The sequence below is a fragment of the Luteimonas sp. YGD11-2 genome, assembly GCF_004118975.1.
Classification (GTDB): domain Bacteria; phylum Pseudomonadota; class Gammaproteobacteria; order Xanthomonadales; family Xanthomonadaceae; genus Luteimonas; species Luteimonas muca.
On record NZ_CP035376.1, the window covers coordinates 2,268,936 to 2,321,918 of the forward strand.

The following is a 52,983-nucleotide window of genomic DNA, read 5'->3' on the forward strand; positions in this document are numbered from 1 at the left end:
ACCGGGCGGATTGCCGCGACCGAGCAGGTCCAGATCGGCGAGTACGACTACCGCCTGCCGCGGGTGGACGCCGACGTGGTCTACCTGTGGCCCGAGCGCGCCGACGTGCAGGTGATCCGCTACGAGCCGTATCCGTGGGGCTGGGGCCCGGGCTGGTGGTGGTAGCCGGAGTTCAGGGCGTACCGAAGCGCCCGAGCGGCGCGCCCGCCAGCAGATGCAGGTGCATCTGGTAGACGGTCTGCCCGCCGTGGTCGTTGCAGTTCATGACGATGCGGTAGCCGTCGGCGGCAAAGCCCTCCCGGCGCGCGTAATCGGCCGCCGCCAGCGCCAGCCGGCCGATGACCTCGGCCTGCGACGGAGTCGCCGCGTCCAGCGTCGGTATCGTCTCCTTCGGCACGAACAGCACGTGCACCGGCGCCTGCGGCGCGATGTCGCGGAAACCGATCAGGTGCTCGTCCTCGTGGACGATCTCGGCGGGAATCTCGCGGCGGATGATCTTGTGGAAGATGGTGGGCATGGCGCGACCGGGCGGTTGATGTACGCGTCAGCTTAGCCCCGCGGTGCCGGCGGGCGGGGGTTCCTCAGCCGGCGATGTCGCTGCGGCTGCCGAATGCGTGCGAGAGCGTGCCGCGGTCGACGTATTCGAGTTCGCCGCCCAGCGGCAGCCCGTGCGCGGGGCGGCTGGGCCGCACGCCGTGCTGGCGCGCCAGCTGCGCCAGGTAATGCGCGGTGGCCTCGCCTTCGACCGTCGGGTTGGTGGCGACGATCAGCTCGCGCACCTCGCCCTCCGCCAGCCGCGTGCCGAGCCCGTCGAGCCCGAGTTCACGCGGACCGATGCCGTCGAGGGGGCTCAGGCGGCCGTGCAGCACGAAATACAGGCCGCGGAAATCGGTGGCCTGCTCGATCGCCAGGCGGTCGGCCGGCGTCTCCACCACGCACAGCACGTGCCCGTCGCGCGAGGTGCTGGCGCAGACCGGACACACCGGGGTCTCGCTGAAATCGCGGCACCGCCCGCAGTTGCCGATCCGCGACATCGCCGCTTCCAGCGCCTCCGACAGCCGCCGGCCGCCGTCGCGCTGGCGCTCGAGCAGGTGGTAGGCCATGCGCTGCGCCGACTTCTGGCCCACGCCCGGCAGCACCCGCAGGGCGTCGATCAGTTGTTCGAGTAGCGCTGACATGGAAGCCTGGCGGGATGCATGCGGTCGCGGAGGGGCTGCGGAGCCGCGCTCAGAACGGCAGCTTCATGCCCGGAGGCACCGGCATGCCGGCGGTGGCGGCGGACATCCGCGCCTGCGACTCGGTGTTGACCTTGTTGACCGCGTCATTGATGGCCGCAGCGACCAGGTCCTCGGTCATTTCCGCATCGGTGATCACGCTCGGATCGATGCGCACCTTGCGGCACTCCATGCGCCCGGTGAGGGTGACGCTGACCATGCCGCCGCCGGCACTGCCGGTGACTTCCAGCCCCGCGAGCTCTTCCTGTGCGCGCTGCATGTTCTCCTGCATCTTCTGGGCCTGCTGCATCAGCTGGGCGATGTTTCCACGCATGTCGGTTCTCCTGTGGGGGCCGCGCCGGCTCGGGCGCGGTGAAAGATTCAGCGGTCGTCGACCGGGCGGATCGAATCGGGCACGAGCCGTGCGCCGTGCTGCGACATCATCCGACTGACGTCGGGATCGTCGAGGAACGCGCGTTCGGCGGCCTGCTGGCGGGCATCGCGCTCGCGCGCGTGGCGCTCGTGCAGGGTTTCGCCACCCGCGGCCACCTCGAAGCGGATGGTCGGCGTACCACCGAGCTGCGGCGCGAGGGCCGCGGCGAACTGCCCCACCAGCAGCGGGGTCTGCAGGTGGTCGTCGCTGGCGGGCAGCGACAGGCGCAGCACGCCATCGGCGTAACCGAGGAAGGCGGTATGTGCGGCAAGCTCGCGGACCGGTCCGCGCAGGCCGAGACCCACGACCAGGTCCGGCCAGGCGTCGGCATCGACCTGCAACGGCGCGCGCGCGGGCGCGACAACGCCAGCGGCGGCGACGGCCGCGGCAGCGCTGGCGACCGCACGGGGTGCCGCAGGCTGCGCGCGCACATCTTCCCGCGGGTCGGTGGCCCAGGGCGCGCGATCCTCGTCGGGGATGGCCGGCCCGGGCATCGGTGAAGCGGGCGCCGCAGCCACGGCAGCGCGCGGCGGGACCGGCGCTGCCGCGGGCGCAGCAGTCGGTGGCGCCGGGACGCGGATCCCGGAGCTTGCCGCCGGAGCCGCGCGCCGTGGGGCCTCGTCGGCCTCCAGCGCGGCGCGTGCGGCAGCCGCGGCGTCGCGGCCACCCCGGGTCGGCACAGCACCGCCCTGTTCGCGCGCAGGCGCGGCGCTGCCGGAATCACCGGCGTCGGTCGTGGCACCATCGAGCGGGCGGAATGCCAGCATCCGCAACAGGCTCATCTCGAAACCGGTACGCGGGCTTGGTGCGTGCTGCAGTTCGCGGCGGCCGTCGAGCGCCATCTGGTACCAGAGCTGCACGAGTTCCGGGCGTATCGCCGCGGCCAGCGCGTCGAGGTCGATGCCCTCGCCGTCGACCCCCGCGCCCGGGACCAGCTGCCTCACCTGGATGCGGTGCAACGCCTCGGCCAGCGCATCGAGCACGCTGCCCCAGTCGGGGGAGAACTCGGCCAGCGTGCCGACCTCGGCCAGCAGCCGTTCGCCATCGGCGCACGCCAGCGCGTCCAGCAGCGCGCCGACGCGGGTGCGGTCGACCGTGCCCAGCATCGCGGCCACGCCGGCATCCTCGAGCCGCCCACCGGTGTAGGCGATGGCCTGGTCGAGCAGCGACAGCCCGTCACGCAGGCTGCCATCGGCCGCGCGCGCGATCTGGCGCACCGCGCCCTCGTCGAAGGTGATCTCCTCGGCGGCGAGGATGCGGCCGATCTGGCCTTCGATCTGCGCCAGGTCCAGCCGCTTGAGGTTGAACTGCAGGCAGCGCGAGAGCACGGTCACCGGCAGCTTCTGTGGATCGGTGGTCGCGAGCAGGAACTTCACATGCCCCGGCGGTTCCTCGAGCGTCTTCAGCAGCGCGTTGAAGGCCGACTTCGACAGCATGTGGACCTCGTCGATGAGGTACACCTTCACCCGTCCGCGCGAGGGCATGTACTGCGCGTTGTCGATCAGCTCGCGCACGTCGTCGACACCGGTGTTGCTGGCGGCGTCGATCTCGAGCAGGTCGATGAAGCGGCCGGCGTCGATGGAACGGCAGGTTTCGCATTCGCCGCAGGGGTCGGACGAGGTGCCCGACTCGCAGTTCAGGCTCTTGGCGAAGATCCGCGCGATGGTGGTCTTGCCCACGCCGCGGGTGCCGGTGAACAGGAAGGCGTGATGCACGCGCCCGGATTCCAGCGCATTGGTGAGCGCGCGGACCACGTGTTCCTGCCCGACCAGTTCGGCGAAACGCTTGGGGCGCCACTTGCGGGCGAGGACGAGATACGACATGCCGCCATTCTGCCATGCCGGTCGGCATGGCCGCCGGTGCCGCACCCGCCTGTACCGGGCGCATCGTCCGCCAGCGACCTGCAAGATGTTCCTTGTGGGCGCCGCGGGCGAACGCTAGAATCACGGCCCCCGTGTGGCCGCGCCAGGGCAGGCAAGGTGTACGGGTCAGGTGCGGAGAGGTGTCCGAGTGGTTGAAGGAGCACGCCTGGAAAGTGTGTAAGCGTCTAAACCGCGCTTCGGGGGTTCGAATCCCCCTCTCTCCGCCAGTTCTGCCTGCTGCAACGGCAGGTGCAAGTCTCCATGGTGGCCCCGTCGGCCCCTCGCGACGCTAGATCGAAAATCCCGCCAGGGCCGGAAGGCAGCAACGGTATCGGTTGATGCGGGCGACGAGGTAAGTCGGCGGGGCCATCGCCTTTTCAGTCAACGGCCGGCGGCATGATCGCCAGTGCATCGGGTTCGTTGCCGGTGGACCAGCGATCGACCACGTCCCAGCGGGCGGTGTCGACGACCGCGACCTCGTTGCCGCCGCTGATCGCCACATAGACGCGCGGCCGGCGCGGATCCGCGATCACGCCGATCGGAAGCGCCGCCTCGCCCAGCAGGGTCTGCCGGTAGTCGCGACCGGCTTCGGCCAGCGCCACGGTCGCCACGGGCCCATGGCTCGCCACATCGAACACCGACAGCGTCGCCGCACGGGCGTTGGTGACCAGCGCATGCCGGCCGTCCGCGGTGAACGCCACGCGGATCGGGAAGCCGGCGCTTTCGAGCGTCGCGCGGATCGCCAGCGAGTGCGGGTCGTGCACGGTGACCGTGTCGGCCTCGCGGTTGGTCACCCACACGCTGCCGTCGGGCGCGACCTCGATGCCTTCCGCGCCCGCGCCTGCGGGACGCTCGAGCGTTTCGCCGGTCGCAAGGTCGATGCGCACCACCGAGCCCGCGCGGATCTTGCTGACGTAGGCCACGTCGCCGCCGCGCGACAGCGCCACCATGTGGCCGACGCCATCGCCGATGTCGATTGCACGCTCGACCGCGCCCGTGGCTGCGTCCAGCATCAGCAGCGACCCGCTGCCCTCGGTGGTCACCAGCAGGCGGCGCCCGTCGGGCATGTAGCGCACCCCGTGTGGCCGCGCATGCGTGCCGAGATCGAACGTGCGCACCTGTGCCGCGTCACGACCGATCACGGTCAGGCTGTTGCCGGGTGCCTGGTGCCCGTAGTTGGTGACCACCGCGGTGCGGCCGTCCGGCGCCACCGCGATCTCGTGCGGCGCCGCACCGGTGGCGATTTCCGCATGCCGCGCGCCATCCTCGAGCGAGAGCCGCCACACGGTGTCGGCGGACTTGTTGCCGACCAGCAATTCGCCCGCTGCTGCCGTCATCGCCGCCAGCAGCGCAAACGCCAGAACCAGTGTCCTGCCCATCACCGACCTCCTGTGCCTTCTTCGGGATGCAACCATGCGACGTCGCCGTCCGCGTAGCGCTCGTGCTTCCAGATCGGGACATCCTGCTTGATGGCGTCGATGATCGCCCGGCAGCCCACGAACGCGGCGTCACGATGCGATGCCGATACGCCGACCCAGACCGCGACGTCGCCGATCGCGAGCGCGCCAACCCGGTGTACGCACAGCGCGCGGTGCAGGCCGTGGCGTTCACGGATGGCCGTGACGATGCGCCGGCCTTCGGCTTCCGCCAGTTCCACATACGCCTCGTAGGCCAGTCCCAGCACGGCACGGCCACCGTGGTGGTTGCGCACGCGACCCTCGAAGACCACGCAGGCACCCGCGGCGGGATCCTCCAGCCCGGCATGCAGCGCGGACGTGTCGATTGCGTCCGCCGAAAGCCGGAAACCGGTGGTGTCGTGCACGCTCAACCCCCGCTCACCGGCGGGATGAACGCGACCTCGGTACCTGCGCGGGGTGCGTCTTCCCAGCGTGCGAACGCGCCGTCCACCGCGACCCGCAGCCGTTCGCGCGACAGTGTGAACCCGTGGCGGGCGCGGAGCGCCTCGTACAGCGTGCCCAGGTCCGCCGCGATGGTGTCGACGGTTTCCTGCGCGGTGCCGGCGGCATCACGCAGGCTGGCGAAGTACAGCACCGTCAACCGGGTCATCCGGCCGCTCCCACGTCACGCCGTCCGCCGCGCTTGGCCACCAGCCGCGCGGGCCCGATGACGATCGCGTGCGACAGCGCCTTGCACATGTCGTAGATCGTGAGCGCGGCCACGGTGGCACCGGTGAGCGCCTCCATCTCGACGCCGGTCCGGTGCACGGTGCGCACCGTGCACTCGATGCGCAACGCGCGTTCGCCCTGCCAGTCGATCGCGATGCGGATGCCGTCGATCGGTAGCGGATGGCAGAACGGGATCAGTTCGTGGGTGCGCTTGACCGCCATGGTGCCGGCGATCACCGCGGTATCGACGATGGCGCCCTTGGCACTGCGCAGGCCGCTGGCGCGCAGCTGGGTGGCCACCGCGGCGGGAAAGCGCACGTCGCAGCGCGCGGTCGCGCTGCGTGCGGTCGCCGGCTTGGCCGACACATCGACCATCCCCGGACGTCCCTCGGCGTCGACATGGGTGAGCGTCGGCGCCGGGGTGCGCGACGTGCTGCGGGATCTTGGAGCGACCATGACGGACTCGATCGGAACCGCGGCCGATGGTAACGGTAGCCGCGCTCAGCCGCCGACCAGGAACATCTCGACGCGCTGCCGTGGCGCCTGCGGCGCGGCGCCACGCAGTTCGCTGTAGCGGTCGGCGCGCCGTGTCCACAGCATCATCAGTTCCTCGACGACGCGGTCTTCGCCCTGGGCGATCAGCGGCCGCAACGGGCGACCGGCACCCGCGAACAGGCAGCTGTAGAACGCGCCATCGGCGGCCACCCGCGCGCGGTGGCAATCTCCACAGAACGGCGCGCTGACCGAACTGACGAAGCCGATCTCGCCGGCGCCGTCGGCAAACGCATGGCGCTCGGCGACCTCGCCGCGGTAATGCCGGTCCAGCGCATGCAACGGCCAGCGTGCGTGGATGCGCGCGCGCAGTTCCGCCGACGGCACCACGCGGTCCTTGCGCCAGCCGTTGCAGGTGCCGACATCCATATACTCGATGAAACGCAGCACGTGGCCGCTGCGGCGGAAGCGCTCGACCAGAAGCAGCACCTGGTCTTCGTTGACGCCACGCTGCACGACGCAGTTGAGCTTCAGTCGTTCGAACCCTGCCGCCTGCGCCGCCTCGATACCGGCCAGCACATCGGCGACATCCCCGCGCCCGCCGGACAGTGCACGGAAGCGCGCCGGCTCGAGCGCATCCAGGCTGACGGTGAGACGATGCAGCCCGGCATCACGCAATGCCCGTGCATGGCGCCCGAGCAGGCTGCCGTTGGTGGTCAGGGCGAGCTCCACGATGCCGGGGATGCGCGCCAGTCGCGCCACCAGCAACGGGAGGTCGCGACGCAGCAGCGGCTCGCCACCGGTCAGGCGCAGCTTGCGCAGGCCCAGCCGCGCAAAGGCGCGCACCAGTGTCTCGATCTCGTCGAAATCCATCCGCCCGGCGGCGTCGAAGCCGTGGCCGGCGGGCACCCGGTCGGCCGGCATGCAGTAGCCGCAGCGGAAGTTGCAGGCCTCGATCACCGACAGCCGCAGATCATGCAGCGGCCGGCCCAGGCGGTCGGTCGGCTGCATGGGCGCGGGCTGCGGCATGCTCACCCGACCAGCGCTCCGGGGAACGGGCCGGCCAGTGCCAGCACGTCGCCCTGGCGGGCCACGCGATGGCCCAGCGCGCGCAACGCCTCGCCATCGGCGGCGCTTGCATAGTGGTAGAGCACGCAGCGCGCCAGCAGGTCGGGCGGATACTCGCGCACCAGATCATCGATCCCGCTGTGCGACGGGTTGCCATGCAGGCCGCAGTCGTGGGCGATCAGCTCGCCCTCCGTGGCATGGTGCGCCAGCAGCTCGGGAATCGGCCGGGTGTCGCCGGTCCAGACCAGGCTGCCGGGCAGCCGCAGCCCGAATGCCGTGCCGGGCCAATGATGACGAACGGCGAACGCCTCCAGGCGCACGCCGTCATGCCAGAACGCGTTGCCGACCGGCACCAGCCGGAACGCATCCCAGAAATTGGCGCCGCCCTCGGCGAGCACGTTCGGGTAATCGCCCACGCGCTGGTGCAGCAGCGGCACCACCGGCGCCGGCACGTACACCGGCATCGCCCCGCGCCGTGCGACATCGAAATATTCCGACACGAACAGCCGCTCGAGACCGGCCACATGGTCGAGGTGGGTGTGGGTGATGAACAGCGCGCGCGGCGGGCGGCCGTAATGCGCAAGGCATGCGCTCAGCCCCTCGCCGCCGCAATCGATGGTCAACCATGGCTGGCCATCGCGTTCGATGGTCGCCATCGACGAGCCGAGCTCGATCGCGGATGCATTGCCGACCCCGTGGAAACGCAGGCTCCAGCCCATCACACACCCGTCGCCCAACGGGCGTCGTAGGCGGCCCGCAGCCGCGCGAAGTCGGCCCGCACGTCGGTCTCCGTGCGCTCGCCGCGCAGCTTGAGCAGGGAACGCTCAAGGCGTGCGAGGTTGCGCGCGCGCCAGCGCGTTTCCGGCACGCGGATCCTTCCGCGGTCGAAGTCGATCAGCCAGCCCTGTCCGGTGGCATCGAACAGCACGTTGTGGGCGTTGAGGTCGGCGTGGTCGAGCCCTGCGCGATGGAACTTCGCAACCAGCCGCCCGGTTTCTTCCCACGGTGCATCGGCGCCGGCGACCGCCATGCGGTCGGCCAGCGAACGCACGCCGTCGATCCGCCGCACCAGGATCGCCGCGCGATAGGTCGGGCCACGGCGCACATAGCGCGCGGCGATCGGCTCCGGCGCCGGCAGCGACTGCAGCCGCAGGTCGCGTGTCAGGCGGAACTCCGCGAAGCTGCGCGTGGCCGCGGCACTGCGCCACCAGTAGCGGTCGCGGCTGAACTGCGCAGCCAGCCCGCCCCGCAGGTACAGCCGCAACACCGCGTCGCCGAACGGACCGCGCACGAACCACGCACCGCCGCGCCCGCCACTGTCGACCGGGCGCGCGCGTTCACCCCACCACGCGGGGTCGAACCAGCCGGGCTCGGCCTCGCGGATCCACCCGGAATCACCGAGGATCGCGCCACGCCCGCCGGCAGCGTCCTCGAACGGAACCAGGTCCTCGTTCGCATCGAATCGCACCATGCCGCGAGTGTAGCGCTCGCGGCGACGCGGCCGGCAGCGAATACACTCGCCGCCTGTGCCATCCAGCGAGTCCGCAATGCCGCCCTCCTCCAGCGTGCCGCTGCACGCGCCCGCCTCGATCTGCCTGCTGCGGCTGTCCGCGCTTGGCGATGTCACCCATGTGCTGCCGTTGCTGCATACGCTGCGCAGCGCATGGCCGCACGTGCCGCTGGACTGGGTCGTCGGCCGCGGTGAACAGAAGCTGCTCGACGGCCTGCCTGGCGTCACCTTCCACGTCTACGACAAGAAGAGCGGCCTCGCCGGCATGCGTGAATTGCGCCGCGGCTTCGGCGGCCCGCGCTTCGACGTGCTGTTGCAGATGCAGGTTGCCGCGCGCGCGAATCTGCTGTCGGCGTTCATTCCGGCCAGGCGCCGCATCGGCTACGACCGTACCCGCTCGAAGGATCTGCATGGCCTGTTCGTCAACGAGCGCATTCCCGACCGCCCCGGCATCCACGTGCTCGACGCGATCGGCAGCTTCTGCGAGCCGCTGGGGCTGCAGCAGGGTGAGGTCGTCTGGAATATGCCGGTGCCTGCCGAGGCGCACGCATGGGCGGCGGCGCAATGGCCCGACGACGGCCGCCCGGCGCTGCTGATCTCGCCATGCTCCAGCCACGTGCTGCGCAACTGGCGCGCCGAGCGCTACGCCGCGGTGGCCGACCACGCGCTCGCGCGGGGCTGGCGGGTGGTGCTGTGCGGTGGACGCAGCGCGCTGGAGCGCGACACCGCCGACGCCATCCTCGCCGCGATGCATGGGCCCGCACTCGATCTCGTCGGCAAGGACACCCTCAAGCAGTTGCCGGCGCTGCTGGCTCGCGCTGCGCTGGTGATGACCCCTGATTCCGGCCCGATGCATATCGCCAACGCGATGGGCGCGAAGGTGCTGGGCCTGCACGCCGCCAGCAACCCGGCGCGCAGCGGGCCGTACTCCGACCGGCGCTACTGCGTGGATCGCTACGACGATGCCGCGCGGCGTTTCCTCGGCAAGCCCGCCGATGCGTTGAGGTGGGGCAGCAAGATCGAGCGCGAGGGAGTGATGGACCTGGTCACGGTTGACGACGCCATCGCCGCGTTCGAACGCTATGTGGCCGATCGCGATGCCGGGCGAACGGGAGCCGCGGCGCGATGATCCGCCCGGGCCTTGCACGCCGCTTGATCCTCGCTGCCGGCTTTGCGGTCGCGTTGGCCACGTTCGCGATCGCGGACATGGACCGTCCCGATGCCGATCTCGGCCAGTGGCTGTTCCTGTCCGGGCTGGCGGTGTTCGCGTTCCTGCCCTACGGCGTGCTCGCGCTGGCGACACGTACCGGGCCGGCATGGGTGGCCCTGCTGGCGGCGCTGGCGATGTCCGGGCTGGACCTCGGCGCCCGCATCCGCGTGCGCTGGTTTCCGCAGGACGCCCAGGACGGGCTGCTGCTGATGTTCCTGCCGCTGTGGCTGCTGCCGGCCAGCCTGTTGCTGTGGATCGCGCTGGTCGCCGTGCGCGGCTGGCGCGCCCGCCAGCGCTGAAGCGTGCCGCGGCGTGGCCTCAGCCCGCGCCGCGTGCCCCGCCGCGGTAATCGCGGTAGGACTTCTCCTCGACGTAGCCCGAGCCGAGCAGCAGGTTGATCTCCTTCTTCACCCGCGCCCGCTCGTCGTTCTCGAGATACACACTGCGCGCAAGGCGGACGAATTCCGCGTCGAACTCGCCTGCGCGATCCTTGAGGCGGATCGCGTCCTCGATGTCCCACAGGCGCTCGTTGACCGCCTTGAGCTCCGCACGCAGCGCCGGCAGGCCGGCGGCGCCCGCCTCGAAGCCGGGGGTGCGCGCGGGGGCGGGATGCGCCATCCACGTGCGCTCGAGCGCGGACAGTTCCTGGCGCACGTTGGCCAGCTTGGCGGGATCGGAGATCCGCTCGGCCTTGATCTGCAGGATGGCGATCTTGTCGAGCAGTTCGCCGAACGAGACGGGGACGAGGATTTCGGACATCGGCACGTGCAATAAAGGCAGCGGACGCCAGTGTAGCGCGTCGCTCAGCGGGGCCAGCGGATTCGCTTGTCGGCCGCAGGACGCACCCGTATGATGTGCGGCCCGCGGCGCATGCCCCGGGCCACCGGAGAGGTGGCAGAGTGGTTGAATGTACCTGACTCGAAATCAGGCAGGCGTTTATAGCGCCTCGGGGGTTCGAATCCCCCCCTCTCCGCCAGTTATCAGCGCAAGTCGTTGAATCGAAAGGCCATTCTTCGGAGTGGCCTTTTTGTTACCTACTCCGTTCCCACCGCGCGACGATGTCCGCGAACGGCGTCGACGCCTGCCACACCTCAGCAATCCATTCGGCCCAATCGGCGGCGGTGTCGAGCCTCACGGTGACCTGGGGGGCGGCGTTGGCTGGGATGCGCGAGCGGTCCCCTCGGCGCCCGTGCCGGGACCGCGGCGTCCACGGGATCCCTCGCACTTCGATCATGCGCTCGACGTAGCGCATCCCCTGGCGCTGGCTCGCAGCGCGTGCCTCGAGCCGGCCGTCCTCGCCCCAGCGCGCGAGCCAGAGGCGCCCGTCCGCGTAGCAGGCGGCGATGCACACGTAGTGGCAGTGCAGGACAGCACCGTCGTCGGATGGCACCCAGCGGCAGGTCGAAGGTAGTGGCATGCGTGCCAGCCTATGCAGGCTCGTCGCACCGGCCGCGACGCGCCCGGGCGCCGTGGCGTAGGATCGCGGCAAGGGGGATTGGCATGAAGGGACTTGCAACTGCGCTACTGGCTATCGGCGCGCTCATCGCGCTGCCGGGGCTCCTTATGGACACCACGGTCGCGGCCGGCGCCAGCCGCGTTCACAACATCGGCCTCCTCTCCCGCCAAGGAAACTTGCTGGCGGTTGGGGCTTTGGTTTTCCTCTCCGGCGTCGTCCTTTGGATGATGGCGAATGCGCGCCGTCCCACCACGCCAGCGCCAACCCGCGGCGCCGATCCCGCTGCAGTGGCGGATCTCAAAGCGCTGCTTTCGGGGAAAGGGAAGACCGGGATCGTGTTGAGCACAGAGGACGGCCGCACCGTGTTGGCGGTCGCGCCGGGTTCTGCTGCCGCTGACGCCGGGGTCCAGCCCGGGGATCGGGTGGTGCAAGTCGATGGCGTGCTCGCCGATGGCGACTACCGGGCCGTGTCCGTGCAATTGGCAGGAGAGCCAGGGTCAGTCGTCGACGTTGTCATGCGGCGCGGCGCCGACCCTATTCCCGTGCGCCTCATCCGGCGCTGAAGCGTCAGGAGCGCCCCGGGTGCCCCGTTCTAGACCGGTCCGGCGGCGCATGCACCGGCGGATGACGGCGGGGCGCCGAGGCTTGGCCAGCCTACACGCGACTCATGCGCCGGGCACGCGGCCGGGGTTACGCTCCGCCCATGTGCTACTCCGCCCAGGTCCAAGCCGAGTACTCCAAGTTCCGCCGGGAGACCGGCGCGGACATGGACCTCGACAGCTACATCCGCATCTTCTGGTGGCAGGAGGGCAAGGACCCACGCCGTGAAAAGGTGCCGCGTGCGCTTGAACGCGACATCCTCGAGCACGGCCCTGCCGAGCTGGCCGACCTCATCCGCCGCTGGGACGCCTGGGAGACGGACAAGCTCACGCAGGAGCTCTTCGCCCAGCGCCGGCGCGTAGCGGACGCCCAGCGCGCACTGCAGGCCAAGGACACGAAGAAGGCCCGCGAGGACGTGCGGATCGGCACCAACAAGGTAGAAGCCGCGCAGCGGCGCCTGGACGTGCTCAAGGGCCTGCCGAGTGACCAGGACCACCGCATCTATCCAGGCACCTACTGCCCAGTGCTGGTGTCGGAGGGTGGCGAGCTCGTGGTGAAGCTCATGCGCTACCAGTGCCGCCCCGCCGGGAAGCCGGCCTTCTACGATCGCAAGTTCCCCGGCACCTACAACGCCAGGCGCGACAACCTCGAGGGCTTCTGGGGCGACCTGTTCGGTCGGCAGCACGGCGTCATGATCGCGTACCGCTTCTATGAGCACGTCGAGGTCGACGGCGAAAACAAGATCCTGGAATTCGTCCCGCGCACCGGCGAGCCGATGCTGGTGGCGTGCGTGTGGTCCCGGTGGTCTGACCCGCAGGGTGCCGAGCCCGAGCTGCTCTCATTCGCCGCGGTCACGGATGACCCCGAGCCTGAGGTGGCCGCGGCTGGCCACGACCGGACGATCATCAACATCAAGCCCGAGCACATGGACGCATGGCTCAATCCGGATCGGGCGAGCACGGAAGCGCTCTACGCAATCTTCGACGACAAACAGCGGCCCTACTATGAGCACCGGGACGCCGCATGACAGCCACGTATCACGGATTTGAGAGACCGTGACAAAGCTGAGTAGACGGTTACGACTCTCCTCGCTTTGACCTTGTATATACAGAGTACGCGTATATACAATTCGCGACCCGACAAGGATGCCGCGCGTGAACTTCAAGATCTCGCCCCGGGTAAGGGCGAAGCTAGCGGATGAGAAGCACAACGTTACACCTCAGGAGGTGATCGAATGCTTCGCCAACCGAGATGGCCCTGCCTTCAGAGACGAACGCGCAGAGCACGATACTGATCCGATGACACAGTGGTTCATCGCAGAAACTGACACCCGACGCCTCCTGAAGATCGTCTATATCGAGTATCCAGGCTTCTTTGCGATCAAGTCCGCCTATGAGGCGAATCGCACTTGGATCGACAAGTACGAAGAGATGTGCGCCGCACACGGCGCCTAATGAGGAGTAAGCAATGACGAGCATCACCGAGCCAACTGGGGATAAGGCGTGCCCGTGGGATACGGGCGAGCTTGGCCTTTCGGTGGAGCACGCGCGGCCAACGACCAAGGAGCATGCGGTCGCCGTGGATGACGCGTTGGGTTTGCAACTGATCTCGATCCGCCTGCCGAAGCGGTTGATCGATGATCTGAAGCTGATCGCTGGAGATGAGGGCCTTGGCTATCAGCCGCTCATAAGGCGCGTGCTTATGCGTTTCGCTGCAGCCGAGTTCCGCTCTCGCGCTCATGAGGAACTTGTGAGCTTCAGCGAGAAGGCAGGCAGTGCCGCAGAGCCCGATGAGGGTGTCGAGCCAGCACGGCGCGCAGCTTGCGGTTGACCACCAACGAGCCCCTCAGAAGAGGGGCTCTTGCGTTAGACGGCTTCAATAAACCTGGCTCACCGATAACGCTTATTGCCGCCAGACGTGATGCAGTACTGCCCGCCCCGCGGGCCCGTGCAGTTGTACGACCCGGAGCACGGGCACCCCCCAGTCCACGACTGAGAGGGGACTGCCCGGGTCTGCGACACAGGCGGCGCGGCACGTCTCGCGCAACCGGGACTGCCGCAGGTGTAGCGCTCGGCGACCCATCCTTCCTCCCCATCGGCGACGACTCGGATCCAGCCCTCCCGCCGCTCCTGGACGGCGAGCTCTGTGCCCCGGGCTGCCTTGCCCAGCACGGACCCTTCGGGGCGATCGCGGAGGTTGAGCGTCGACGCGTCCACGTAACGCGTCTCGCGTGGCACCGGTGCCGTCGAAGACAGCGCAGTCGCCGCAGGAGTGGGCGCAGTCTGGCTTGCCACCGCGTGCGGCTCGTCGGCTCCGCCCGAGCAACGGCCAACGATCCACGCGATCGCAAGCAACAGCACCAACCCAATACCTTGGGCGCTCCCTGCGCGACCCGCCATCTCCGTCCCCGGTGGCTCTCCTGTCCGCATCAACGCGCGAGGCTGACCCAATCGGCCAACCCGGTGTGAGACAAGCCCTACACGCAGGGTGGAACGTGGCTGACAGACCTGACCAGCTCGTCGCCTGACACTACGCCCGCCAATGCACGGCACTACGGCAGACGGAGAGCCGGCGATCTACGGTCCCGGAACCCTCCCCTGGGCGGACACGTCATCGCTGCCGGAACCGCAGTACTCCAACCGTGCGGGCGCCACAAGGAAGGTGCCGCTGGCTACCCCTCACGACACATCAGGAGGGAGTCGCGCCTATCCTCGGCTGAGCAGGGCTTCCACCTGTTTCCAGGCTTTGTCGATGTGAGCGTGAGCGCGCTCCAAGTGTCCTCCGAAACGCTCCCGCACATCCGCGAGACGGTCCCACTCGGCTTGGGATCGATATGCGATGACATACGTTGGCGCGAGGATGCGGGCTGCCTCGATCTCCACGATTGCTCTGCTCAGCGGCATTGCCGTTTCACCGAGGTCGCTGATCCGTAGCCGCTGTGCCTCGATGTTCGCTGGTATCAGCATAGGGTTCCGAACATCGTCCCGGTCGGTCAGGAGCTCGCTCAGTGCTTGACTACGTCGCTTTCGATGCCACTCAAGCACCTGCCTCGACCGCCGCTCCCATTCCTCCAAATCAGCTCGAATGGACAGGGCGACCGCAAAAGCGCGGGCGTCGGCATCCCTACGTCGCCAGCGTGAGTCGCGCAGGGCTATTCCGAGCGCCAGAAGAACCGCGCCTATCGTGCCCGCTCCCACTAACAGCTCGCTCCAGCCGCCAGCACCTTGTGTAAAAACCAACGTTGAAAATGTCACCGCAGGCTCGCTGCCCGTGCAGATGTGCGGAGGGTCGCATAATGGGCGAGCAGCGCGCAGTCGTGGCGCCCGCCACGCAGGTCGCCCGGAGAGTCGCATGGGCCAAGGTCGGCTGGCAGGCCCAATGTGGACTGCACCACGAGCGCACGATGGGTGCGTGACCCAAGGAGCAACATCATGGACGTGAGAACTGACTACGACAGCGCGATCGAGATCTATCGCGAATGGCTCGTTGAAGGTCGTGACGCGGTCGACCTGCTGAACACCGTCGACAAGAAGCTGTTCGACCTCGCGCACCACTTGGCGATAGCGCACCGCAACCTCGCGGAGAATCGGGCCGAGCTCCATAGCCTGTTTGCTTGGCGAGGTGAACGAAACCGCCAGAACATCGCGCGAAGCTCAGAGGCCATTGAGGCGCTGCTGAGCGTTCGCGATGAGCTGTTCGACCTCCGGTTCCATGTGCTGAAGCGGATCGAGACCCTCGGCCAACTGCAGCGGGTCACTGCGGCAGCGTATTGACCGCGTGGCGTGACGCCGGCGCCTGCCGGCGGACCGGGCCAATGCCAAGCCCGGGGCCGGCGCCCACTTCCTGGCTGATCAGGTCGACCAGCTCCCCCAGCGCCTCGTCGCCCTCTTCCTCCGCGATCTTGCTCAGCGTCGTGAGCTGGGCCGGGAGCGCGCCCACGGGTAGCTCCGTCGTGCGTGCAAGCCAGCGCACCGCCGCCGGGCTCTGCATGAGGCGCGCCGCACCGTTGGAGGCTGCGGCCACTGCACCGATTCCGCCGGCGACGCCCCACTGCCCCGTCAGCAGCGCCACGACCGCGCCACCGGCGCTGAGCCACTGCGAGATCGCGCCACCGCTGCCAGACGGGTTGGCGAGCACCTGCGAGCCTTCCCGGAGGTTCTGCGCCACGCGCGCAATCCGATCGACGTCGTCACTGAAGCCCTTCCCATAGCGGTCGAACAGGGCGCGCTTCGCCTCAGGGCTCATGCGGTTCCAGTTCGTCAGGAAGGTCTGGGGCGAGAACGCCTCGCCCGCCGCGTCCTGCACGCCGGGCGTCGCAAGGCCCATGCGGCGGATAACCGCGGAGGACACCATCTCCTGGCCCTCGCGCGGCAGCGACTGCATAACCGCGCGCAGCGTAGTGCCGCCATGCCGCGACCCGGAGAGCGCGGCGTTGTACACGGCCTCCGGTCCGCCTTGGCGACTGACCACACGCTGGACCTGTTCGAGGCGGTCGGCGGACACGCGGGTGTAGTTGTTCGCCCGACGCGCCGCGCGCTCTGCCTCCGGACCCATTCCTCGGGCCGCTTCCTCGAGGTCCTGCGACAGGGCCGCATAGAGGCGGCGGTACTCACGCACCGGTCGGTCCGGGGAAAGGGTGAAGTCCGATAGTTCCGCGCCGATCCTCTCCCTGAGCTGCCGCACCGCCGCGTACGGCATTGACCCGCTGCCCGCTGAAAGATCCGTCGCCACGTCCTGGGCCATCGCGCGGATCTGCGGGTTGATCAGTCGCTGCGACGTGGCCACCGCGCCGGGGGTCGCCGACGTCAGGTCAGCCAACGCGCGCTGTGTGTTGGACAGTGGCATGGCCGTCCCGGCAGGGATGAACTGGTCGGCCTGCCAATACAGGGCGCGGCGCATCGCCTTCGTGTTGTTCGCGAAGGTCTCCACCCCGCGCTCGATGGCGCGGCCGGCACGCTCGGGGTCGGATCGCTGAGCGAGTCGATTGGCGACACCCTCCGCCGCCTCGCCGATCTCCTCCGCTTGCGCCGTGCCCTTGCGCGCCATGACGCCGGCGCCGCCGGGCGAACGACCGAGCATCGTCTCGAAGCCGCGCGCGCCCCAGCTCTCCGTTGCCTGGCCCACCGTGGGCGTCGTGCCGATCGACTCGAACGCATTGAGGTTCTGGCGCACCCGGTCGGGCGACGCGCCGCGGACCATGCCCCGCACCCCCGCCTGCGCTGCCGCTGGCACGACACCAGGCGCCAGACCCGCCGCCAAGCCGACGCCAATCTGGGTCAGGGGCGAGGCGCCACTCTCCCGGGCCACGCTGGATGCACCGGCGCCAGCCGCGGCGCCGGCCGCCTGAGCACCGGGTGCCGAGGTCAGGAAGTCGGCGAGACGATTGCGCACTACGCCCTGCCCTGCGCCTGAAACCGCGCCAGCGCCCCCCAGGCGCGCGAGGGCGTTCAGACCCGCCCCAGCGCCCATCGTGGTTGCCGTACCCGCCAGAGCCTCTCCTACGTCGCCCAGGACGCGCTCACGGCCCGACTGCGGCGCCGGTAGGCCGATGCGGTCGGCCAGCATGCCGGCGGCGTCACGATAGGACGGCTGGTCGCCGGGTAGCACCTTGTTGAAGGCGTCGCCACCGATGGCACCGATCATGCCGCCGACGCCCTGCAGCGCCGAACGCGCGCTGAGGCCAACGCCGCGCAGCTCGGCCTGCATCCGTCCAGGCTGGGCCGGTGGCGCTTCGGTGCTGGTCGCCGACCCGGTCACCTGGCTGAAGTTGGCCGGTGCGGACGCTGGGACGAGACCGCGGCGCTGTGCCTCCTCGAGCAACTCCCGGTCCCGGTCAGGGATGGGCAGCCCGCGGCGCTGAGCTTCTTGCAGCAGTTCAATCCGGCTCGCCATCACTGACCTCCACTGAGCATGCGGAGGAGCTCGTCGTCGCTCACACCGCCCAAGGCGGACGACGGCGCTCCGGTCTGACCGCGCTGGCCGATACGCCGCTCCTCGTCGGCGAGCGCCTGCCGCACTGCCGACGTCCAGCCTTCGTAGTGCTCCTTCACCCGATTGAGGTTGGCGCGGATCTGCGCCTCGCTCTGGTTCGGGTCGAGGTTGGCCACGGTGGACTGCAATGCGATCAGCTCCTGCACTGCCACCTGTCCCAGTGCGCCGCCGGTGGGCGAGTTGTCGCGCATCTGCTGCAGCCGATCGAAGCCGAGGTTCGCTTTCACGGTCTCGATCTCGGACGCGAGGTTGAACGCTGGGGATCCTTCGATGCCTCGGCTGCGCGCACCGATGAAGCCGGTCGACATCGGACCCAGCATGCCGAGCGCGTTGTCGATCGACTCCTGCACGTTCCCTGCCGCGGTCAACGCCTGGCGGTAGGACGCGACCCGCTTGGGCGCCTGCTGCTCGCGCTCCACGTCGATCTTCGCCTGCCCGACGCCGCGCTCCCGTTCGATGGCGCCCTGCGTTTCGATGGCCTGGCGCTGCGGAAGGAACGACAGCTCCGTCGCCTGCCGCGCCGCGGTCTCGGCCGCGGCCCTCTCTGCCGATGTCGGAACCCGCACCGGCCCCACGCTGCCGCCATTGGCATAGTCGAGCGCGGGCGGAAGCGGCGCAGCGGCCGACTGCATCGGCACCACCGCCTGCGTCGTCTGCAGTTGATTGCCGCCGCCCTCGCGGATCGTGCCGCCGCCCATCTGCTGCGCGGCCCACGCGTCGACCTGATCGGCCGGGATGCCGGCGGCGATCATCTGGTTGGCGCTTGCGGCGATCTGGTCCATGAGCTGCTGCCCCTGACCCTGCTGCAGCACCGGCGCGCTCTGGCGCTGCGGTGCCGGCGCCTGCTGCTGTCCGCCCGCGCCCATGCCCTGCCCCAGCGGCACCACCTGGCCGGTCGGACCGCCGCTGCTGACAACGCCATACGGAAGCCGACCTTCCTGCTCCATGATCCGGATCGTGGCGTTGTTGCGACCCAGGACCTGCGTCGAGCCGTCGCGCATGATCGCCACCCGGTTGCCGGCCTCGTCGACGTAGGTGGACTGCACGCCGGTGGCGCCGTTCGGCGTGCCGTAGGCCTGAATGATCGACTGCGCCGTCTGGCCCACCACCTCGTTGTACTCCGGCGGCAGCTCCGACAGGCCGAACTTCTGCAGCGTCGGCACCATCTGGCGGTAGAGGCCGGGGCGAGCCTGTTCGGGCGCCGAGGTCAGCATCTTCGACATGTTCACCAGCGTGCGAGTGCGGCGGTCCTCCACGGCGCCGAGGTTCTCGCCGAGCGCGAAGCCTGCAGCCGGGTCCGTGGCGATGGCCTGCTGGATGAGGCCCTGCTGCTGATCACCGGACGCACCGAACGCCTGCGACGCGATGTCGGCCAGCCTGTTGCGGCTTTCCTCCTGTTGCCGGATCTGGCGGTTCTGCATGCCGAGCTGCTGCCCGCGCTGGAAGTTGCCCATGATGTCGGGGTACATGAGGTTCGCCATGGTCAGGCCCTCCAGCCTTGGCCCCAAGCTCCGAAGGCTGAGTTGCCGTTCCAAGCGGTGCCCGTTGATTGGCCGGCCTGCCAGCCGGAGACGTTGGGCGCGAACGCGCCCAGTTGATTCGGGGTGCTGTATGCGGACGATCGCCCGGTGCCGGCGGTGTACTGGCCAATTCCTCCAGCGATCCCGGCCAGTGCGTTGGTCCAAGCGTTTGCGCTGCCAACGGCTGCGCCGGCCTGCGCGTTCCCCTGCGCCGCGTACAGGTTGCCCATGGCGTTCGCGGCGTTCTGGCCTGCCGCGCCGACACCGGCCGCGGAGTTCTGCCCCATCCTCGCCATGTCCATCAGGTGATTGCGGTGGTTGCCGAGGTTCTGGCTGGCCAATCCGGCCGCGTACGCCATGCGGTCTGCATCGGCACCGCCGCTGTAGAGCCCGCCGCGGGCTGCCGCGGACCTGTCGCGCGCCTGGAGCCCCTGCGACATTGCGAACTGGTAGTCCGGCGCGTTCTCGAATGCGCTGTAGTCGCCCCCGGCCATGGCAGTGAGCCCGGCCAGCGCGTTGGTGCCGGCGCCCATGTAGGGCTGCAGGTTCCGTTGGATCATGTCGAACTGGCGCTGCTGTTCGGCAATGCCGGCCTGTGCTGCCCCGCTCTGCGCTTTTGCCGCGTCCTTCGCTGCTCCCGCTTGCTGGCTCGCTCCGTACGCCGTGAGCGCGCCCGCAACGACCGTACCCGTCACTGCTGCCATGTCAGACCACCTTTGTCCAAGAAGATTCGGTTTGCGCGTAGCCCATGCGCGCGTAGATCTCCGCGGCCTGCGGAGGGCTGGATGCGAGATGCACCATCTGGATCGTGTCGACGCCTCGTGCCTTGCAGGCGGGTTCGATCGCTGCGAGCAACGCTTTCCCGGTGCCGTGGCCCTGAGCTTCGGGGTTCACCCACCACACGACTTCGTAGGCTCCGGTCTTGGCTGCGTTGAACATGAAGGGCGCCACGAAGAGCCCCACCATTCCGCAGACGCCGGCGTCGTCCTCGGCCATGAGGAGCACGTGGTTCTGTGCGAGGTTGGTCGCCAATGCCTCGACGGTGGAGGGGCTGAAATCCGCCCAGGTGGCATAGCTGGTCGTCGCGTAGAAACGCTCGGACATGGCGACGACCGCCGGCACGTCGGCCAGCGTTGCTTGTCGAACTCGCATCAGGACTCCTTGGGAGTGAAGAAGGCGACCGCCACCAGGCGCCCGTCGCTGGGGCCGGCGCCGAACGCCGGGAACGGGTAGCGGCTGTGGAACAGGCGGGATTCGTAGATGACGCCGCGGCCAAGCTTCATCTCGGCGAGTTGCGTCATCTCCCACGAGGCCTCGTCGTTCCAGTCATCGCGGACTGCCACCCACAGGGCGTCGTCGCCCACATCGATGGCTTCCGCGCCAGTGGCCCGATGTCGCCAGAAGGCCGTGCCGCCGGGGCCATCGGACAGGTAGACGACTGCAGCGTGCGTGCCCCAGCCGATATCGCTGTGCACCGCCGCGTTCGGGAGCTCGCCGCCGTAGTTCAGGCGGTAACCCATGCCGAGCATGTCCACCGGCCCCATGACGTTCTCGATCGCCTGCTGCAGGCCAGGAACGTCGACCAACGCCACGCGCTTGTAGACCTCGCCGTCCGGTGCGGACCAATCCACGAAGGGCGCGCACAGGGCTGCGTCCCGCACCGCAGGCGGGAGAAAGTTGTCGATCACGATCACGTCGGGCGGAGTTCCGGAGACGTCGAGGATGGGCGGCCAGACCAGGCCGGCAGAGGTTCGAAGACAAAGGCCTGTTGCATCGGCTCGGCGCCGGCGCACAGGTCATCCTGCCTACTGTCCCTCTCTTTCGAGGATAGCGATTGGCGGGTGTGAATCGTTCCCGACGCGAAGCGGACGCGCGCCTCATGTAGCCGGGTCTGGAACATCACCAGCGCCACGGTCCGCAGCTCGAAATACACGCTGTTGCGCATCCGCAGCGCCCGGGAGCGCGCCGACACCGGTTGCGGCGCCCGGCGTGCCCACATGACTGCCAGGGCATCGCCGGCAGCCAGCTCGCAGGCTTCTGTGGTCGCCGGCAGTCCGTTGCGGATGCAGTAGGCGGACAGGTAGAGCCGCCCGTGCCGATGGATCGCCTCGAACTGGTGCGCGTCGCCGGCGTGGAACAACAGCAGGAGCGCGGGTCGGATGTCGTGGCGGCCCTGGCGCATGAAGGCCAGCGCTGCTGCTTCCCGCCAGAGGTGGCGCCGCGACCAGCAATTGAGGTCTCGGGGATCCATGCGGCCTCAGTGGCGTGGAAGGAGTTGCGGGGTCAGCTCGAAGTCGACGCGCGCGACGCGCCGGCTCGCCGAGAACCAGAGGACGGGCGCACACGAGCACGGGGCATCGTGCTGGACGGCGCAGTGATCCTCGTGCTCCAGCCACCACCCCGTGGCCTCCTCGCCGAGCGCCTGGTTGGCGATTGCCTGCCGCAGTTCGAACTCCTGCTCTGCGGTCATCACGTCAGCCATCGGTCGTCCTCCTCGCACGCAGGTTGGCCTCAGCGCGGCGCTTGCCTTCCGGCGTGCGCGGGCCCGTGCTCATCCCGCCGTGGAATCGGCAACGGCGCTTGCCCGGCACGCTGAGCGCCTCGCAAGGTTGGCCGTCGCGGTGACGCTTGGCGCCGCACACCACCCGGTCGACAGCCTTGACGCTGCTGCCGCGGGACTCATTCACGCGCGTGCGCCTGCGCGCGATGCGTCCAGTCAGGTCCGCACTGTCCATCGCTCAATCCCCCTCGCCCGGCTCGGACTCGCCTTGCTGCACCGTCTTGCGGCGCCGACTCACGTGATACGGGGTCAGGAAGGCATGCGCCTTGAGGTCCGCCGTGGGCTGGGCGTTTCCTTCCCGATCGGTCCAGACCTTCGGCGTGAGCTCGCCAGACAAGGTGACTGGCTCACCGGCTCCCATGGCCATGAGCCCGTCCACCACGCGCGCGCTGAAGGCGATGACGGACACGCTCAGCCGTTCCTCGTCCGCGGTGGTCACCAGGACACGCGCTGTGACGTAGGCGCTTCCGTTGCGGCTGGTGCCGGTCTTGGGGTCGGCCGCGAGTCGGCCGGAGACGAGGGCATCGATCATGGGTGTCTCCTGGGCACGTCGGCCCGTCGGGGTGGGGAGCAGGGTTTGAATTGCGCCGGCGCCGTGAGGGCTTGGCGGACACGCGCTTCGGACGGACGCGCACGTGGGACCGGGCTGGGCGGGGCCTGTCTCTCGCGATCACACGCGAAGCGGTCAGAAATCGGGTTCTGACTGGACTGGTTGATCCCCCACACCCCTAAGTAGATCAACCAGTCACTAGTCGCACAGGACCAGGACCGAAACGGACGGGAGCCGCGCCTAGCGGCGGTCCCCCGTCTCGATTCGGACTGGTTGGTCTGGTTCAACCAGTCGCCAACCAGTCGGGAGCGCGTAACAACGCCGTTTTCTGCTGCCACTAGTTGATTCATGGCGAACACCTCAACCAGTCACCGGGCGATAGACGGGAAACAGGCCCTTGGCCCGCAGGATTGGCTCGTCACGGACGGTCAGAAGGCCTTCCCGCACGGCTATCTGGAGGTAGGGCGCAGCCCAGCCGTTGTTGCGGCCAGCGGCGATCGAGACCTGCTTTGCAGTGGCCTGTTTGCCGGCGTTGCAGAGGTCCCGGACGAGCGCGACGACCTCCTCGACCTTGGCCATCTGCGCGTCGTCCTTGGCGGCCTGGCGCTGTTCGGTCCGCTGGCCCTGCATCAACTGCCTGAGCTTTCGCCAGCGAGCGCCCTCGAGGCTGGGAGGCACCGGCACCGTGGCCAAGGCAGCCCCGAACGGCGTCCCCTGCCACTGGAAGAACACCGGTGGCGGGTCGATCGCCTTGGAGCTGTCGAGCGGCACGAGCGCGGAGACGCGACCGCCGGCGCGGGGAGCCACCATGGACCGCAGGACGCTCCGGGCGTCGTTGTCCGGGAAGGGTTCCTCCGCACTGCCCAGATTGACCAACAGGAGGTTCTGGCGGCTGTTGTAAGCCAGCGCGGTGGCGCCGCGGATGTCCGCCACAGACAGGTTGAGGTCCGGGAGGTTGCTCGAGGCCGCTTGTGAGGTGTGGTGCACCAGGACCACGGCGACCTGGAGCGAGCGCGCGATCCGGCGCAGCGCCCGAATCAGGATCTTGAACGAGCGGTTGTCTTCCTCAGCTTCGCTCAGGGTGGACGCGGTCTCGAACACAACAAGCCCGGGTGGGACCGGGTCGTCCATGCGGCTTCGCAGCGCTTCGATCACGGCGTCGACCGCGAACGACTCCACAGGCGCCCGCTCATGGACTGCAACGATGGTCTGGAACGCCTCCATCCCGGGCACCTGCAGGTCAGGCACCACGATCCGCGCACGGACCCGCGCCGCGTCCTCCTGCCCAAGCTGGCTGCAGCGGGCGAGCACCTTGCGGGCGTACTGCGGCCGGTCGTCCTCTGCCGAGTACACGAGCACGCAGCGATCCGGCTGCGGCTTGAGGCCGACGACCTTGGTGCCGAGCACGTAGGACACCGCCAGCGCGATGGTGGCAAACGTCTTGCCCTCGCGACCCGGGGCCGCGATGACGGACACCTCGCCGATGGGGAACAGGCCGCACTCCTCGTGCTGGAACGCGTGCGGGTGCGGCTCCTTCGCCGCCTCGAGCTCCTCTTCGCTGAAGCCGGTCAGACGCTCCGCGAAGCGTTCGGCGAACGATGACGCCTCCGCCAAGGCATCCGCCCCAGTCGTCGCCACGTGGCGGTGATCGGACTGGGGCCAGTCGGCCAACTGCTCCATCCGCGCCAGCTCGTCCGCATCGACAGCCTGCAGTGCTCGCTGCTCAAGGCTGGGCCGATGGGCCACGGTCGGCGCGCTCATGCAGGCACCCCCGTTCGCACCGGGCGTGGCTGGGTGAGCACCGCCGCCGCGTGGTCAATGCGAGCCACGGCTTGGGCCAGCCGCTCCTGGTCTTCCGCGGGAAGCGGGCGTGCGGCTACGAGCTCATGGGAAGCGATGAGCACGACCTTCGCCTCCACCGCCAACACAGTGAGAGCAGCGGCCCAGCCCGCCTCACGAATCGCGCGACGCGCGACGCGGCGCTCTTCCTCGGACTCGGGCCAGTGGCGTGGAGGCATGATGTCCGCCCACGTCAGCCCAACAGCGGTGAGCACCTCCTCTGCAGGGCAACCACCGAAGCAATGCACCAGCACGCGACCATCGCGCTCGGTGACCGAGAGCTTTCGGGACCGGCCACTGCATGCGGGACAGCGTGCGCGCCAGCCAGTGCCCGAGCGCTGCAGGCCGTCCAGACGCTGCAGGAGTGGCTCGGCCGTCGCATCAGCAACATGGAAGGCCATGCTCATGCGCACTCCCGGTTGGCGCCCAGGTAAAGCGGTTTGGGGGCGCAGTTGCTCGACGCAGCCGGTGCGTAGCCGACTCGGACAAACCAGCCATCCCGCAGGCCGGCGCGGATGATGGCGCCGAACGCTCGCTGCTCCGGGTGCACCTGCAGTCCTGCCTCATGGGCCCACTCGCGGTAGCGTTCGCACGTCCACGGGATCGCCTGCTCCGCGGCGAAGGCTGCGAGCAAATGGAGGGCGTGGGTCGACCAGCCCGGGGACAGTTCGTCGGCACGTGCCAGCGCGGCGTCGATGCCACGCTTACGGCGTCCTTCAGCCCGACGCATGGCGTTGTCGCGCGCGCTGGACTCGGTATGATTGGCATGCATCCCGCTGGTCGCGAATGCACCCTCAAAGTCCGCCCCGTCCGGCGGACTTTGTTTTTCCAGGCTTCGCTCATCCATGGCTGCCCCCCCGCGCCATGAGCTGCTCCCGGATCCGAAGCACTGCGCGCCGCGCGCCGTCCAGGTTGCCCGCGACGGCTTCGCACTGCTGCGGCGATGGGTCGTCGGAGAGCGCGATGAGCTGGCGCTGCAGCGAGTCAGCAAGCTCGTGCAGGTTCGGAACGGTCGGCACGGGCGCGGGGGCGTAGAGCGCCTTGAGCAGGGCGACAGGGGCGTTCACGAGTGCACCGCCTTTCGAATGGCCAAGCGCTCGCGGATCCAGCCGTCGACCTCTGCAGCGCTCCAAGCGCTCGCACGCTCGCCGAGCTTCACAGGAGCCGGGAACTGGCCGTTCGCGATCTTCCGGTAGATCTCGGTCCGGGAGAGACCAGTCCGGGCTTTGACCGCCGGCAATCGTTCGAGAGTGAGCGCGCTCGCAGCGTCGCTTGACGTGTGGGACATCGTTGCCTCCCTGTTTACTGGCCGCTGCCGGATGACAGGGGCCGCTGCGGGATGCAGCGATGCCTAAGCTATGCGTCACTAGGGGCCGCATCAGCCATAGAACGTCAGGAATAAATGGACGTTCTATGGCTGACTGCTTACTGCCCGGGCTTTCTGCCTCTGGGGCTCCGCTCCGTCACGCGCAGCCCTTCGTCTAACGCGTTGCGTAAATCTGCTCGGATCTTCCGCTCCTCACTGAGGTAGTTCTCAATGGCTGCACGTGGGTCAGCCGTGGCGCCCACCTTCCGATAGCAGAGGCCGACTATCTCCCGAAAAGGGCTATTCTCAGCCTTGCTTGGCACCAATCCCTTTGGATACGGCTGAAGCCGCGTTGACACGTGCCGAGCTGCCTCTTCGCTCCGCTCCGGTGCACGACGTTGTGCGTCACGCCAGCCTTGGCGCAAGGCTTCGTGAATGTGACGCACGGCCCTCGGATCCGCAGTTCTCCTTCGCGACGGGCCTTGGGGTAAACGGGCCTTAGCTGCCACCGCCGAGTTCCTCAGCGCTTGCAGGCGGGGCACGAGATGTGCAGCCACGGACGGGCCCGAATCAGCCCATCGGTCCCCTTGCCAGTAACCCTCCTCGACCAAGCCATACGCTACGCCATGGGCCGCATCCCGTTTGGGAACAACGAGGGCCTCGAGCTTCTTCGATAGCTTGCCGGACAAGTTGGAAATTTCGTCCAAGATCGACATCACGTCGGCTTTTGGCGCGTAGTTTGCGGGGTTGGCAATCATCTCGACAATGGGGATCGCGTAACGCAGGCGAGTGATCTGCTCGTCGCCAACACCGAGCTCCTTCAGCCTGGCCCTGTCGTCATCACTGAAGTCGGGTAGCTTTGCCATAGGTGTACGCTCTGAATTACTCCGGAAGAGAACGCACGAACTCCCTCTTGCGCTCATCGCTCCATTCGAGCGTCTGCAAGATGTCGAACTCGCCCGCCACGACCATCTGCATGAGATGCAGGAACCGGCGCTGGTCCGAGAGCGACATGCCACTCATGAGTTCCAATGCCTCGTGCTCGGAACAGCCAGGACCGACGATCTCCCCGCTGGGGAGCGCGTACAAAGTGTCGCGTGACTTCTCAGGCGTTCGATTTGCGTCGATGTGCATGTCATTTCCCTCCTGCATGTCGACTAGGTGCGTCACCGCCGGCGGCGATAGCGGGCTGCCACAGACAGTCGGCCCAAGCCACCGGCGCCATGCCGGTTCCTCGCCGAAAGACGGGTTCCTCCATGCGGGACTCACCCACGGGCGACGCGCTTCGGTGAATGTCGTCAGCCAGGTCGATCCATGGAAGTGCGCACAGACCGCCGCCGCCCGGCAGGTTCATCGCCCGTCGGCGCAGTTGATCCGCCGTCGCCTTTCCGGAATCGAGCGCCTCCAGGATTTGCAGAAACGCCCCTACCGTCTCGCGAGGCGCCGAATCCATGTCTTGGCCCGACTCTCGTCGGTCTGGGGTGGAAATTGGCGGCATTGCCGCAGCGAGCTCGATAGCGAGCGCCTTTAATTCCTCAGGACTAAGTGCCATGGCTCAGGCCTCCACGGCAGCGTAGAGGCGTGCACGATCCCGCGTTGGCAATGCGGCCCAGAGCGGATCGTCAGCGTCGACGCGCCCGCGCAAGCTGCACCCGGACCAATCGCCCATGATCGGGCCGGCGTCCGTCATGCCGCGCTCGAACGGCGTGCAGTCGAACTCGATGTACGGGTACGCGCCGCGGTTCAAACGCGTGCCGGGGCGCAGGACGCGGCGAATCCGGGTCGGCACACCCTCGCCGGGTCGGCGGCGCATCCAGCGATGCGTCGCCGGGATGACCAGGTTGCCGGCGCCAAGGGGAGGGGACGAGATCTCCACGACGTCGCTCGCCGCAGTGGGCTCAAGCCCGTGCTCGCCGTACGCCATTACCGTTTCACTTGCCAAGGCGATCGCCTTCAGCTCTTCGGGCTTGAGTGCCATGACTACGCCCCCCCTTCTTCGACCGGTTCGAGGACGCTGAGGACCTGAATCATCTCCGCCGCTTCGGTCAGGTCGAAGTCTATCGGGTGTGGCTGGAAAGACAGTAGAGCACTCGCCTGCCAGCCAGCGGCCGCTGCAGACGCGACGTTCTCCTTCAACCTCTGCAGTTCGCTGTTTGCCTTGATCCCGTCCAGCAACAGCCAGCGGATCCTTTCGATGTCTCCAGTGGAGATTGCGTGCTTCGCTACACTTTCAGTTGCCATGATCGTTCTCCTATCGAACGGTTGTGGAAGGCGGGCCGGGTGCCTCTAACACCCGGTTCCGCCGCTTTGCCGGCTATGCCGACGCTGTGTGCCGGGCCTTGCGAGCCTGACCAATGTGGGCCACCTCACCCGGGACGGTCTCGCAGTAGCGCGCCCAGTCCGCCATCAGCGAGGCGCGCTTGGTGAACAGGTCCGTACGGCGGTAGGCGGCCTCGGTCTTGTCGGAGAGCGCGTGTGCCAGCGCCTCCTCAGCGATCTCCCGCGGGTATGCGGTCATGTCGGCCGCCCAATCGCGGAAGGTGGATCGGAAGCCGTGCGAGACCACGTTCGGGCGCATCTCCTTCAGCAGCTTCAACGGCGCCGCGGTCGTCATCGTCGGGTTCTTCCCAGAGCCCGGAAACAGGTAGGCGTGGTCCTCCCCGTGGAGCCGCGGCAGCGCGCGCAGCAACGTGAGGGCAGCGGGCGACAGCGGCACGCGATGCGGCTTGCCAGCTTTCATGCGCTCCCCGGGGATGGTCCACGTCCCAGCGGCCAGGTCGAACTCCTCCCAGCGCGCGCCGGCCACCTCGCTCGGGCGCGTGGCGGTCAGGATCTGGAGCTCCAACGCGCGGGCCGACAGCCCCCCGCGGGCGCGCAGCTCGCTCATGAACTCCGCGAGCTCGGCGTACGGCAGCGCGGCGCGTGGCGTGACCTTCTTGAGCTTGGTCGGCTGCGGCAGCAGCTTGTCCAGGTGGCCCCGCCACCGCGCCGGGTTTTCCGTGTGGCGGTACTTGCGAGCCGCTGCCCAGTCGAGCACGGCCTCGATCCGTTGCCGCACGCGCGTGGCGGTTTCCGTCTTCGTCGACCAAATCGGCTCCAGCACGCGCAGCACGTCAGGCGTCTCGATGCTCGCCACCGGCATCGGAAGCAGCGGCGCGGCGTAGGTGTCGAGCGTGGCGCGCCACTGCTTGCCGTGCTTCTCGTTCCGCCAGGACGCGGCATGCGCCGCGATGTAGCGATCAGCGCAGTAGCCGAACGTCACCGCGCTGGCCCGCTCCCGGGCGCTCTCGCTGCGTTCCTGCCGGCGACGGTCGATCGGATCCATGCCGGCCCGCAGCACCATTCGCGCGTCGCGCGCGGCCTGTCTGGCTTGCTCGAGCGAGATGTCCCGCAATGGCCCGAGCCCCTTGTCGCGATGCTTGCCCGTCGCTCGGTCGCGATAGCGGAAGACCCAGGACTTTGTGCCGAGCTTGGAAATGTAGAGGTAGAGGCCGTCGCCGTCGCCGTAGCGACCCGCTTCCGAGAGCTGGCGGACCTTGAGCGCTGACAGCTTGTTGATCGAACGGGCCATGTTCCCTCCCCTGTTCCCTACATTGGACAGGGGATTGAGTGGGACGTCAAGGGACGGGACGGGACGACTCAGCGATAAAGTCCGCAGTAGAGTGCTGAAAAGTAGAGTCCCTTGGAACAGGGCGGCACATCATGGGACTACGGTTGGGCGGACCCCCTCTCCGCCAGATACGCAAACGCCCCGCAAGGGGCGTTTTGCGTATCTGGCGGAGAGGGGGACTTTGGGTCGAACCCCCGGGTTCGACCCGAAGGCGCGCAGCGCCGCAGGGCGCGCGGCCAACGGCCGCGCAATCCCCCGCCCGGACACCACGTCCGCGAGGCGTTTTGCGTATCCGCCCGTCAATGCCATCATCGCGCCACGCCATACGCGCCCCGACGGACCGCATGCCCGCTGACCCTACCCCGCCCGGACCGCCGTTGTTCCCTTCGGCCCCACCGGCAATCGCGGACCACGCATGATCGAGTTCGGGCATCTCACCCACGCCGGCCTGCGGCGCGAACTGAACGAAGACACCTATTACGGCGATGCCGAACTCGGCCTGTGGCTGGTGGCCGACGGCATGGGCGGCCACGAGTACGGCGAAGTCGCCAGTGCGCTGGCGCGCGAGACCATCGTGCGCGAGGTCCGCCAGGGCACGCCGCTGGCGCAGGCGATCCGCATCGCCGACGAGGAGATCATCCGCGCATCGCGCCGGCGACACGATGCGTTGCCGATGGGCACCACGGTGGTCGCGGCGCGGGTCGAGGGCCAGCGCTTCCAGGTGGCCTGGGTCGGCGACAGCCGCGCCTACCTGTGGCGCGACGGCAAGCTGGTGCAGCTGTCGCAGGACCACAGCTATGTGCAGGAACTGATCTCCCAGGGCGCGATCAGCATCGACCAGGCCCGCCACCACCCGCACCGGAACGTGGTCACCCAGGCCCTGGGCGTTACCGAGCCGGAGGCCCTGAAAGTGGAGACGCTGTCAGGGGAACTGCAGTCCGGCATGCAGCTGCTGCTGTGCAGCGACGGGCTCACCGAGGAAGTCGACGACCGCGGCATCGCGCGGGTGCTGGCGCATGACGAATGCAGTGCCCAGGAGTGTGCGGACGGCCTGGTCGCCGCCGCGCTCGACAACGGCGGCTCGGACAACGTCACCGTGGTGCTGGTGCGCAGCCAGTAAGCGCCCGGCCCGGCAGCGACCGGGCAAGCAGTATCCGGAACCATCCGCGAAGGTCCGCGCCGACCCCGGCCCTCAGGCAGGGGTTTCCAGGCTGGCCGGCGACGCCTGCACCGTCTCCCACACCGTCCTGCCACCGGCGCGCTTGCGGATCGCATCCAGCCGTGCCACGTGCGCAAGCAGTTCGGCCTCCGGCACCACCACGCGCGGGCGCGGCCCCAGCCGCAGCCCGGCCAGCGCGATCGCGGCACTCGCGGCTTCCGCCTCGTCCACCTGGCCGAAGCCGATCTCGCCCTGCCCCGCGGTCAGCGCGAGGTAGACCTCCGCCAGCAACTGGGCATCGAGCAGCGCGCCGTGGAGCTGGCGATGGGCGTTGTCGACACCCAGCCGCCGGCACAACGCGTCCAGCGAGTTGCGCTGGCCGGGATAGCGCTGGCGCGCCATCTCCAGCGAATCGAGCACGCGTACCCGGTCGCCCAGCTTGCCGACGCCCTCGCAGCGGGCGAACTCCGCTTCCAGGAAGCCCATGTCGAAGGCGGCGTTATGGATCACCAGCTCGGCGCCGTCGACGAACTCGATGAACTCTGCGACGACATCGGCGAACAGCGGCTTGTCGGCGAGGAACTCGACCGTCAGCCCGGTGACCTCCTGCGCGCCCATCTCGAACTCGCGCTGCGGGTTGAGATAACGGTGGAAGGTGCGCCCGGTCGGTCGCCGCTCCACCAGCTCGACGCAGCCGATTTCGACGACGCGGTTGCCCTTGCGCCATTCCAGGCCGGTGGTTTCGGTATCGAGAACGATCTGTCGCATGCGGAGTCGGTTGCCGTCTGCCATGAGTCAACGCACCAGTGCCGCCGCGCGCTGGCGCACGGCTTCGTCGCGGGCGAGCACGTCCACGCGCTCGTTGTCGGGATCGCCGTTGTGGCCCTTCACCCAGCGCCAGTCGATCTCGTGGCGCTGGGCCGCGGCGTGCAGCCGCTGCCACAGGTCCTGGTTCTTGACCGGGTCGCCGCCGGCGGTGCGCCAGTTGCGGCGCAGCCAGTTCGGCATCCACTCGGTGATGCCCTTGCGCACGTACTGCGAATCGGTCTGCAGCATCACCGTACACGGCTCGGTCAGGGTTTCCAGGCCGCTGATGGCCGCCATCAGCTCCATCCGGTTGTTGGTGGTCAGCGGCTCGCCGCCGACCAGTTCGCGCTCCTTGCCCCGATAGCGCAGCAGCGCGGCCCAGCCGCCCGGGCCGGGGTTGCCGAGGCAGGCGCCGTCGGTATGGATCTCCACCGCCTTGCGCGTCATGCCGCCGGCAACCCCCGCGGCAGTGCGAGACGCGCGGACGGCAACGGCGTCAGCGCGGCCACTCGCTTTTCTGCGCGCAGCGCGTAGGCCGCGCGCAGGCCCGGGCCGGACTGCAGCACGTCACTGGCTTCCAGCTTCCATTGCGGACCGATGCCCTGCGACACCGGCTCCGGTTCAAGGCCGGCGCGGCGCAGCCGCCGGCGCCAGCCGAGCGGCTCGGCCGCGCGCAGGCCCTGGCCACGCCAGCGCCAGCGGTAGGGCGACAACGGGTTGAGGGTGAACAGCCACAGCCGCCCGCCGGGCTCCAGCACGCGTGCGGCTTCCTCGAGCAGGTCATCGTCCTCGCCACCGGCGCGCACCACGTGCTGCAGGATCACCACGCGCATGGTCGCGCTGGGCAGCGGCAGCGCCGTGCCGCAGCGGACCGCGCCGGCCCAGCCCTGCCGGTCGCGCCACAGGCACATCCCCCGTCCACAGGCATCGCCGGGATCACGGCGGGGTGCCGGTGCCAGCCACAGCCAGGGCGGCGACGGGCGCTCCGCCAGGCTGCGCTCCAGCATCGCGTCCTCGCCATCAAGCAGGATGCGGCCGGCCGTGCTGGCGAACCACGTGGTCACCCGAGGTTGACCATTCAGGGAGGTGGAGGGCATGGTCACGCATTCTACAGACCCCAAGGGGCCGGCCGAGTGCGCCTGCAGCCGATCCCGGCACTGTCGGACAACTACATCTGGTGTCTCGCCGACGATGACGGCGCGCACGCGCTCGTCGTCGACCCCGGGGTGGCCGACCCGGTGTTCGATGCCCTGCGCGGGCCACCACTGGCGATCCTGCTGACCCACCACCATGGCGACCACATCGGTGGCGTCCCCGCGCTGCTGGAGCGTTGGCCCGCGACGCCGGTGATCGCGCCGGAGGATCCGCGCATCCCGTCGGCCACGCGCCGCGTCGTCGATGGCGAACGGATCACGATCGGCCCCTGGTCGCTCGAGGTCATGGCCGTACCCGGCCACACCCGCAGCCATCTGGCCTTTTCCGGCCATGGCGTACTGTTCTGCGGGGACACATTGTTCAGCCTCGGTTGCGGTCGGCTGTTCGAGGGTACGCCCGCCCAGATGCTGGCCTCCCTGGACCGCCTCGCCGCCCTGCCCGGCACGACGCTGGTCTGCTGCGGCCACGAATACACCCACTCCAACGCCCGCTTCGCGCGTGCGGTGGAACCGGACAACCCGGCGCTGGCGCGCCTCAGCAAGGAGCTGGACACCATGGACCAGACCGGCAACGCGACCCTGCCCACGCAATTGGCCGACGAGCTGGCCTGCAACCCGTTCCTGCGCATCGATGTGCCTGCCGTGCGTACCGCCATCCGCGGGGGCGCACCGGTGGCGCCGCCGGCGGATGCTCCCCGCGACGCCTGGTTCGGCGCCCTGCGCGCCTGGAAGGACGGATTCGCCGCATGACGGCGCGGCGCCCGGCGATGCGGCAGCTGGCCGTCGCCCTCGCCTGCCTGCTGCCGTTTGGCGCGGCGCTCGCGGCCGACGCACCGGTCGCCCCGGTCGCGGAGCGCACCGAGCGCCAGGGTCGGGAGATCTACCAGAGCTTTGTCGACGGTCTGGCCGATCGCGACTGCAGTGCCGACTCCAGCGACCGCTGGCGCCGTCATTTCGCGCATGTACCCGCCGATCTCGCGCGCACGCCGGATCGCCTGCTTCCGCTGTTCGGCTATGTGGTCGATCAGCTCCGCGCCCAGCACCTGCCCACCGAATACGCGCTGATCCCGTTCGTCGAGAGCGGCTACCGGCCGGGCGCGCGCAGTGCGTCCGGGCCCGCCGGTCTGTGGCAGTTCATCGCGCTGACCGCACGCAACCACAAGGTCCCGATCCGTCCGGGCTACGACGGCCGCCTGTCACCGGTGGACTCCACCCAGGCCGCGGTGCGCTACCTCAAGACCCTGCACGGCATGTTCGCTGGCGATTGGCGGCTTGCCGTCATGGGCTACAACGCCGGCGAGTACCGCCTGTTCGGCGCATTGCGACAGGCCGGGCAGCGCGCCGCCGATGCCCGGCCCGAGGAACTGCCGATGCCGCAGACCACCCGCGCCTACGTGCGCAAGCTGCAGGCACTGTCATGCCTGCTGCTGGAGGCCGGCGAACGCGAGGAGTGGCTGCAGGCGATCGACCACACCGTGCCGGTGCTGGTCCCGGCGCCCTTGCCGCGAGGCGCGGGCCATCTCGACAGCTGGGCGTCGCGCGAGGGCCATGACCCCGGCCAGATCCGGCGCTTCAACCCGGCGTTCCCCGACGGGCGTATCGCCAGCGCCGACCGCAACCTGCAGGTGCTGGCGCCCGCACGTGCCGGCCGCGCCGACAGCGCGGTGGCCGCGATCCCGGTCGACGCCCCGGGCACTGCCGGAAGCCGGACGGCCGTGACATCGGTGGCATCGGTCCCGGCGCGCACCCCGGCGGCGGAACCGGTCCACTACGCACAGGCGGTGGAGCCACCGCGCTCGCATGTGGTCGCCCGTGGCGAATCGGTATGGCGCATCGCCCGTCGCTACGGCATCGGCGTCGCCCAGCTGCTCGCCCGCAACGGCCTCAGCGGCAACAGCGTGCTGCATCCGGGCATGACCCTGTTGATCGACGACGTACTGCCCGCCGGCACCGCGGCCGTGGAGACCGCCCAGGGAAGCCCCTGAGGCTTTGCGCGCGCCCGTTGGCGCGCCGTGATCCGCGTGCCGCACGCTCACGCGCACGTGCCTTCAGGCGACCGGCACGGCTGTTGCCCCGGGCCACGTCCCACTCACGAAAAAGGCGCGGACGTCGCCGCCCGCGCCTCTCCTGATCCGCCGGACGACTCCGTTACAGGCGCGACTCGTTCACGGTCACCTTCATCCGCGAACGCAGCGAGCGCACGAGCGTCTGTGCCGCCTCGCCACCGGCAAGCATGGTCAACTGCTGGGCGAGCATCAGCCGCTCCTGCTCGCTGGCGTCCGCAGGATCGCCCGGAGTGACCGCGCTCACCGCATAGACCACCACGCTGCCATCCTCGAGCGCGACGTGGCCGGGCGACACCGCGCCCTCCGCCGGCACCGGGGCACGGAAATAGGCTTCGACCGCGGCCGGATGCGGCACCGGCGTCCCGCGCGGCACCCCGGGCACGTCCTGCACCGGAAGCTCGTGCTCTGCGGCGACCGCGGCCAGCGTCGCACCTTCCGCCACGCGTGCCACCATCGCGTCCGCGGTCGCGATGCCGGCCTTGCGTGCGCGGTCGGCGCGGACCGCGGCGATCACCTGGTCACGCACCGCATCCACCGGCATCGCACGCTCCGGCGAGTGTTCGGTCACGCGCAGCATCACCGACTGTTCGGGGCCGGTTTCCACCGGATCGCTGACGGTGCCGTCCTCGACCATCGCCGGGCTGAAGGCCATCCGCTGCACTGCCGGATGCGCGAGCACGCCGGGAGCACCACCCCGCGGGAACGGCCCGGCGTTCTGCACCTGCAGGCCGGCTTCTTCCGCGGCCGGCGCCAGCGACGTCGGATTGCGGTAGGCGCGATCGACGACGCGGTTGACCAGCTCGCTGAAGGCACGCTCACGCGCACCCTCGCCCAGCTCGCGCTCGAGCTGCTCGCGCACGTCCTCGAACGGGGTCTGCGTGCCGGCCTGCAGCTCGCGCAGCTGCAACACGTGCCAACCGTATTCGGTGCGCGCGGTGCCGACGTCGCCAGGCTGCATCTGCGCCAACGCGGCATCGAACGCATCACCCATCATGCCGGGCTCCACCCAGTCGAGATCGCCACCGGCATCACGCGAGCCGGGATCCTCGGAATGCTCACGCGCCAGTGCGGCGAAGTCCGCGCCCTGCTGCGCCTGGCGGGCGAGGTCCCTGGCTCTGTCCTCTGCTGCGCGCCGCGCATCGGCGTCCGCATCGGCAGGAACCTCGATCAGGATGTGCGAGACCAGCCGGCGATCGGGCTCCGCATACCGTGCGCGTTCCTTCTCGTAGTGCGCGCGCAGCTGGGCTTCGTCCACCGCCTCGTCCTGCAGCCCACTGCCGTCCAGCACGATGTATTCCACCGTCACCATTTCCGGCGCGCGGTAGTCGGCCTGGTTGGCCTGGTACCAGGCCTCGATCTCCGCATCCGATACCGGAGCTTCGTCGACCGCCGGCGGCAACACCGCGAACGACACGTCGCGGCGCTCGCCCAGCAGCACCATCAGGCGGTCGAGCTGGGCCGGGGTCACGAAGGCCGACTGCGCGACATGCGTGGGCAGCAACGACTGCTGTATGCCTTCGCGCACGCGCTCGTCGAACTGCCGCGGCGTCATCGGCGGATTCTGCGACTGCAACGCCAGCTGGTAGCGCTGCGGATCGAAACGGCCTTCCACCTGGAACGCCGGGATCTGCTGGATCTCCGCTGCCACCTGGGCGTCGCCCACGGCGATGCCGCGGTTGCGCGCGGCAAGCCGCAGCGCGGCCTGGTCGATCAGCTGTTCGAGCACCTGCCGACGGTTGTCCGCGCTCTCGAACGCGAGGCCATCGAAGGCATCGCCCTGTTCCTCGCGCTGGCGCTGGCGTTCGCTCTCGAACGCGAAGCGGAAGTCTTCGGGCGACACGTCCTCGTGCGTCCACGCAAGCTTGCGCACCGGCCACCAGTCCGGCGCCGAGCGCCACCACGATGGCGCCGATTCGACGCGCGCGACATGGTTGCCGCCACCCTGGAACAGGTACTGCTCCATGCCGAAGAAGGCGAACGGAATCGCCAGCAGGATCACGATGACGACCGCGATCCAACCGCTGGTCTTCTCTCTCAGGGCTTGCAGCATGGCGACAACCGGCTATCGACGTAGCCGCGCAGTTTACCCGGATTGGCGGAGCGCAGCAGTCCACCACGGCACGCGCACCACGGGTCGCCGCACTGGGCGCGCAGCGCGATCGGGATACGCCGCTCCGTCGCGCACCAAAACACAAAGGGCGCCGGTGAGGGCGCCCTTCGGAAACGAGATGGCGGAGCGGACGGGACTCGAACCCGCGACCTCCGGCGTGACAGGCCAGCATTCTAACCAGCTGAACTACCGCTCCGCGTTGAAACTGTTTCAGGTGTAGCGGGCGGGAATCGACTTCCCTACCCTTTGAAGAAAACAAGGGCGCCAAAAGACGGCGCCCTTCGAGATCAATGGCGGAGCGGACGGGACTCGAACCCGCGACCTCCGGCGTGACAGGCCAGCATTCTAACCAACTGAACTACCGCTCCGCGATGAAACTCTTGAAACTCGGCTTGGTGGGTGCTGAGGGTTTCGAACCCCCGACCCTCGCCTTGTAAGGGCGACGCTCTACCGCTGAGCTAAGCACCCCCGAAGGAGCCGCTTAATTTACACCGTCCTTGAGCGCTTTGCCAGCCTTGAACGCGGGGTTCTTCGTGGCTGCGATCTGGATCTCTTCGCCGGTGCGCGGATTGCGGCCGGTACGTGCAGCGCGCTCGCGGACCTCGAAGGTGCCGAAGCCGGCAATGGCCACGTCCTCGCCCTGCTTCAGGCCGTTGGTGATCGCCTCGAACACGGCGTCGACAGCACAGGTGGCCTGGGCCTTGGTGAGGTCGCACTTGTCGGCGACGTTGGTGATCAGATCGGACTTCTTCATTTAGAGACGCTCCTGTGCGACGGCGATGTCGCGGTGATGACAACCGGCCCGCCTCTGGTGTGGACGTGCCTGCGTGACCGGTTCGGACGATGCGATGCGCGACGTGCGTCGCACATCGCGGACCCGGGTTTTATAACAGCGCCCCCTGCGCGACGCAAGGAAAAAGCCCGCAACCACGCGGGTTTACGGGCACTAACGCAGGCCGGGGAAGCCTGTCAATGCTTGACGCCGGCCTGCGTTCCGGCCTTCTTCGAACGCGGCTTGGAGATGACCGGCGCGACGTCCTTGGCCGGCTTCACCGGCTTGATCGGCGACTCGAGCGCGAGGTCGAGCACCTCGTCGATCCACTTCACCGGCACGATCTCCATCTGCTGGGTCACCGACTTCGGCAGGTCGGTGAGGTCCTTGCGGTTCTCCTCGGGGATGATCACCGTGCGGATGCCGCCACGCATGGCGGCAAGCAGTTTCTCCTTCAGGCCACCGATGGCGGTGACCCGCCCGCGCAGCGTGATCTCACCGGTCATCGCCACGTCGGCGCGCACCGGGATCTTGGTCAGGGTCGACACCAGCGCCGTGGTCATCGCGATGCCTGCACTCGGGCCGTCCTTCGGCGTCGCGCCATCGGGCACGTGCACGTGCACGTCGTGCTTCTGCAGGAAGTCCATCGCCACGCCCAACCGCTCGGTGCGCGAGCGCACGATCGACAGCGCGGCGGAAGCCGACTCCTTCATCACGTCGCCGAGCTGGCCGGTGAGGATCAGCTGGCCCTTGCCGGGCACCAGCGTCGACTCGATCTGCAGCAGGTCACCGCCGACCTCGGTCCAGGCCAGCCCGGTCACCATGCCGATCTCGTTGTCCTCCTCGGCACGCCCGAAGTCGTAGCGACGCACGCCCAGGTACTTGTCGAGGTTGCGCGCGTTGACCGCGACGGTCTTCACCGCCTTCTTCGGCTGCGGGCCGGCCAGCGCGATCTCCTTGACCACCTTGCGGCAGATCTTGGCGATCTCGCGCTCGAGGTTGCGCACGCCGGACTCGCGCGTGAAGTAGCGCACGATGTCGCGGATCGCCGCCTCGGCGATCTTCAGCTCGGCGGGCCGGAGACCATTGGCCTTGAGCTGCTTGGGCACGAGATAGCGCATGGCGATGTTGAGCTTCTCTTCCTCGGTGTAACCCGGGATGCGGATCACCTCCATGCGGTCGAGCAGCGGGCCGGGGATGTTGAGCGAGTTGGACGTCGCCACGAACATCACCTCCGACAGGTCGAGGTCGACCTCGAGGTAATGATCGTTGAACGCGTTGTTCTGCTCCGGGTCGAGCACTTCCAGCAGCGCCGAGGACGGATCGCCCCGGAAGTCCATCGACATCTTGTCGATCTCGTCGAGCACGAACAGCGGGTTCCTGGTGCCGGCCTTGTTGAGGTTCTGCACGATGCGACCCGGCATCGAGCCCACGTAGGTACGGCGGTGCCCGCGGATCTCCGCCTCGTCGCGCACGCCACCCAGCGACATGCGCACGAACTTGCGGTTGGTGGCCTTGGCGATCGACTGCCCGAGCGAGGTCTTGCCCACGCCGGGCGGGCCGACCAGGCACAGGATCGGACCACGCAACTGCTTCACCCGCGCCTGCACGGCGAGGTACTCGAGGATGCGCTCCTTGACCTTCTCGAGGCCGTAGTGGTCGGCATCGAGCACGTCCTGCGCGACCTTGAGGTCCTTGCGCACCTTGCTGCGCTTCTTCCACGGCACGCCCAGCAGCCAGTCGAGGTAGTTGCGCACCACCGCGGCTTCCGCCGACATCGGCGACATCTGCTTGAGCTTGTTGAATTCGCTCTTCGCCTTGGTCTCCACCGCCTTCGGCATCCCCGCCTCGGCGATCTTGCGCGCGAGCTCGTCGATGTCGTTCGGCGCGTCATCCATCTCGCCGAGCTCCTTCTGGATCGCCTTCATCTGCTCGTTGAGGTAGTACTCGCGCTGCGACTTCTCCATCTGCGACTTCACGCGGCCGCGGATGCGCTTCTCCATCTGCTGCACGTCGATCTCGCCGTCGACGAGGCCCACCAGCATCTCCAGCCGGGAACCGGTCTCGAACGTCTCCAGCAGCTTCTGCTTGTCGGCCAGGCGCACGCCCAGGTGCGCGGCGATGGTGTCGCCGAGGCGCCCCGGCTCGTCGATGCCGGCCAGCGTCTGCAGCAGCTCCGGGGGCAGCTTGCGGCTGGTCTTCACGTACTGCTCGAACAGGCTCATCAGCGAGCGCGCGATCGCTTCGATCTCACGCTCCTCGCGGCCATCCTCGGGCTCGACTTCGTGGCCCTGCGCGGCAAGCGTGCCGCCGCGCTCGACCACGGCGTCCACGCGCGCGCGCGACACGCCCTCGACCAGCACCTTGATGGTGCCGTCGGGGAGCTTCAGCAGCTGCAGCACCTGCGCGACGGTGCCGACGGTGTAGAGATCGTCGGCGGCCGGATCGTCGGTCTCGGCCGACTTCTGCGCCACCAGCAGGATCCGCTTGTCGGCTTCCATCGCCATGTCCAGCGCGCGGATCGACTTCTCGCGCCCCACGAACAGCGGGATCACCATATGCGGGAATACCACGACGTCGCGCAGCGGCAGCACCGGCAGGTCGAAGGCGGCGGTTTCGGGGGTAGCGGTCATCGGGACTCCGGGAGGATCGGCCGGGCAGGATCGCCCGGCAACTGGCTCCGTTATGGGGCTGGCGCGAGGTGCTTGCAAGCGGACGCTGCATGCCATTCCGGATGGGGTCATCCACTCCCGGCATCCGTCGCCTGCAACGAAAATGCCCGCGCTCGAAGGGAGCGCGGGCACCGGACCGGGCCTGCCGCGGGCGGGGATCTACTCCCCGGCGGCGACCTTCGGCGGCGCCGGGGGCGCCTGGTAGATCAGGTACGGCTCGGACCTGTGCTCGATCACCGACTCGTCGACCACCACCTTGCTGACGTTCTCCAGCGACGGCAGGTCGTACATGGTGTCGAGCAGCACCGATTCGACGATCGTGCGCAGCCCGCGGGCGCCGGTCTTGCGCTTGATCGCCTTGCGGGCGATCGCGGCAAGCGCGTCCTCGCGGAACTCGAGCTCCACGCCCTCCATCTCGAACAGGCGCCTGAACTGCTTGGTGATGGCGTTCCTGGGCTCGGTGAGGATCTGCACCAGCGCCGGCTCGTCGAGTTCCTCGAGGGTCGCAACCACTGGCAGGCGGCCGACGAACTCCGGGATCAGGCCGAACTTGATCAGGTCCTCGGGCTCGACGTCGGCCAGCACCTTGCCGGTGTCGGCCTTGCGCTCGCTGCTCTTGACCTTGGCCGAGAAGCCGATGCCGCCGCCATCGGCGCTGCGCTGCTGGATGATCTTCTCCAGCCCCGCGAACGCGCCACCGACGATGAACAGGATGTTGCCGGTATCGACCTGCAGGAACTCCTGCTGCGGATGCTTGCGCCCGCCCTGCGGCGGCACACTGGCCATCGTGCCCTCGATCAGCTTGAGCAGCGCCTGCTGCACGCCCTCGCCGGAGACGTCGCGGGTGATCGACGGGTTCTCGCTCTTGCGCGAGATCTTGTCGATCTCGTCGATGTACACGATGCCCTGCTGCGCCTTCTCGACGTCGTAGTCGCACTTCTGCAGCAGCTTCTGGATGATGTTCTCCACGTCCTCGCCGACATAGCCGGCTTCGGTGAGCGTGGTGGCATCGGCCATGGTGAACGGCACGTTGAGCAGGCGCGCCAGCGTTTCGGCCAGCAGCGTCTTGCCCGAACCGGTCGGCCCGACCAGCAGGATGTTGGACTTCGCCAGCTCGACGTCGTCGTTCTTCTGCCGGCTCTCGATGCGCTTGTAATGGTTGTAGACCGCGACGGCCAGCGTGCGCTTGGCGCGGTTCTGTCCGATCACGTACTGGTCCAGGACCTCGAGGATCTCCTTCGGCTTGGGCAGCGAGCTGCGTGCCGACTGGGCCTTTTCCTCGAGTTCCTCGCGGATGATGTCGTTGCAGAGTTCGACGCATTCATCGCAGATGAACACGCTCGGGCCCGCGATCAGCTTGCGGACCTCATGCTGGCTTTTCCCGCAGAACGAGCAGTACAGGATCTTGTTGCTGTCGCCGGAACGGCCCTGGGCGTCTTTGCTCATGTGCTTCGGTTTACCAGATGAAACGGTCCGCCGGAGCGGAGAGACGGACCGAGAATAGCATAGCGGCCGCGGGGCGCGTTCGCGCCTTCCGCGGGGATGGAAACGCAAGCGGCATCAGCAAGTTACCGCATGTGGCCGCGGCTGCGTGGCAGACGGTTCAGGACGGCTGGATCGACTCGTCGGGACGACGCTGGAGCACTTCGTCGATCATGCCGTACTCCTTCGCGCCCTCGGCGCTCAGGAAGCGGTCACGCTCCATGTCGCGCTCGATCTGCTCGATCGGCTGGCCGGTGTGGTCGGCATACAGCTGGTTGAGGCGCTGGCGCAGATAGAGGATCTCGCGTGCGTGGATCTCGATGTCGGTGGCCTGGCCCTGCGCGCCGCCGGACGGCTGGTGGATCATGACGCGCGAGTTCGGCAGTGCGTAGCGCTTGCCCTTGGCACCGGCCATCAGCAGCATCGAACCGGCACTGGCCGCCTGGCCGATGCACATGGTGCTGACGTCGGGCTTGATGAACTGCATGGTGTCGTAGATGGCCAAGCCGGCCGTGACCACGCCACCGGGGGAGTTGATGTACAGGCTGATGTCCTTCTCGGGATTCTCGGCCTCGAGGAACAGCATCTGCGCCACCACCACGTTGGCGACGTGGTCGTCGATCGGGCCGACGAGGAAGATGATCCGCTCCTTGAGCAGGCGCGAATAGATGTCGTAGGCGCGCTCGCCGCGGCTGGTCTGCTCGACCACCATCGGCACCAGGTTGAGGGCTTTGGTCACTTGGTTCACGCGCTGGAACTCCTGCTGGTGTGGCGCCCGCGCAGTGGTGCGCGGGCGTCCGTTACGTCGCATTGCTGCCCGCGGGCACGGGGCGGCCGGGTCAGGCCTGCTGCGAGATCGCGTCCTGGAAGCCGATCTTCTGCTCGGTGTGCTGGGCGCGCTCGGCGATCCAGTCGATCACCTGCTCCTCCATCACCCGGTTCTGCAGTCCCGACATCAGCTGGGGGTCGTTGCGGTACAACTCAATGACCTGCTCCGGCTCCTCGTAGGTCGAGGCGATCAGGCGCAGGGTCTCGTTCAGGCGCTTGGGGTCGAGCTGCAGCTTGTTGATGCGCGCCACCTCGCCGACCAGCAGGCCCATCAGCACGCGCTTGCGCGCCGCCTCCATGTAGCCCTGGTGGGCATCGGCCGGGACCTCGCCCACGTTGCGACCCTGGCGACGTGCCTGCTCGACGGTCTGCGCGACCATCGCACGTGCCTCGCTCTCGACCAGCTTCGGCGGCAGTTCGACGTCAGCCCAGGTCGTGGTGAGCTGCTCGCCCACCTCGCGGCGCAGCCGGTTCATCAGCGCACCCTTGAGCTCGCGCTCGAGGTTGGTGCGGATCTCGGTGCGGAAGGCCTCCTCGGTGCCGGCCTTGACGCCGAAGCTGCGGATGAACGCCGCGTCGACCTCCGGCAGCACCGGCTCGGAGACGCGCTGCACCGACAGGTGCACCTGCGCCTTCTGCCCGGCCAGCTGCGGCACGCGCCAGTCGGCCGGGAACTCGACGTCCACGGTCTTCTCGTCACCTGCCGACATGCCTTCCAGCGCGGCCTCGAGTTCCGGCAGCATGCCGCCACCACCGAGCACGGCGGTACCGTCCTCGCTGCCTTCGGCGGGCATGCGGTCCTCGCCGACCTGCGACCAGGTCTTGAGGTCGACCGCATCGCCGGACTGGGCCGGACGCGTGACCACCGTCCAGCTGCGGCGCTGCAGGCGCAGGTTCTCGATCATCCGCTCGATGTCCTCGTCGGTGACCTCGGCGGTGTGGCGCACGACGTTGAGGCGCGACATGTCGAGGTCGCCGAAGTCCGGCACCACCTCGAAGGTCGCGACGTACGCGAACTCGTCACCACCCTCGGACTGCGGCTCGATGCGCGGTTGGCCGGCAATGCGCAGTTCGTTGTCACGCACCGCCTGGTCGAAGCCCTCGCGCAGCATGCGGTCGAGCACCTCGGCGCGGACCTGCTGGCCGAAGCGCTGCTCGATGACCTTGGCCGGCACCTTGCCAGGGCGGAAACCCTTGATGCGGGTCGTGCGCGCGATCTCGCGCAGGCGCCCACCGACGTTGCTTTCAAGGTTCTCTGCCGGGAGCCGGAAGGTCATCCGACGCTCGAGGTTGCCAACGGACTCGACCGAAACTTGCATATCCACTCCTGGGGTCGCGGCCGATGCCGCGAGCGATTCTCAAAGACGGTTGTAGGTGGCGACCCGGGCACTGGCGCATCCGCGGATGCGGCGCCGGAGAAGCAGAACGCGATATTTTGGCGGATTCCGGGGGTGACCGCCACCAGCACTGCACGGGGTGCCGGATGCCGCGAGGCCCGGGCAAGGAGCCACCCGTGGATGTCGCCGGCCGCGCGCAGCGCCGGACCGGGTGACGCGCGGCCGCCCTCGCCGGGCGCCCCGCGCCGGAGAATGGTCGAGGCTGGTGCGGAAGGGGGGACTCGAACCCCCACGCCTCGCGGCGTCAGAACCTAAATCTGGTGCGTCTACCAATTCCGCCACTTCCGCGCGGCGCCATTCTATCGCGCGGGCGGGGCACGAGGCTGCCAGCCGGGACCGACACTGCCGCCCCGCCCCGGCCGCATGCTCGCTCCAGCAAAGCCGCATGGCCAGGGGGTGAACTGGAGGACATCGGCGCGCGCAAAGCAGAACGCCCGGCAAGCCGGGCGTCTGGGACTTCATGGTGGGCCGTCAAGGATTCGAACCTTGGACCTACTGATTAAGAGTCAGCTGCTCTACCAACTGAGCTAACGGCCCGTGAAGCGGGCGCGCAGTGTACAGGCACTGTGCGCAGTGGGCAATCGTTGTGATGCCGATTGCCGCGGAAGATGGGGTGGCTGAGGGGATTCGAACCCCCGACCACTGGAATCACAATCCAGTACTCTAACCAACTGAGCTACAGCCACCATTGAAACGCGAACCCGGCCCGTCCTGGACCCGCACCCGCCACGGTGCGTCTTTCCGATCGCAGCCGGGCTGGCGCGCCCGGCAGGACTCGAACCTGCAACCACCGGCTTAGAAGGCCGGTGCTCTATCCGGTTGAGCTACGGGCGCTCGGACCGAAGCGTACGTCGTGCGTTGCCGGATGGTCGGGGTAGAGGGATTCGAACCCCCGACATCCTGCTCCCAAAGCAGGCGCGCTACCAGACTGCGCTATACCCCGCCGACGTCGTACGGATTCGACCCATCACGCCTGCGGCGCGAGGGGCGGTCATTGTCGTGAGCGCAGGCGCCGGTGTCAATTCTTCGCAGCACGTCGCGTCCGCCGGACCGCGTCCACGGCAGGGTCATGAAAGGGGCTGCTATCCTCGGCGCAGGCAATCAGACCGTACAGGGGACCACCATGCGCAGCGCCAATCCCGCCCTGAAGGAGTCGACCTTCCTCGACCTCGGCAGCGGCACCGTCGTCTCGCGCGACGGCGACACGATGACCATCAATGGCACGGTCAACAAGACCGGCTTCCTGCTGCTGTTGACGGTACTGACCGCCGCCTTCGCCTGGAGCCAGGCTGTCGGCGCCGATGGCCAGCCCGCACCCGGCTTCGGCATCTACGCCTGGGGTGGCGCCATCGGCGGTTTCGTCATCGCCATGGTGACCATCTTCAAGAAGACCTGGGCACCGGTGACGGCCCCGCTCTACGCGCTGGTGGAAGGCTTCTTCCTCGGCGCGATCTCGGCGCTGTTCAACGCCTACTACGAAGGCATCGTGATGCAGGCGGTGCTGCTGACCTTCGGCACCCTGTTCGCGATGCTGTTCGCCTACCGCAGCGGTCTGGTGCGCGCCACCGAGAACTTCCGGCTCGGCGTGGTCGCCGCGACCGGCGGGATCGCGCTGGTGTACCTGGCGACGATCGTGCTGGGCTTCTTCGGCATCCAGATCCCGATGATCCACGAGTCGGGCATCGTCGGCATCGGCTTCAGCCTGTTCGTGGTGGTGATCGCGGCACTGAACCTGGTGCTGGACTTCGACTTCATCGAAAGCGGCGCCGAGCAGGGTGCGCCGAAGTACATGGAGTGGTACGGCGCATTCGGCCTGATGGTGACGCTGGTGTGGCTGTATGTGGAATTCCTGCGCCTGCTTGCGAAGCTGCAGGGTCGCGACTGACCCTCTGCCGCGGGGAATGGAAAGGGCGCTTCGGCGCCCTTTTTCATGTCCGCACGGTGGGTGCGGCGCTGCAGCCGATCAACCGCGCGGCTGCCCCGCCCGCTGCGGTGCGCGTTGCCGGCGGGAGGGCCACAGGATGAAACCCAAGGCCACCGCCGCGAGGATCCAGCAGTAGTACACGCTGCCGGCCAGGGCGAGTGGCGACACCGCGGCCAGCGACGCCGCCAGCAGGATCTGCGCGCCGTACGGGATCACCCCCTGTGCCACGCAGGCGAAGATGTCGAGCACGCTCGCGGACCGGCGCGGACTGATGCCATGGCGCACGGCGATGTCGCGTGCGACGCTGCCGCTGACCAGGATCGCTACCGTGTTGTTGGCGGTGAACACGTCGGCGGTGGCCGACAGCGCGGCGATGCTGAGTTCGCCGGGGCGCTTGCCACTTCGCCCGCGGGCGAAGCGCGCGATCGCGCGCGCCAGCCATTCCAGCCCGCCGCCCGCCTGCATCAGCGCGCCGAGCCCGCCGATCAGCAGCGACAGCAGCAGGATCTCGGTCATTCCCTCGAAACCGATCCACACATCCCCGGCCAGTTGCACCAGATCGTAGCCGTCGCCCAGCACGAGGCCGAACCCGCCAGCCAGCACCAGCCCGGTGCCCAGCACCAGCAGCACGTCGAGCCCACACAGCGCCAGCACCAGTACCAGCACATAGGGCAGCGCCAGCCAGGGCGACGCGCCCTCGATGGATTCCACCGGGGCCGACTCGCCCAGCACCAGCAGCAACGCGATCGTCGCCAATGCCGCCGGCAGCGCGATCCTGATGTTCTCGCGGAACTTGTCGCGCATCTGCGCACCCTGGGTGCGGGTGGAGGCGATGGTGGTGTCGGAGATGATCGACAGGTTGTCGCCGCACATCGCACCGCCGATCACCGTACCGACCACCAGCGCGCGGTCGAGGCCGGCGGCATCCGCCACGCCGATCGCGATCGGCACCACCGCGGCGATCGTGCCCATCGAGGTGCCGATGGCCAGCGAGATGAAGGCGGCAAGCACGAACAGCCCGGGCAGCAGCAGCGCCGCCGGCAGCGCGCCGATGCCCAGCGCCACCACCGCATCGACCGCCCCGATCGCGCTCGAGACATGGGCGAACGCGCCGGCGAGCAGGAAGATCAGGCACATCAGCACGATGTTGGGATCGCCCATGCCGCGCAGCAGGATCGCGGCCGGCCGCTGGCCCGCGCGCCAGGCGAGCCATGCGGCCAGGGCCAGGGCGGGCAGGATCGCGACCGGCGCGCGCAGCTGGTAGAAGCCCATCGCTTCGCCCTGCGCGGTGAAGTACAGCCCCGCCCCGAAGAACAACGCGAGAAACAGCAGCAGCGGGCTCAAGGCCAGCGCACTGGGCTGGACGGGCGCCTCGGGGGCGTCCTGCACGGTTGGCGTCATGGCGGGGGCTGCGTGGGCAATCGGCGATTCTGCGTGGTCGCCGCGGCCACGTCATGCATACGGCCGGGATACTCGATGCCGCAAACAGGACGCCCACCCCGGTCGTGCGGGGTGGGCGTCGGATCAGCGATGTCGCGCGGGTCGGTCACCGGGTGCCGATCCTGCACCCTCTCCGTGCGACGGCGGCGTGGCGACACGCGCCACACCGCGCCCGTCCCACCGCCGCGCAGGCGCAGCGGCGGGTGGCTCAGAGCCGACCGGCAATCGCCCGGGCAAACGCCATGGTATTGCCGCTGCCGCCGAGGTCGGGGGTCAGCGAATCGCCGGCGGCGAGCGTGGCGACGATGGCATTGCGAAGGCGCGTGGCCTCCTCCGGCTTGCCGAGGTGGTCGAGCATCTGCGCCGCGCCCAGCAGCAGCGCGCAGGGGTTGGCCTTGCCCTGCCCGGCGATGTCCGGCGCGGTGCCGTGCACCGCCTCGAAGATCGCCGCTTCGGCACCGATGTTGGCGCCCGGCGCCAGGCCGAGGCCGCCGACCAGACCGGCGCAGAGGTCGGAAATGATGTCGCCGAACAGGTTGGTGGTCACGATGATGTCGAACTGCTCGGGGCGCATCACCAGCTGCATGCAGCAGTTGTCCACGATCATCTCGTTGGCCTCGATGTCGGGATATTCCGCCGCCACCTCGCGGGCAACCTTCAGGAACAGGCCCGAGGTGCTCTTGAGGATGTTGGCCTTGTGGACGATCGTGACCTTCCTGCGGCCGGTCTTGCGCGCCAGCTCGAAGGCGTAGCGCACGATGCGGTCCGAGCCCTTGCGGGTGATGCGGGTGATCGACACCGCGGTCTCGCCATCGGCCGACACTTCCTGGCCTTCGCTGATGTACGAGCCTTCGGTGTTCTCGCGGATGGTGATCAGGTCGACGCCGTCGGTGAAGCGCGAGCGGGTATTCGGGAAGGTCGTCGCCGGGCGCACGTTGGCGTAGAGGTCGAACTTGCGCCGCAGCTCGACGTTGATCGAGCTGAAGCCACCGCCGACCGGGGTGGCCAGCGGGCTCTTGAGCGCGATGCGGTTGCGCTGGATGGACTCGAGCGTGGCGGCCGGCAGCAGTTCGCCGTGCTTTTCCAGCGCGACGAGGCCGGCATCGGCGTCTTCATAGCGCAGGCCGAGGTTCATCGCGTCGAGGACGTGGAGCGTGGCATCCATGATCTCCGGGCCGATACCGTCGCCGCGGATGACCGTGATCGTCTGGGTCATGTGGGGGATTTCCATGCAAGCGGGCGCCGCGCGGAAGCGGCGCCGGGGACTGAAGTAAGCGCGCCATTATGCCATGCCGGCCCGTATGGCCCGGCACGCCTGCCGTCGCGCTCGGCGGTGGTGACCGTACGCCCGGAGCAATGCCCGCCGGCGCGACCCGTCTCAGCCGTGGTCGTGGGCGGCTGGCGCGGCGGCGTCGCCCTGTTCAAGCTGGTCGAGGAAGTCGACCGCGCGGCGCAGGTGCGGGATCACGATCGAGCCCCCCACCACCAGCCCCACCGAGAAGGTCTCGAACATCTCGTCGCGCGAGACACCCGCCTCGCGGCACTGCGCCACGTGGTAGCTGATGCAGTCGTCGCAGCGCAGGACCAGCGAGGCCACCAGCCCCAGCAGTTCCTTGGTCTTCACGTCGAGCGCGCCGGCCTGGTAGGTCTGGGTGTCGAGCGCGAAGAACCGCCGCACCACCTGGTTGGGCTCGGCGAGGATGCGCTCGTTCATGCGCTTGCGGAACGCGGTGAAGGCCGCGATCCGGTCCGCCTCATCGCCACCTGCGCTCACGACGCGTCACCGGCCAGCAGCGGCTCCAGCTTGCCGGCACGGTGCAGCGCCATCATGTCGTCGTAGCCGCCGACATGGGTCTGGCCGATGAAGATCTGCGGCACGCTGGTGCGGCGCGTGGTCTCCACCATGCGCTGGCGCGCATCCGCATCCAGGTCGATGCGGACTTCCGTCCACTCGAGCCCCTTGCTCTTGAGAAAGGTCTTGGCGGCCACGCAGTAACCGCACATCGCGCTGGTGTAGAGGGTGATCTCGGGCGAACTCACATCGAAGCTCCGGAAACTTGCAGGCGCAAGGATGGTCACAGTGTGTGCGCGGCCCACCGGCTTTTCCAGCGCGGACCCGGTGCGTGCAACCGCATTGCCGGCCCGATTAACCGCGGATTCACTCCCGCCGCGCACCCTCCCTCCAAGCCCGGAAGCGCCGGTTACGATGCCCCGCATGCGCAATGTCCTGACTGCCGCCCTCCTCGTCCTTGGTCTTTCCGTCTCCCACGGCGCCGCGCAGGAGCGCCTGCCGGATATCGGGTCGTCCGCCGGCACGGTGCTGAGCCCGGCGCAGCAGGCCGAGTACGGACAGATGCTGCTGGCGCAGCTGCGCCACTACGACATGGTGCTCGAGGATCCGCTGGTCAACGACTGGCTGCGCGGCACCGGCGCGCGGCTGGCCTCGGCCAGCGACCAGCCGCAACAGTCGTTCACCTTCTTCGTGATGCGCGACCGCTCGGTCAACGCATTCGCCACCCTGGGCGGGCATATCGGCCTCAACGTCGGGCTGGTGCTGGCCGCGCAGACGGAGGACGAAGTGGCGGCGGTGCTCGCCCACGAGGTCGCCCACGTCACCCAGAACCACGTGCTGCGTGGCGCGGAACGTGCGCAGCGCGACAGCGTGCCGATCCTGCTGGCGATGCTGGGTGCGATCGCCGTCGCCGCGGGCTCCAACAGCGACAGCTCCGGCGAGGCGGCGATGGCGGCACTGGCGGGTGCGCAGGGCTGGGCGATCCAGCGCCAGATCGACTACACCCGCTCCAACGAGTCCGAGGCCGACCGGCTGGGCATCCGCACGCTGGCGCGCGCCGGCTATGACGTCTCCGGCATGGCCAGCATGTTCGAACGCATGCAGGCGATGTCACGCACCAACCAGGGCGGCGACCGCGAACGCCTGCCCGACTACCTGCGCACCCACCCGGTCACCACCACCCGCATCAGCGAAGCCCGCCAGCGCGCGGAGCAGATCGCACGCGAGTCCGGGGCGATCGTCGGCACCGCGACCACGCCGGAGGGCAGGCGCACCGAACGCATCATTGCCGGCAGCCCGCTCGGCAACGTCGGCACCGGCACCCGCAACCCGCTGCTGCCGGCCTCGCTCAGGCTTCCCGCGGGCGCCGCGGCCCCGGGCGGTGGCGACCCGGTGGTGTTCGGCTGGACGCGCGAGCGCATGCGCGTGCTCAGCGCGGAAACCCCTGCCGCGGCGATCCGCGAGTACGAGGCGATGCGCCGCAACGGGCTCCTGGCCGACGACCAGCGTTACGGCCTCGCATTGGCGCGGCTGCTCAGCGGCGACTACGCGGTGGCGGCCACGCGCTTCGCGGAACTCCTCGAGGAATATCCCGGCGACCTCTGGCTGGGGGTCTCGCTGGCCGAGGCCGAGGTGCGCTCCGGGCGCGTGGTCGAAGGCGACCGCCGCTTCGACGCGCTGCTCGAACGCATGCCCAACCATCGCGCCACGGTGCTGACCTATGCCGGGCTGCTCGCCGAGCGCAACACCCCCGCCGCCGGCCGGCGCGCGCAGGAGCTGCTGCGCCCGTTGCTGCGCAGCGCCGCCGACGACCCGACCTTCCAGCGCACCTTCGCCCGCGTCAGCGAGATCGCCGGCGACCCGGTGCGCGCCGGCGAGGCCCATGCGGAAGCCGCATTCCTCGGTGGCCGCGCCGAGCAGGCACTGGTGCAGCTCAACACGCTGAAGAAGCGCGACGACCTCGACTACTACGCGCGCGCCCGTATCGATGCGCGCATCGCCGCCATCACCCCCACCGTGCTGGAACTGCGCCGCCAGGGTGTGCGCGACGAGGATCTGCGCCGCCGCTGACCCATGACGGTGTCACGCCGGTGTCATGAATCTGTCGTCTAATGCGGTAAATCCGGCCGGAACCCCACCGTGCAGAAACGCATCCTGATCGTCGACGACGAACCCGCCATCCGCGACATGGTGGCCTTCGCCCTGCGCAAGGGCGAGTTCGAACCGGCCCATGCGGGCGACGCCCGCGAGGCGCAGAGCGCCATCGCCGACCGCGTGCCCGACCTGATCCTGCTGGACTGGATGCTGCCGGGCACCAGCGGGCTGGAACTCGCCCGCCGCTGGCGCCGCGAGGAGCTCACCCGCGAGGTGCCGATCATCATGCTCACCGCCCGTGGCGAGGAGAACGACCGCGTCGGCGGGCTGGAGGCCGGCGTCGACGACTACGTGGTCAAGCCGTTCTCCGCCCGCGAGCTGCTGGCACGTATCCGCGCGGTGATGCGCCGCTCCCGCGACGACGACGAGGATGGCAGCGTGCGGATCGGCAGGCTGCGCATCGACGGCGCCGCCCACCGGGTCTTTGCCGGCGACACCGCGGTCACCATCGGCCCCACCGAGTACCGGCTGCTGCACTTCTTCATGACCCACGCCGAGCGCGTGTACTCGCGCGCACAGCTGCTCGACCATGTCTGGGGCGGCAGCGTGTACGTCGAGGAACGCACGGTGGACGTGCATATCCGCCGCCTGCGCAAGACGCTGGAACCGTTCGAACTCGACGGCATGGTGCAGACCGTGCGCGGTGCCGGCTACCGTTTCTCGGCATCGATGTGACCGCGACGATGCCCGCCGCCTCCCCCGCGTACTGACTGGGCGCATGCCACCGCGACTTGCCGCCGGCTGGGGCCGTACGCTGGGCCGCCAGGGACTGGTCCTTGCGACCGCCCTGGCCATCGGCCTGCTGGCAGGCCACCCCTGGGCCGCGCTGGCGCTGGCCGCACTCGGCATCGCGGCCTGGCAGCAGCTGCGCCTGCGTCGCCTGCTGCTGCGCCTGCAGTCGCGGCGGCACCTGCCCGCCGCACAGGGCGCCGGGGCGTGGAACGAACTCGACCGCCTGCTGCACCAGTACCAGGACGACACCCGCAACCGCAAACGCCGGCTGGTGGAGATGCTGCGCGCCTACCGCGCCGCCGCGGCCGCGCTGCCCGACGCGGTGGTGGTGCTGGAGCGCAACAGCCAGCGCGTGCAGTGGTTCAACGAGGCGGCCACCGGCCTGCTGGGCCTGCAGTACCCGGGTGACCTCGACGCGCCGGTCGGCGAGCGCCTGCAGCCGCTGCCCATCGCCCGCTGGCTGGCCAGTGGCCGCCATGCCGAACCACTGCTGGATGCGCCCTCGCCGATGGATGCCGATGTGCGCCTGAGCCTGCGGCTGATCCCGTACTCGGAGAACCTGTGGCTGCTGGTGGCGCGCGACGTCAGCAAGCTGATGCGGCTCGAGCAGGTACGCCGCGACTTCGTCGCCAACGTGTCGCACGAGCTGCGCACCCCGCTGACGGTGATCCACGGCTATCTCGACATGCTCGAACCCGACGAACAGCCCGACTGGGCGCCGATCCTGGCCGAGATGCGTGCGCAGTCGCAGCGCATGACCCAGCTGGTGGAAGACCTGCTGACCCTGTCGCGGCTCGAGGCGCAGGACACCGTGAGCGACGAGAACGTGCCGATGGTTTCGCTGCTGGCCACGCTGCGGCGCGAGGCCGAGGCGCTGGGCAAGGGCCGCCACACGATCCGTGTCGAGGACCATGCGGGCGTCGACCTGTGGGGCTCGATCAAGGAACTGCACAGCGCGTTCTCCAACCTGGTGTCCAACGCGGTGCGCTACACCCCGGCCGGCGGCCGCATCGACATCGAACTTTCCCGCAGCGAGGACGGCGGCGCGGTACTGTCGGTACGCGACAGTGGCTACGGCATCCCCGCCGCGCACCTGCCGCGGCTTACCGAACGCTTCTACCGGGTGTCGACCAGCCGCTCGCGCGAA

At 68.9% G+C, this 52,983-nt stretch carries 61 protein-coding genes, 10 tRNA genes and 1 other RNA gene (2 of these 72 running past the window's edge); 18 read left to right on the forward strand and 54 right to left on the reverse strand.

From position 1 onward, the window contains the following. Positions 1–165: the final stretch of a Slp family lipoprotein gene (locus ERL55_RS10305; RefSeq protein WP_129136348.1), read on the forward strand. The gene continues 345 nt to the left of window position 1, outside the view; only the last 165 of its 510 coding nucleotides appear in the window; its start codon lies beyond the left edge, outside the window; its stop codon occupies positions 163–165. A 7-nt stretch (positions 166–172) separates the two neighbouring features. Here the strand turns inward: ERL55_RS10305 and ERL55_RS10310 are convergent, their stop codons facing one another. The 4 genes from ERL55_RS10310 to dnaX all read right to left on the reverse strand — a co-directional run bounded on the left by ERL55_RS10310 (position 173) and on the right by dnaX (position 3,470). Beyond that, positions 173–517 carry a histidine triad nucleotide-binding protein gene (locus ERL55_RS10310; protein WP_129136349.1) on the reverse strand — a complete coding sequence of 115 codons (345 nt, stop codon included), beginning with the start codon at positions 515–517 and terminating at the stop codon, positions 173–175. Between the two features lie 64 nt (positions 518–581). Next, positions 582–1,178, reverse strand: coding sequence for a recombination mediator RecR (gene recR / locus ERL55_RS10315; RefSeq protein ID WP_129136350.1), 597 nt, complete (start codon positions 1,176–1,178; stop codon positions 582–584). A 49-nt stretch (positions 1,179–1,227) separates the two neighbouring features. Further along, positions 1,228–1,548, reverse strand: a complete 321-nt coding sequence (locus ERL55_RS10320) for a YbaB/EbfC family nucleoid-associated protein (protein ID WP_129136351.1) — start codon at positions 1,546–1,548, stop codon at positions 1,228–1,230. 47 nt (positions 1,549–1,595) lie between these two features. Then, on the reverse strand, positions 1,596–3,470 hold the full coding sequence (gene dnaX / locus ERL55_RS10325; RefSeq protein WP_129136352.1) for a DNA polymerase III subunit gamma/tau: 1,875 nt from the start codon (positions 3,468–3,470) through the stop codon (positions 1,596–1,598). A 173-nt stretch (positions 3,471–3,643) separates the two neighbouring features. On the opposite strand from dnaX, the gene ERL55_RS10330 reads away from it, so the two are divergent. Continuing rightward, positions 3,644–3,736: transfer RNA gene (locus ERL55_RS10330), tRNA-Ser, on the forward strand. Positions 3,737–3,779: 43 nt separating this feature from the next. Beyond that, an RNA gene (ffs, locus tag ERL55_RS10335) (signal recognition particle sRNA small type) lies at positions 3,780–3,876 on the forward strand. Positions 3,877–3,886: 10 nt separating this feature from the next. Here ffs and ERL55_RS10340 read toward each other — a convergent pair. The 7 genes from ERL55_RS10340 to ERL55_RS10370 are packed head-to-tail and all read right to left on the reverse strand — an operon-like array spanning position 3,887 to position 8,666. After that, positions 3,887–4,888, reverse strand: a complete 1,002-nt coding sequence (locus ERL55_RS10340) for a gluconolaconase (RefSeq protein WP_129136353.1) — start codon at positions 4,886–4,888, stop codon at positions 3,887–3,889. After that, positions 4,888–5,331, reverse strand: a complete 444-nt coding sequence (locus tag ERL55_RS10345) for a molybdenum cofactor biosynthesis protein MoaE (RefSeq protein ID WP_129137313.1) — start codon at positions 5,329–5,331, stop codon at positions 4,888–4,890. Before ERL55_RS10345 ends, ERL55_RS10340 begins: the two co-directional genes overlap by 1 nt. Before the next feature lie 2 nt (positions 5,332–5,333). Then, the gene (moaD, locus tag ERL55_RS10350) at positions 5,334–5,576 is read right to left on the reverse strand and encodes a molybdopterin converting factor subunit 1 (protein WP_129136354.1); all 243 of its coding nucleotides are present in this window, start codon (positions 5,574–5,576) and stop codon (positions 5,334–5,336) included. Beyond that, positions 5,573–6,091: a cyclic pyranopterin monophosphate synthase MoaC gene (gene moaC / locus ERL55_RS10355; protein WP_129136355.1), complete on the reverse strand. Its 519-nt coding sequence runs from the start codon at positions 6,089–6,091 to the stop codon at positions 5,573–5,575. Before moaC ends, moaD begins: the two co-directional genes overlap by 4 nt. A 45-nt stretch (positions 6,092–6,136) precedes the next feature. Beyond that, positions 6,137–7,156 carry a GTP 3',8-cyclase MoaA gene (gene moaA, locus ERL55_RS10360; protein WP_129137314.1) on the reverse strand — a complete coding sequence of 340 codons (1,020 nt, stop codon included), beginning with the start codon at positions 7,154–7,156 and terminating at the stop codon, positions 6,137–6,139. A 2-nt stretch (positions 7,157–7,158) separates the two neighbouring features. Next, positions 7,159–7,914 carry an MBL fold metallo-hydrolase gene (locus ERL55_RS10365; protein WP_129136356.1) on the reverse strand — a complete coding sequence of 252 codons (756 nt, stop codon included), beginning with the start codon at positions 7,912–7,914 and terminating at the stop codon, positions 7,159–7,161. Further along, positions 7,914–8,666 (reverse strand): 3-deoxy-D-manno-octulosonic acid kinase, encoded by a 753-nt coding sequence (locus tag ERL55_RS10370; protein ID WP_129136357.1) that lies wholly within the window; start codon positions 8,664–8,666, stop codon positions 7,914–7,916. Before ERL55_RS10370 ends, ERL55_RS10365 begins: the two co-directional genes overlap by 1 nt. 76 nt (positions 8,667–8,742) lie before the next feature. Between ERL55_RS10370 and ERL55_RS10375 the strand changes: the two genes are divergently transcribed. Together ERL55_RS10375 and ERL55_RS10380 are read left to right on the forward strand one after the other, a co-directional pair. Then, positions 8,743–9,834: a glycosyltransferase family 9 protein gene (locus tag ERL55_RS10375; protein WP_129136358.1), complete on the forward strand. Its 1,092-nt coding sequence runs from the start codon at positions 8,743–8,745 to the stop codon at positions 9,832–9,834. Continuing rightward, positions 9,831–10,214, forward strand: a complete 384-nt coding sequence (locus ERL55_RS10380; RefSeq protein WP_129136359.1) for a hypothetical protein — start codon at positions 9,831–9,833, stop codon at positions 10,212–10,214. The genes ERL55_RS10375 and ERL55_RS10380 overlap by 4 nt, the downstream gene beginning before the upstream one ends. A gap of 19 nt (positions 10,215–10,233) precedes the next feature. On the opposite strand, the gene ERL55_RS10385 is transcribed toward ERL55_RS10380, so the two are convergent. Continuing rightward, positions 10,234–10,674 carry a hypothetical protein gene (locus ERL55_RS10385; protein WP_129136360.1) on the reverse strand — a complete coding sequence of 147 codons (441 nt, stop codon included), beginning with the start codon at positions 10,672–10,674 and terminating at the stop codon, positions 10,234–10,236. Between the two features lie 126 nt (positions 10,675–10,800). Between ERL55_RS10385 and ERL55_RS10390 the strand changes: the two genes are divergently transcribed. After that, a tRNA-Ser gene (locus ERL55_RS10390) sits at positions 10,801–10,891 on the forward strand. A gap of 54 nt (positions 10,892–10,945) precedes the next feature. Here ERL55_RS10390 and ERL55_RS10395 read toward each other — a convergent pair. After that, positions 10,946–11,305 carry a hypothetical protein gene (locus ERL55_RS10395; protein WP_129136361.1) on the reverse strand — a complete coding sequence of 120 codons (360 nt, stop codon included), beginning with the start codon at positions 11,303–11,305 and terminating at the stop codon, positions 10,946–10,948. A gap of 110 nt (positions 11,306–11,415) precedes the next feature. Between ERL55_RS10395 and ERL55_RS10400 the strand changes: the two genes are divergently transcribed. The 4 genes from ERL55_RS10400 to ERL55_RS10415 all read left to right on the forward strand — a co-directional run bounded on the left by ERL55_RS10400 (position 11,416) and on the right by ERL55_RS10415 (position 13,801). Further along, positions 11,416–11,934, forward strand: coding sequence for a PDZ domain-containing protein (locus tag ERL55_RS10400; RefSeq protein WP_164972178.1), 519 nt, complete (start codon positions 11,416–11,418; stop codon positions 11,932–11,934). A 140-nt stretch (positions 11,935–12,074) separates the two neighbouring features. Then, positions 12,075–12,998 carry an SOS response-associated peptidase family protein gene (locus ERL55_RS10405; RefSeq protein WP_129136363.1) on the forward strand — a complete coding sequence of 308 codons (924 nt, stop codon included), beginning with the start codon at positions 12,075–12,077 and terminating at the stop codon, positions 12,996–12,998. 127 nt (positions 12,999–13,125) lie between these two features. Next, on the forward strand, positions 13,126–13,425 hold the full coding sequence (locus tag ERL55_RS10410) for a hypothetical protein (protein ID WP_206733307.1): 300 nt from the start codon (positions 13,126–13,128) through the stop codon (positions 13,423–13,425). Positions 13,426–13,438: 13 nt separating this feature from the next. Further along, positions 13,439–13,801: a hypothetical protein gene (locus tag ERL55_RS10415; RefSeq protein ID WP_129136365.1), complete on the forward strand. Its 363-nt coding sequence runs from the start codon at positions 13,439–13,441 to the stop codon at positions 13,799–13,801. Positions 13,802–14,676: 875 nt separating this feature from the next. Here ERL55_RS10415 and ERL55_RS10425 read toward each other — a convergent pair. Further along, entirely contained in the window at positions 14,677–15,225 is a 549-nt protein-coding gene (locus tag ERL55_RS10425; protein WP_129136367.1) for a hypothetical protein, read from the reverse strand. 177 nt (positions 15,226–15,402) lie between these two features. Here ERL55_RS10425 and ERL55_RS10430 point away from each other — a divergent pair, with 177 nt between their 5' ends. Beyond that, positions 15,403–15,744, forward strand: coding sequence for a hypothetical protein (locus ERL55_RS10430; RefSeq protein WP_129136368.1), 342 nt, complete (start codon positions 15,403–15,405; stop codon positions 15,742–15,744). Here the strand turns inward: ERL55_RS10430 and ERL55_RS10435 are convergent. The 19 genes from ERL55_RS10435 to ERL55_RS10525 all read right to left on the reverse strand — a co-directional run bounded on the left by ERL55_RS10435 (position 15,725) and on the right by ERL55_RS10525 (position 29,308). After that, positions 15,725–17,863: a hypothetical protein gene (locus tag ERL55_RS10435; RefSeq protein ID WP_129136369.1), complete on the reverse strand. Its 2,139-nt coding sequence runs from the start codon at positions 17,861–17,863 to the stop codon at positions 15,725–15,727. The genes ERL55_RS10430 and ERL55_RS10435 overlap by 20 nt on opposite strands. Beyond that, complete coding sequence (locus ERL55_RS10440; protein ID WP_129136370.1) at positions 17,863–19,431, reverse strand: hypothetical protein; 1,569 nt, start codon at positions 19,429–19,431, stop codon at positions 17,863–17,865. Before ERL55_RS10440 ends, ERL55_RS10435 begins: the two co-directional genes overlap by 1 nt. A gap of 14 nt (positions 19,432–19,445) precedes the next feature. Beyond that, complete coding sequence (locus ERL55_RS10445; protein ID WP_129136371.1) at positions 19,446–20,186, reverse strand: hypothetical protein; 741 nt, start codon at positions 20,184–20,186, stop codon at positions 19,446–19,448. A 1-nt stretch (position 20,187) separates the two neighbouring features. Then, complete coding sequence (locus ERL55_RS10450; RefSeq protein WP_129136372.1) at positions 20,188–20,634, reverse strand: GNAT family N-acetyltransferase; 447 nt, start codon at positions 20,632–20,634, stop codon at positions 20,188–20,190. Next, positions 20,634–21,176: a DUF6445 family protein gene (locus tag ERL55_RS10455; protein WP_129136373.1), complete on the reverse strand. Its 543-nt coding sequence runs from the start codon at positions 21,174–21,176 to the stop codon at positions 20,634–20,636. The genes ERL55_RS10450 and ERL55_RS10455 overlap by 1 nt, the downstream gene beginning before the upstream one ends. Further along, positions 21,173–21,733, reverse strand: a complete 561-nt coding sequence (locus tag ERL55_RS10460) for a hypothetical protein (RefSeq protein WP_129136374.1) — start codon at positions 21,731–21,733, stop codon at positions 21,173–21,175. The genes ERL55_RS10455 and ERL55_RS10460 overlap by 4 nt, the downstream gene beginning before the upstream one ends. A 6-nt stretch (positions 21,734–21,739) precedes the next feature. Continuing rightward, complete coding sequence (locus ERL55_RS10465) at positions 21,740–21,964, reverse strand: hypothetical protein (RefSeq protein ID WP_129136375.1); 225 nt, start codon at positions 21,962–21,964, stop codon at positions 21,740–21,742. Continuing rightward, entirely contained in the window at positions 21,957–22,217 is a 261-nt protein-coding gene (locus ERL55_RS10470; protein WP_129136376.1) for an HGGxSTG domain-containing protein, read from the reverse strand. The genes ERL55_RS10465 and ERL55_RS10470 overlap by 8 nt, the downstream gene beginning before the upstream one ends. 3 nt (positions 22,218–22,220) lie before the next feature. Next, positions 22,221–22,574, reverse strand: coding sequence for a single-stranded DNA-binding protein (locus ERL55_RS10475; protein WP_129136377.1), 354 nt, complete (start codon positions 22,572–22,574; stop codon positions 22,221–22,223). Positions 22,575–22,952: 378 nt separating this feature from the next. Further along, a complete protein-coding gene (locus ERL55_RS10480) occupies positions 22,953–24,353 on the reverse strand; it encodes an AAA family ATPase (protein ID WP_129136378.1) in 1,401 nt (466 codons plus the stop codon). After that, positions 24,350–24,838: a DNA primase gene (locus ERL55_RS10485; protein ID WP_129136379.1), complete on the reverse strand. Its 489-nt coding sequence runs from the start codon at positions 24,836–24,838 to the stop codon at positions 24,350–24,352. Before ERL55_RS10485 ends, ERL55_RS10480 begins: the two co-directional genes overlap by 4 nt. Next, a complete protein-coding gene (locus tag ERL55_RS10490) occupies positions 24,835–25,278 on the reverse strand; it encodes a hypothetical protein (protein ID WP_129136380.1) in 444 nt (147 codons plus the stop codon). The genes ERL55_RS10485 and ERL55_RS10490 overlap by 4 nt, the downstream gene beginning before the upstream one ends. Then, positions 25,271–25,498, reverse strand: coding sequence for a hypothetical protein (locus tag ERL55_RS10495; protein WP_129136381.1), 228 nt, complete (start codon positions 25,496–25,498; stop codon positions 25,271–25,273). Before ERL55_RS10495 ends, ERL55_RS10490 begins: the two co-directional genes overlap by 8 nt. Then, positions 25,495–25,719 carry an AlpA family transcriptional regulator gene (locus ERL55_RS10500; protein WP_129136382.1) on the reverse strand — a complete coding sequence of 75 codons (225 nt, stop codon included), beginning with the start codon at positions 25,717–25,719 and terminating at the stop codon, positions 25,495–25,497. The genes ERL55_RS10495 and ERL55_RS10500 overlap by 4 nt, the downstream gene beginning before the upstream one ends. 900 nt (positions 25,720–26,619) lie before the next feature. Next, entirely contained in the window at positions 26,620–26,871 is a 252-nt protein-coding gene (locus ERL55_RS10505; protein ID WP_129136383.1) for a hypothetical protein, read from the reverse strand. 1 nt (position 26,872) lies between these two features. Further along, positions 26,873–27,289, reverse strand: a complete 417-nt coding sequence (locus ERL55_RS10510) for a hypothetical protein (protein WP_129136384.1) — start codon at positions 27,287–27,289, stop codon at positions 26,873–26,875. A 3-nt stretch (positions 27,290–27,292) separates the two neighbouring features. Beyond that, positions 27,293–27,715, reverse strand: coding sequence for a hypothetical protein (locus tag ERL55_RS10515; RefSeq protein WP_129136385.1), 423 nt, complete (start codon positions 27,713–27,715; stop codon positions 27,293–27,295). Positions 27,716–27,717: 2 nt separating this feature from the next. After that, the gene (locus ERL55_RS10520) at positions 27,718–27,978 is read right to left on the reverse strand and encodes a hypothetical protein (protein ID WP_129136386.1); all 261 of its coding nucleotides are present in this window, start codon (positions 27,976–27,978) and stop codon (positions 27,718–27,720) included. A gap of 73 nt (positions 27,979–28,051) precedes the next feature. Next, positions 28,052–29,308: a site-specific integrase gene (locus ERL55_RS10525; RefSeq protein WP_129136387.1), complete on the reverse strand. Its 1,257-nt coding sequence runs from the start codon at positions 29,306–29,308 to the stop codon at positions 28,052–28,054. Positions 29,309–29,762: 454 nt separating this feature from the next. On the opposite strand from ERL55_RS10525, the gene ERL55_RS10530 reads away from it, so the two are divergent. Next, on the forward strand, positions 29,763–30,467 hold the full coding sequence (locus ERL55_RS10530) for a PP2C family serine/threonine-protein phosphatase (RefSeq protein ID WP_129136388.1): 705 nt from the start codon (positions 29,763–29,765) through the stop codon (positions 30,465–30,467). Positions 30,468–30,539: 72 nt separating this feature from the next. Here ERL55_RS10530 and dnaQ read toward each other — a convergent pair whose 3' ends face one another. Genes dnaQ through ERL55_RS10545 form a run of 3 tightly spaced genes read right to left on the reverse strand, consistent with a single transcriptional unit; the run spans position 30,540 to position 32,410 of the window. Further along, positions 30,540–31,274, reverse strand: coding sequence for a DNA polymerase III subunit epsilon (gene dnaQ, locus ERL55_RS10535; protein WP_129136389.1), 735 nt, complete (start codon positions 31,272–31,274; stop codon positions 30,540–30,542). 27 nt (positions 31,275–31,301) lie between these two features. After that, positions 31,302–31,760 (reverse strand): ribonuclease HI, encoded by a 459-nt coding sequence (rnhA, locus tag ERL55_RS10540; protein ID WP_129136390.1) that lies wholly within the window; start codon positions 31,758–31,760, stop codon positions 31,302–31,304. Then, complete coding sequence (locus tag ERL55_RS10545; protein WP_206733308.1) at positions 31,757–32,410, reverse strand: methyltransferase domain-containing protein; 654 nt, start codon at positions 32,408–32,410, stop codon at positions 31,757–31,759. Before ERL55_RS10545 ends, rnhA begins: the two co-directional genes overlap by 4 nt. Before the next feature lie 36 nt (positions 32,411–32,446). Between ERL55_RS10545 and gloB the strand changes: the two genes are divergently transcribed. Together gloB and ERL55_RS10555 are read left to right on the forward strand one after the other, a co-directional pair. Continuing rightward, positions 32,447–33,217 (forward strand): hydroxyacylglutathione hydrolase, encoded by a 771-nt coding sequence (gloB, locus tag ERL55_RS10550; protein WP_129136392.1) that lies wholly within the window; start codon positions 32,447–32,449, stop codon positions 33,215–33,217. Next, positions 33,214–34,452 (forward strand): lytic transglycosylase domain-containing protein, encoded by a 1,239-nt coding sequence (locus ERL55_RS10555; protein ID WP_241685751.1) that lies wholly within the window; start codon positions 33,214–33,216, stop codon positions 34,450–34,452. The genes gloB and ERL55_RS10555 overlap by 4 nt, the downstream gene beginning before the upstream one ends. A 163-nt stretch (positions 34,453–34,615) precedes the next feature. Here ERL55_RS10555 and ERL55_RS10560 read toward each other — a convergent pair whose 3' ends face one another. The 14 genes from ERL55_RS10560 to ERL55_RS10625 form a co-directional block, all read right to left on the reverse strand. Further along, complete coding sequence (locus ERL55_RS10560) at positions 34,616–36,583, reverse strand: SurA N-terminal domain-containing protein (RefSeq protein WP_129136393.1); 1,968 nt, start codon at positions 36,581–36,583, stop codon at positions 34,616–34,618. A 179-nt stretch (positions 36,584–36,762) separates the two neighbouring features. Beyond that, positions 36,763–36,839 (reverse strand) — tRNA-Asp (locus tag ERL55_RS10565). A gap of 95 nt (positions 36,840–36,934) precedes the next feature. Next, positions 36,935–37,011 (reverse strand) — tRNA-Asp (locus tag ERL55_RS10570). A 25-nt stretch (positions 37,012–37,036) separates the two neighbouring features. Continuing rightward, a tRNA-Val gene (locus ERL55_RS10575) sits at positions 37,037–37,111 on the reverse strand. A 13-nt stretch (positions 37,112–37,124) separates the two neighbouring features. Continuing rightward, positions 37,125–37,397, reverse strand: a complete 273-nt coding sequence (locus ERL55_RS10580; RefSeq protein ID WP_129136394.1) for an HU family DNA-binding protein — start codon at positions 37,395–37,397, stop codon at positions 37,125–37,127. Positions 37,398–37,612: 215 nt separating this feature from the next. Continuing rightward, on the reverse strand, positions 37,613–40,048 hold the full coding sequence (gene lon, locus ERL55_RS10585) for an endopeptidase La (protein WP_129136395.1): 2,436 nt from the start codon (positions 40,046–40,048) through the stop codon (positions 37,613–37,615). A 198-nt stretch (positions 40,049–40,246) separates the two neighbouring features. Beyond that, positions 40,247–41,533: an ATP-dependent Clp protease ATP-binding subunit ClpX gene (clpX, locus tag ERL55_RS10590; protein WP_129136396.1), complete on the reverse strand. Its 1,287-nt coding sequence runs from the start codon at positions 41,531–41,533 to the stop codon at positions 40,247–40,249. Between the two features lie 157 nt (positions 41,534–41,690). Next, positions 41,691–42,317, reverse strand: a complete 627-nt coding sequence (gene clpP, locus ERL55_RS10595; protein WP_129136397.1) for an ATP-dependent Clp endopeptidase proteolytic subunit ClpP — start codon at positions 42,315–42,317, stop codon at positions 41,691–41,693. Positions 42,318–42,408: 91 nt separating this feature from the next. Further along, complete coding sequence (gene tig, locus ERL55_RS10600) at positions 42,409–43,716, reverse strand: trigger factor (protein ID WP_129136398.1); 1,308 nt, start codon at positions 43,714–43,716, stop codon at positions 42,409–42,411. Positions 43,717–43,997: 281 nt separating this feature from the next. After that, a tRNA-Leu gene (locus ERL55_RS10605) sits at positions 43,998–44,082 on the reverse strand. A gap of 173 nt (positions 44,083–44,255) precedes the next feature. After that, positions 44,256–44,331 (reverse strand) — tRNA-Lys (locus tag ERL55_RS10610). A 72-nt stretch (positions 44,332–44,403) separates the two neighbouring features. After that, a tRNA-His gene (locus tag ERL55_RS10615) sits at positions 44,404–44,480 on the reverse strand. Between the two features lie 71 nt (positions 44,481–44,551). Beyond that, a tRNA-Arg gene (locus ERL55_RS10620) sits at positions 44,552–44,628 on the reverse strand. Between the two features lie 32 nt (positions 44,629–44,660). Beyond that, positions 44,661–44,737: transfer RNA gene (locus tag ERL55_RS10625), tRNA-Pro, on the reverse strand. 180 nt (positions 44,738–44,917) lie between these two features. Here ERL55_RS10625 and ERL55_RS10630 point away from each other — a divergent pair. Continuing rightward, positions 44,918–45,679 (forward strand): Bax inhibitor-1/YccA family protein, encoded by a 762-nt coding sequence (locus ERL55_RS10630; RefSeq protein ID WP_129136399.1) that lies wholly within the window; start codon positions 44,918–44,920, stop codon positions 45,677–45,679. Between the two features lie 78 nt (positions 45,680–45,757). On the opposite strand, the gene ERL55_RS10635 is transcribed toward ERL55_RS10630, so the two are convergent. The 4 genes from ERL55_RS10635 to grxC form a co-directional block, all read right to left on the reverse strand. Next, on the reverse strand, positions 45,758–47,119 hold the full coding sequence (locus tag ERL55_RS10635; protein WP_129136400.1) for a Na+/H+ antiporter NhaC family protein: 1,362 nt from the start codon (positions 47,117–47,119) through the stop codon (positions 45,758–45,760). Positions 47,120–47,366: 247 nt separating this feature from the next. Beyond that, positions 47,367–48,374: an isocitrate dehydrogenase gene (locus ERL55_RS10640; RefSeq protein WP_129136401.1), complete on the reverse strand. Its 1,008-nt coding sequence runs from the start codon at positions 48,372–48,374 to the stop codon at positions 47,367–47,369. Between the two features lie 162 nt (positions 48,375–48,536). After that, the gene (locus ERL55_RS10645) at positions 48,537–48,872 is read right to left on the reverse strand and encodes a carboxymuconolactone decarboxylase family protein (protein WP_100322645.1); all 336 of its coding nucleotides are present in this window, start codon (positions 48,870–48,872) and stop codon (positions 48,537–48,539) included. 56 nt (positions 48,873–48,928) lie between these two features. Beyond that, positions 48,929–49,198: a glutaredoxin 3 gene (gene grxC / locus ERL55_RS15170; protein WP_256386122.1), complete on the reverse strand. Its 270-nt coding sequence runs from the start codon at positions 49,196–49,198 to the stop codon at positions 48,929–48,931. A 175-nt stretch (positions 49,199–49,373) separates the two neighbouring features. Between grxC and ERL55_RS10655 the strand changes: the two genes are divergently transcribed. The 3 genes from ERL55_RS10655 to phoR form a co-directional block, all read left to right on the forward strand. Beyond that, a complete protein-coding gene (locus ERL55_RS10655) occupies positions 49,374–51,020 on the forward strand; it encodes a M48 family metalloprotease (protein ID WP_129136403.1) in 1,647 nt (548 codons plus the stop codon). 69 nt (positions 51,021–51,089) lie between these two features. Beyond that, on the forward strand, positions 51,090–51,779 hold the full coding sequence (gene phoB, locus ERL55_RS10660; RefSeq protein ID WP_129136404.1) for a phosphate regulon transcriptional regulator PhoB: 690 nt from the start codon (positions 51,090–51,092) through the stop codon (positions 51,777–51,779). A gap of 43 nt (positions 51,780–51,822) precedes the next feature. Further along, positions 51,823–52,983: the 5' portion of a phosphate regulon sensor histidine kinase PhoR gene (phoR, locus tag ERL55_RS10665; RefSeq protein WP_129136405.1), read on the forward strand. The gene runs 204 nt beyond the window's last position; the window shows 1,161 of its 1,365 coding nt (coding positions 1–1,161); the start codon lies at positions 51,823–51,825; its stop codon lies beyond the right edge, outside the window.

What these genes read in the sequence shown, in the direction of transcription:
- ERL55_RS10310 (WP_129136349.1), bottom strand. Translation starts at nt 517, where the DNA reads ATGCCCACCATCTTCCACAAGATCATCCGCCGCGAGATTCCCGCCGAG.
- recR (WP_129136350.1), bottom strand. Translation starts at nt 1,178, where the DNA reads ATGTCAGCGCTACTCGAACAACTGATCGACGCCCTGCGGGTGCTGCCG.
- ERL55_RS10320 (WP_129136351.1), bottom strand. Translation starts at nt 1,548, where the DNA reads ATGCGTGGAAACATCGCCCAGCTGATGCAGCAGGCCCAGAAGATGCAG.
- dnaX (WP_129136352.1), bottom strand. Translation starts at nt 3,470, where the DNA reads ATGTCGTATCTCGTCCTCGCCCGCAAGTGGCGCCCCAAGCGTTTCGCC.
- ERL55_RS10340 (WP_129136353.1), bottom strand. Translation starts at nt 4,888, where the DNA reads ATGGGCAGGACACTGGTTCTGGCGTTTGCGCTGCTGGCGGCGATGACG.
- moaD (WP_129136354.1), bottom strand. Translation starts at nt 5,576, where the DNA reads ATGACCCGGTTGACGGTGCTGTACTTCGCCAGCCTGCGTGATGCCGCC.
- moaC (WP_129136355.1), bottom strand. Translation starts at nt 6,091, where the DNA reads ATGGTCGCTCCAAGATCCCGCAGCACGTCGCGCACCCCGGCGCCGACG.
- moaA (WP_129137314.1), bottom strand. Translation starts at nt 7,156, where the DNA reads ATGCCGCAGCCCGCGCCCATGCAGCCGACCGACCGCCTGGGCCGGCCG.
- ERL55_RS10365 (WP_129136356.1), bottom strand. Translation starts at nt 7,914, where the DNA reads ATGGGCTGGAGCCTGCGTTTCCACGGGGTCGGCAATGCATCCGCGATC.
- ERL55_RS10370 (WP_129136357.1), bottom strand. Translation starts at nt 8,666, where the DNA reads ATGGTGCGATTCGATGCGAACGAGGACCTGGTTCCGTTCGAGGACGCT.
- ERL55_RS10375 (WP_129136358.1), top strand. Translation starts at nt 8,743, where the DNA reads ATGCCGCCCTCCTCCAGCGTGCCGCTGCACGCGCCCGCCTCGATCTGC.
- ERL55_RS10380 (WP_129136359.1), top strand. Translation starts at nt 9,831, where the DNA reads ATGATCCGCCCGGGCCTTGCACGCCGCTTGATCCTCGCTGCCGGCTTT.
- ERL55_RS10385 (WP_129136360.1), bottom strand. Translation starts at nt 10,674, where the DNA reads ATGTCCGAAATCCTCGTCCCCGTCTCGTTCGGCGAACTGCTCGACAAG.
- ERL55_RS10400 (WP_164972178.1), top strand. Translation starts at nt 11,416, where the DNA reads ATGAAGGGACTTGCAACTGCGCTACTGGCTATCGGCGCGCTCATCGCG.
- ERL55_RS10405 (WP_129136363.1), top strand. Translation starts at nt 12,075, where the DNA reads ATGTGCTACTCCGCCCAGGTCCAAGCCGAGTACTCCAAGTTCCGCCGG.
- ERL55_RS10415 (WP_129136365.1), top strand. Translation starts at nt 13,439, where the DNA reads ATGACGAGCATCACCGAGCCAACTGGGGATAAGGCGTGCCCGTGGGAT.
- ERL55_RS10430 (WP_129136368.1), top strand. Translation starts at nt 15,403, where the DNA reads ATGGACGTGAGAACTGACTACGACAGCGCGATCGAGATCTATCGCGAA.
- ERL55_RS10435 (WP_129136369.1), bottom strand. Translation starts at nt 17,863, where the DNA reads ATGGCGAGCCGGATTGAACTGCTGCAAGAAGCTCAGCGCCGCGGGCTG.
- ERL55_RS10440 (WP_129136370.1), bottom strand. Translation starts at nt 19,431, where the DNA reads ATGTACCCCGACATCATGGGCAACTTCCAGCGCGGGCAGCAGCTCGGC.
- ERL55_RS10445 (WP_129136371.1), bottom strand. Translation starts at nt 20,186, where the DNA reads ATGGCAGCAGTGACGGGTACGGTCGTTGCGGGCGCGCTCACGGCGTAC.
- ERL55_RS10450 (WP_129136372.1), bottom strand. Translation starts at nt 20,634, where the DNA reads ATGCGAGTTCGACAAGCAACGCTGGCCGACGTGCCGGCGGTCGTCGCC.
- ERL55_RS10460 (WP_129136374.1), bottom strand. Translation starts at nt 21,733, where the DNA reads ATGGATCCCCGAGACCTCAATTGCTGGTCGCGGCGCCACCTCTGGCGG.
- ERL55_RS10465 (WP_129136375.1), bottom strand. Translation starts at nt 21,964, where the DNA reads ATGGCTGACGTGATGACCGCAGAGCAGGAGTTCGAACTGCGGCAGGCA.
- ERL55_RS10470 (WP_129136376.1), bottom strand. Translation starts at nt 22,217, where the DNA reads ATGGACAGTGCGGACCTGACTGGACGCATCGCGCGCAGGCGCACGCGC.
- ERL55_RS10475 (WP_129136377.1), bottom strand. Translation starts at nt 22,574, where the DNA reads ATGATCGATGCCCTCGTCTCCGGCCGACTCGCGGCCGACCCCAAGACC.
- ERL55_RS10480 (WP_129136378.1), bottom strand. Translation starts at nt 24,353, where the DNA reads ATGAGCGCGCCGACCGTGGCCCATCGGCCCAGCCTTGAGCAGCGAGCA.
- ERL55_RS10485 (WP_129136379.1), bottom strand. Translation starts at nt 24,838, where the DNA reads ATGAGCATGGCCTTCCATGTTGCTGATGCGACGGCCGAGCCACTCCTG.
- ERL55_RS10490 (WP_129136380.1), bottom strand. Translation starts at nt 25,278, where the DNA reads ATGGATGAGCGAAGCCTGGAAAAACAAAGTCCGCCGGACGGGGCGGAC.
- ERL55_RS10500 (WP_129136382.1), bottom strand. Translation starts at nt 25,719, where the DNA reads ATGTCCCACACGTCAAGCGACGCTGCGAGCGCGCTCACTCTCGAACGA.
- ERL55_RS10505 (WP_129136383.1), bottom strand. Translation starts at nt 26,871, where the DNA reads ATGCACATCGACGCAAATCGAACGCCTGAGAAGTCACGCGACACTTTG.
- ERL55_RS10510 (WP_129136384.1), bottom strand. Translation starts at nt 27,289, where the DNA reads ATGGCACTTAGTCCTGAGGAATTAAAGGCGCTCGCTATCGAGCTCGCT.
- ERL55_RS10515 (WP_129136385.1), bottom strand. Translation starts at nt 27,715, where the DNA reads ATGGCACTCAAGCCCGAAGAGCTGAAGGCGATCGCCTTGGCAAGTGAA.
- ERL55_RS10520 (WP_129136386.1), bottom strand. Translation starts at nt 27,978, where the DNA reads ATGGCAACTGAAAGTGTAGCGAAGCACGCAATCTCCACTGGAGACATC.
- ERL55_RS10525 (WP_129136387.1), bottom strand. Translation starts at nt 29,308, where the DNA reads ATGGCCCGTTCGATCAACAAGCTGTCAGCGCTCAAGGTCCGCCAGCTC.
- ERL55_RS10530 (WP_129136388.1), top strand. Translation starts at nt 29,763, where the DNA reads ATGATCGAGTTCGGGCATCTCACCCACGCCGGCCTGCGGCGCGAACTG.
- dnaQ (WP_129136389.1), bottom strand. Translation starts at nt 31,274, where the DNA reads ATGCGACAGATCGTTCTCGATACCGAAACCACCGGCCTGGAATGGCGC.
- rnhA (WP_129136390.1), bottom strand. Translation starts at nt 31,760, where the DNA reads ATGACGCGCAAGGCGGTGGAGATCCATACCGACGGCGCCTGCCTCGGC.
- ERL55_RS10545 (WP_206733308.1), bottom strand. Translation starts at nt 32,410, where the DNA reads ATGCCCTCCACCTCCCTGAATGGTCAACCTCGGGTGACCACGTGGTTC.
- ERL55_RS10555 (WP_241685751.1), top strand. Translation starts at nt 33,214, where the DNA reads ATGACGGCGCGGCGCCCGGCGATGCGGCAGCTGGCCGTCGCCCTCGCC.
- ERL55_RS10560 (WP_129136393.1), bottom strand. Translation starts at nt 36,583, where the DNA reads ATGCTGCAAGCCCTGAGAGAGAAGACCAGCGGTTGGATCGCGGTCGTC.
- ERL55_RS10580 (WP_129136394.1), bottom strand. Translation starts at nt 37,397, where the DNA reads ATGAAGAAGTCCGATCTGATCACCAACGTCGCCGACAAGTGCGACCTC.
- lon (WP_129136395.1), bottom strand. Translation starts at nt 40,048, where the DNA reads ATGACCGCTACCCCCGAAACCGCCGCCTTCGACCTGCCGGTGCTGCCG.
- clpX (WP_129136396.1), bottom strand. Translation starts at nt 41,533, where the DNA reads ATGAGCAAAGACGCCCAGGGCCGTTCCGGCGACAGCAACAAGATCCTG.
- tig (WP_129136398.1), bottom strand. Translation starts at nt 43,716, where the DNA reads ATGCAAGTTTCGGTCGAGTCCGTTGGCAACCTCGAGCGTCGGATGACC.
- ERL55_RS10630 (WP_129136399.1), top strand. Translation starts at nt 44,918, where the DNA reads ATGCGCAGCGCCAATCCCGCCCTGAAGGAGTCGACCTTCCTCGACCTC.
- ERL55_RS10635 (WP_129136400.1), bottom strand. Translation starts at nt 47,119, where the DNA reads ATGACGCCAACCGTGCAGGACGCCCCCGAGGCGCCCGTCCAGCCCAGT.
- ERL55_RS10640 (WP_129136401.1), bottom strand. Translation starts at nt 48,374, where the DNA reads ATGACCCAGACGATCACGGTCATCCGCGGCGACGGTATCGGCCCGGAG.
- ERL55_RS10645 (WP_100322645.1), bottom strand. Translation starts at nt 48,872, where the DNA reads ATGAACGAGCGCATCCTCGCCGAGCCCAACCAGGTGGTGCGGCGGTTC.
- ERL55_RS10655 (WP_129136403.1), top strand. Translation starts at nt 49,374, where the DNA reads ATGCGCAATGTCCTGACTGCCGCCCTCCTCGTCCTTGGTCTTTCCGTC.